The following is a 55,678-nucleotide window of genomic DNA, read 5'->3' as shown; positions in this document are numbered from 1 at the left end:
TGTCCGGCGTCGCCGCCAACGCGGCCTCGTTGGACCTTCGGGACGTCACCGCGCGGTACGTCGACCAGGCGGGAACCGTGGCCGACGACGGGTCCTGGGCCGGGGTCGTCGAGATGACGTGGCGGTTCGACGGTTTCGACCCGGCACCCGCGCAGGCGGATGTGATCGTGCGGTTCGCGCCCGACGGCGACGGGCTCGCCATCGCGGGATTCGGCGCCCCCGAATCGTCAGAAGGGCGTGTGCCGCTCTGGCTGCGAGGCGAGCTGGCGGTGGCTCGCTCGGACGACTACCTCGTCCTGGTCGACGGAGATCATCAAGAGGCCGACGACGTCGCGTCGCGGGTGCGCCGCGGCATCCCGGTCGTCACGAAGGTCCTGCCCGACTGGAGCGGACCGGTCGTGGTGGAGGTCCCGGGGAGCGCATCCGACCTCGACGAGACGCTGGGGGTGCCGTCCGGGACGTACGCCGGGATCGCGGCCGTCACGGCCGGCGTGGGGACTGACAGCGGACCGGACGCGCCGGTCCACGTCTTCGTCAACCCGGAGGTCACCGACGGTCTGCGGCGCGCAGGTGCCCAGGTGGTGATGAGCCACGAGCTGGTCCACATCGCCACGGACGCGGCGCGAAAGCCGGTGGAGCCGTGGCTGCTGGAGGGCTTCGCCGACTATGTCGCGCTGCGCGACACGAGACTGCCTGATCGCGTGACCCTAGGCCGGGCCATCGAGGCGGCGCGGCGGGAGGGGGTCCCGAAAGCGCTGCCGTCGGCCGCCGACTTCGACACTCAGGGTCCGGATCTGCAAGCACGGTACGAGGAAGCCTGGCTGGCGTGTCGGATCATCGCCGAGCGGCTGGGCGAGCGGGTGCTGCTAGACCTGTACGACGAAGTCGCCGGCGGCGCGATGCTCGAAGACGTGCTACCGCGGCTCGGGATGCCGACAGCTGTTCTGACTCGCGCATGGCGGAGTCGATTGTCGCTGACTAGCTGATCCTGGTCGGGTCAGGGCGCGAAGACCCCGGCCGGCACGAGGAATAGGTCGCTGACCGCGAGCCCGAACGCCGACACACCTCCGATAATCACGATGGCGATGAGACCCACCATCAGTCCGTACTCGACCGCGGTTGACCCGCGCTCGTCACGTCGCATCCGTGCGAAGGTTTTGTTAATCACAATCTCTCCCTAACTCTGAAAATCACGAGAGCCGGCACCGTCGAGGACAACGGGGCCGGCTCTCAGCGCGACGGATGATCAGTTGAGCGAGTTCGCGACGCCGCTGAAGAGCGTCCTCAGGTTGCCGCCGAGCAGCGTCACGGCACCGATGATGACGATGGCGATGAGCGCCACCATCAGGCCGTACTCGACGGCGGTGGCGCCGCGCTCGTCGCGCTTGGCCTTCATGTCGTTGACGAGCATGATGGTCATGAACTGCAGCTTCTCGATCATGGTGTTTCCCCTTGTGTCTGTGATGAGTCTCGGTTCCGAGCCCACGAGGACCCGTCGGGAGTAACTCTGCCAAGTTGAAGGCTGCGGCGAATCGGGTGATCGGCCTCTATGAGGTAGTCCCTTCTGACTATCTCCGTGCTACCCGACCAGAACCAGGGCTGATCGATGTGGTGATTCGAGTCAGAAGCGGGGCGACGAAGCATGGTCAAGAAGGCCGAGCCGCATGGCTGTCACCAGTGCCTGGGCGCGGTTGGCCGCTCCGAGCTTCTGGTAGATGTGGGTGATGTGCGTCTTGGCTGTCGACTCGCTCATGTAGAGGGACGAGGCGATCTCGCCGGTGCCGAGCCCGTCGGCCAGCAGGCTGAGAACCTCTGCCTCACGGGCCGAGAGTTTGGGCGGCGCGGGTGAGGCGGCACGCCGCATCACGGCCTGGCTCAACCCCGCGCAGAGGAACGTACGCGGGGCCACGGCCGCGTGCTTGGCTGCGCTCACGACCTCCGTCGCTCGGGTGTCCTTCCCGACGAAGGCGGACGCTCCGGCCTCCATCGCTGCGAAGATCTGGTCGTCGCCGGCATGCATGGTGAGCACGACGACTCCCGTGACGTCACTCGTCTTCCTGATGGCTCGCACCACGTCCAGGCCATGGCCATCAGGCATCTGAAGGTCTGTCACCACCACATCGGGTTCGAGCGCCGCCCACGCGGCGAGCCCCTCTGCCACGCTGGCCGCCTGTCCGACGACCGTCATCTCATCGTCCCTCTCGAAGGCTCGGGCCAGCCCTTGACGGATCAGCTCGTGGTCGTCAACCAGTAGCACGGTGGTGCCCATCGGCAGTGCCTTCCTCGCGGGTGTGGGGTGCGGGTGACCGGAGGCTGACAACGGTGCCGCCGTCGGGCCGGGGACAGATGTTCAGGTGCGCGCCAACGCCCTCGGCGCGTTCGCGCATCGTCTGGAGTCCCCAATGACGCTCGCGGGGACCAGCATTGCCGACGCCGTCGTCCTCGATCGTCAGCTCGAGCATCGAACCGTCGGAGTCCAGCGCCACCCACAGGTTGTCGGCCCGAGCATGCTTGCGGACGTTGCCGATGGCTTCCTGGGCGACGCGGAGGACTTCTGTGGCAGTTCTGGGCGGGAGCGGCGGGCCCGACTCCGCGAGCGAGAGGTGGACTCGGAGGCCTGACGCGTGGCTGACCGCGCGAGCGTAGTCAGCAAGCGACGCTGATAGGCGTCCGTCCGTGACCTCGTGGCGCAGGTCGAAGATGGAGAACCGGATCTCGGAGACCAGGCGAGTGATCTCTGCACGGAGCTGGGCGGCGAGCTCTCGCGTCTCCCTGTGCGGGCTGATGGACTCGATCTCGTCGACGATGTATCCGAGCCCCACGATCTCCTGGGCGACACCGTCGTGCATCTCCCGCGCGATGCGGTTGCGCTCCTCCGAGGTGGCGAGCGACCGGACGTCGTCGAAGAGAACGGCAGTGTCGAGCCGGACCGCGAACTCGTCGGCCACCTCCAACGCGCGTTCGTTGAGCTCCACGGTCCAACGGGGGACACCGACGAGGACGCAGTAGCCAAGCGTCTGCTGGACCCCCCGCAGCGGGACCACAGCTGCGCCCGGCGTGCGCTCGTGCTCCGGCAACGAGATCTCGGCGGTCAGCCGAGCAACGTCGTCCGCTCCGTTGAGCGCGCGCAAGGACTGGTCCGGCTCCACGACGAACACGGTGACCCTCGCGCAGGTCGTGGCGTCTCGCATGGCTGACTCGAGTTCGGCCGCGAGTGTGGTGCTGTCGAGCCCGAGGCTTCCCGAGCTGGCGAGTCGGTGGATGCGCTCCATCAGCTGGTGGGCGGTGTCATAGGGGGCCTGCCGAGCGGCCATGTGACGGGTCCCACGCGACTGCCAGCTCGCCAGCAGTCCCACGCCGAGGCCGATCGCGAGCCACGGGCTCCCTTGTCCGAGCCGGACCAGGTAGTTCTCGACCGGGTTGGTGGCGAGCGTTGCCGCGAGAGTCAGGACCGACACGAGGAAGACATTGAGAGTCGTCACCAAGCCGTGACGGACACCGGCGACGATGGGTGGTACGGCGAGATAGCTGCCCAGTTCCGCCAATGAACTGGTCGTGGTGACGAACGCCGTGACCGCGACTGCCTCTGCCACTGTGTGCCAGTGCATCGGTCTGTTGCGCGTCATCCACTCGAGCAGGGACGTGGCAGCGGCCACCAAGGTCAGGACGACCAGGAGGGACGCTGTCTCGACCAGGACTCGGTCGCCGAGGATCGTTCCTGTCGCGAGCGCCAGAGCGAAGACCCGTATGGCGGTCGTCGTGCGCCACGACTGCAGTGCCGGCCGAGGCGCACCTGAGTCGTGTGCGATGGAGGGAACGATGGGGGTCATGGACCTCACATACCTGAGAAGGTCTCCGCGATCTGGATCCCCGCCGGTCCCAGGATGACGAGGAACAGGCACGGGAGGATGAAGAGCACGAGAGGGATCATGATCCGGACCGGAACCTGCTGCGCCTTCTCCTCAGCACGCTGCCGCCGCTTCGTACGCATCTCCTGACTCTGGATCCGGAGCACGCGTGCGATCGGGATACCGAGGCTGTCGGCCTGGATCATCGCGCTGCAGAAGGACTTGAGGTCGGGCAAGGACGTCCGCTCCGCCATCAGTCGCATGGCGTCGACGCGACCCACTCCGAGCTGCATCTCCTGGAGCAGCCTGGCGAACTCGAGGTTGAGGGGGCCGTCACCGTTCTTGGCGACCCGACTCACCGCTGCGTCGAACCCGAGCCCCGCCTCGACGGAGATCGTGAGGAGGTCCATGGCGTCGGGCAGGGCGTTGCGCATCAGCTTCGAGCGCTTCTCGCCGGCGTTGTAGAGCAGGACGTTGGGCAGGACGTATCCGAAAGCCGCGGCCAGGCCGGTGGCCACTATGACCCGGTAGAACGGCCATCCCATGCCGAGGAGATAGAGGAAGCCCAGACCGCCGAAGAGGGCGAGACCGAGCACCTTGATACCGATGATGCGGTTCACGTCCCACGCCGCGGGGTTACCCGCGATGTTCAGCCGGTACTGGATCTTCTGTGCGGTGTCGGCTCGCACAAGCTTGCGACCTACGCCTACCAGTCGCTCTCCGAGCGGAGCGATGACGCGTTCGACGAAGGGCTGCTCGATCTCCGCCTTGAGCACGCTCGGTGCTGAATCGAGTGCTTGCACCGCCGCGACGGACCGCGCCACACCGCGTCGTTCAGTGGTGATCACTCCGATGACGGTCAGGGCCAGGATCATCGCCGCACACAACAAGGCAGCACCCAGCATCAAGGTCAGGGACATGTTCATACCTCCACCTTTGCCAGCTTGGCCATCGCCCATGACCCGAGGCCGAGAAGGACAGCGGCAAGCCCCAGCATGATGTACCCGGGAAGCGTCGTGTAGAGCAGCTTGATGTACTCAGGGTTCGCCCACGTCATGTAGAGGCCGACCAGAGGTGGCAGCCCCGTCAGGATGTAGCCCGACAGTCGACCCTCCGCGCTGAGAGCCTTGACCTGGCGGCGGAGGTACTCCCGCTCCCGCAGCGTGTCCGCAACTGTGTGCAGGATTTCGGCGAGGTTGCCCCCGACCTCGCGCTGGATCCGGATCGCCATCACGATCCAGTTGAAGTCCTCACTGTCCATCCGCTGCCCGACGCCTTCGAGCGCGTCGGTGATGTCGACGCCGAGCCGTTGCTCGACGAGAGCACGACGGAGCTCGCCAGCCATCGGCTCGTTGCCTTCGCGTACGACACTGTCCACTGCTTGGGGAAGTGAGAGGCCCGCCTGGAGGCCGCCGGCCATCAGACCGAGGGTCTCCGCAAGCTGGCCGTTGAACCTGTTGAGGCGACGAGAGTGTCGAATCTTGAGGTACAGCCACGGCCCGACGATGCCCAGCACGAGACCAAGGACAGCCAAGCCGCCGCCGCCGAGGACAAAGCACACGAGCGCGGCACCGACGGCGATCCCCGCGTGGAGAAGCAGCCACTCCGACGCTGTCAGTGCAGAGCCGGCCCCGGCCAACCTCTGTGAGATGCGCGTCTCGAGGTCGGCCGTGACCACCTTGTCGGTGAGAGCGACAGCCGATCCCTTGAGGTCGGCGCTGCTGGTGCTCGGCTTGTTCTTTCCGCCGGACTTCTCGCCGAAGTAGGCCTCGAGGCGTCGGTCAGCAGAGGACCTGCGCGGCCCTGCGAGTGCGATGGCCAGGATCCCGCCGAACCCGAGGGCCAATCCAGCCGCACCGATGAGCATGCCGGGCGTGCCCACGAGGGACCGGCCGGACGTCACGAGGTCGGGGGTGGCCTGGGGTGCGCCGATCGAGACGAAGGCGGAGTCCACGTAGGTCGCAGCGCCGGCACCGACGCTCACGCTGAGGTTGACTTCGTCGACCGCGTCCTCCGGCCGGTCGAAGGTGACGACGAGCTGTTGGGCAAGAGCGTCTGCTTGGGCCGAGAAGACGTCCTGAAGAGCCTCCTGCTCGGCCGGGATCACCTGTCCACCGGTGCCCTCCGCCAGCTCGGACATGGTCTGGGCATTCTTGGGGTTCGCGAGTGACACCACGTCGACCACGACACCCTGGTCCACCGCGTCGTTCCTGATGACGTCCAACGTGGTCGAGCTGTTGGTGTCGCCACCGTCCGACAGCACCAGCACCGAACGAGAGCCCCCAACGCCTACGCGGTCAAGGCCTTCGGCAATTGCGTCGTAGACGGCCGTCCCCTTGCGCAGCGTGATGCCCGACAGAGCAGCCCGCACGGACTCGTGGTCAGTCGTGGGCTCGATGACTTCGCCCAGATCACCAGCAAAGGCCACCAGACCGATGCGGACGTCGTCCGGAGCGGCGGTCAGGAAGGCATCGACCGCAGCTGTGGCTGAGGCGAACTTGTCGCCTTGTTGCATGCTGTTGCTCGCGTCGAGCACCAGGACGGCGGTGCGCTCGACGTCACCGGCAGAGATGACCTTGGCAGACGAGTCCACCGTCCGGCCGTCGACGTCGACGGTCACCGAAGTAGGGTCCACCTGCGCACCCCCGGGTATCCCGTCGACAGCGAGGACGAGCGACACCACCCCGTCGACGGACTGGACGTGGTCGATGTTGACCTCGTCAGCGGCCCAAGCCGGTGCAACGGCGCCGAGCGCGAGCAGCCCGCCCGCGAACATGGCGGCGGCTCCCCGGATTCCGTTGGGGGCGCGGTGTCTGCTCATCGCAGGGTTCCGCCCGTGGCGAAGATGGCGGGGTCGACGTGCACACCGTGGTCGGTGAGGCGCTCCAGGAATCGGGGGCGCAGCCCCATTGATTGCAGACCACCCTTGAACTTGCCGTTCTCGTCGAGACCGGCCGCGTAGTCGAACAGGAAGACGTCCTGGGTCGTGATGATGTCCCCCTCCATGCCGACGATCTCGGTAATGGCTGTGATGCGCCGGGTGCCGTCCTTGAGGCGCGTCTGCTGGATGATCAGGTCGACGGCGCTCGCAACCTGCTCGCGAATGGCGCGTACGGGGAGGTCCATACCCGCCATCAGGACCATGGTCTCAAGACGCGCGAGCGCGTCGCGAGGCGTGTTCGCGTGCAGCGTCGAGATCGAGCCGTCGTGGCCGGTGTTCATGGCCTGGAGCATGTCAAGTGCGGCGGCGTCGCGGATCTCACCGACCACGACGCGGTCTGGTCGCATGCGTAGAGAGTTCTTCACCAGGTCGCGGATCGTCACGGCGCCCTTGCCCTCGATGTTGGGAGGACGGGACTCGAGCCGTAGGACGTGGTCCTGCACGAGTCGGAGCTCGGCTGCGTCCTCGATGGTGACGATGCGCTCGTCGTCGGGGATGAAGGACGACAGCACGTTCAGGGTCGTCGTCTTGCCCGCTCCCGTGCCGCCGGAGACGAGGATGTTGAGCCGTCCGCGTACACATCCCTCGAGCAGATTGGCCGCGGGGCGGGTCAGGGTGCCGAAACCGATGAGGTCCTCGACGGTGTAGGGGTCCTCGGAGAACTTGCGGATGGTGAGCTTCGACCCGTCGAGTGCCAGCGGTGGGATGATCGCATTGACACGACTGCCGTCAGGCAGGCGAGCGTCGACCATCGGGCTGGTCTCGTCGACGCGGCGGCCGATCTTGCTGACGATCTTGTCGATCGTCCGGCGCAGGTGCGCCTCGTCGGTGAACGAGGTGTCGACCCGGACCAGCTTGCCGCTGCGCTCGACGTAGATGTCCTGGAACGAGTTGACCATGACCTCGGAGAGGCCGGGGTCGCGCAGGAGCGGCTCGATCGGGCCGTAGCCGAGGATGTCGTCGGCGATCTCCTGCGACACGCGGGTGCGGTCCGCCGAGGACATCGGGATGTCGGCATCGGCGATGGCCGTCTGGAGAGCGAGCCGGACTTGCTGCTCGAGCTCCGACTGCGTCATGTGGGCGTCGTAGAGCTTGGGCCCCAGGGACTCCACAAGCCGCTGGTGGACGATCCGCTTGAGGTCCTGGAAGGGATCGACCTTGGAGGCGGCGCTCTTGCGCTTGGGTTCACCCGCGGGAGCGTGATTTGGGGACACAAGGTTCGCAGGGGGGGTGTTCCCGTTCGCTGGAACGGCGCCCGGGCCGTCTGTCCCCCGACTTCTTGCTGCGGCGAGTCGATCTGTCAGGCTCATGTCAGCCCCTCCTCAGGCGGAGCCGGGAGCCACTCGACTTCCGGCTGGACGAACTGCCCTCGTCGTTGGCCGGCTGGCCGAGTGCGGACGTCACGGTCGCTGCGAACGACACGAGGGCCTTGCTGTTGGGGTGTCCGGGATAGGCGCTGACGAGCGCCTCGCCGCGGTTGACGGCTGCGAGAACCTCTCTACTCGAGACGAGCGAGCAGTCCGCCTTGAGACCCAAGGTCTTCTCGTACTCGTCCGTGCCCAGGCCGACCTTGCCGTCAGCGCGATTGAGCACGAACTTCCACGTCGACTTGGGGAAGTTGAGCATCTCGAGCGTGCTCGTCGCGAGCTTGAGTGCCTTGAGCGACGGGATGTCCAGAGTGCCGACCAGCACGATCATGTCGGATCGGTCCAGGGCACACAGCGCCTGGTCGTCGAAGACTCCGGAAGTGTCCACGACGACGAAGTCGACCATCCGTCGCAAGGCGTCGAGGAGCTTGCCGATGTCGTCCACCGAGGCCTGGTCGGGGGAGTCGAGCCGAACCGGCGCCGCGACCACGGACAGGTTCTCCGAGTGCCGGGTGAGGATCGAGGAGATGCCCTCCGCGTCGATGACGCCGTTGAACCCCACGAGGTCGTTGATCGTCCGCTGCGGCGTGAGCTGGAGCATGATCGCCACGTCGCCACTGTTGACGTCGAGGTCGACCAGGCACGTGGTCCGCCCGGCGGATGCGAGGGCGACACCGAGGTTGGTCGCGACCAGGCTCTTGCCCACTCCGCCCTTGGTCGAGAAGACGGTGACGACCTTGCCGCGAGGAGCGTCGGCCTCGGCCTGGGCGTCTGCAGCGGCGCGTGCAGCCTCGGCCGCCGCTTCTGCCCGAGCGGACTCCGCGGCGGCTTGGGCCTCGTCGAACAGCGTCTGGCCGATAGCACTGGCGACGGTGCGAGCTCGCTGGACGGCGGTGGTGATCCCAGCGAGGTCCTTGGCCATGACGACCTCGCGCATGCCGCTGCGAAGCGCGAGGGCGAGGGTGGCGCTGTCGACGTCGTTGCGCAGCAGGATCACGCCGAGGTCCGGCCTGTGCACACGTGCCCACTGAGCCAGCTCCGCGGCGGCCTCGCCGGACACCGACGGCCCGATGACGACGGCGAACTCAGCCGGCGTAGCACGGACGTACTGCTCGAGGCCCTCCATCTCGGCGAAGGCGTGCGATCCGTGCAGCATGGCCTGGAGCACGGCTCGTTGTGCCCCGTCGGGTTCGAGGACCGCGGTCATGGACGGATGCCTCGGAACAGCTCGGGGAAGAGGTCGCCGGGCCGGACGCCGGGGTTGTCCGAGACCTTGGACTCGTCAGTGAGCAGTGCGAACGTGAGGTCGGAGTTCCGGTCGGCCTGGATGAGTCTTTCCGCTTCCTCCTGGTCGACGGCGAGCGTGAGGATGGTGCGAGCGACCTCCTCGGCCACCTGGGCGCCGTCCTCGGTCTCGGTGGTGCGGGAGGTGACGCTCGTCGTGCCCACGCCGAGGACAGGGACCCGGGGGAGAAGGATTCGGGTGTAGTCGCCGAGCTTCCTCTCCTCGTCGTTGGGAAGCAGCGCGACGAGGTCCTGTGGCGTGACGAAGACCGCGACCTCGCTGCCAGGGTTGACGAACCCGGCCACGCGCTCGAAGTCGGTGAGCTCGACCGAGACAGCCATCTTGTCGTCGGGGATCACCAGGCTCTGCGTGTCGCCGAGGCTCCCGAACTTGCGGGCGATGAGCTGCTCTCCGGGGTAGATCGTACCGATCGCCACGAGGTCCGAGATCGACGTGGTCGAGGAGAGTCCGCCTTCGACGAGGTCGGCGCGCCGCACCTCGGACTGCTCGATCTTGCCGGCTTCCTGCGCAGCCGTGACCGACTCGCCGGTCTCGATGGTCTCGGTCGCGACGAGGACCTCGACAAGCTCCTGGTCCTTGGTGGCCCGGGCGTCGATGCCCTGGACGTAGAGCACGATCATGGCCGTGCCAGCGAGGGCGATGAGGGCGGCGACGAGGAGGAGAACTGATCGGCGAGCCATGGTGCGGTCCTTCGCGTGGTCGTGGGATCCCCACGTCGAGGGTCCCGGGCGCGCAGGAGGTCTCAGGGTGATGCGAGAAACGGGCCCCGAAGCCCTCCCAGCGACCCGAATCTAGGGGCGGGCCATCGTGTGCGAAGGCTAAACCTCGCAAACCACCCGAACATGGCCCAGAGGTAGTCCATTGTGACTACTCAGGCCATGGTCATGGTCTAGCCCTACGCTCACCCGGACGGTCCACTCCAGAGGCGTCACCCGAGGTAGAGCGCCTCGATCTCCTCGCGCGACTCCCGCATCACGACCCGCCGCTTCAGCTTGAGGCTGGGGGTGAGCTGGCCGCCCTCCTCGGTCCACTCGCCCGGCAGGATCGTGAACTTGCGGATCGCCTCTGCCTTGGAGACGGCCTTGTTGGCCTCGTCGACGGCCTCCTGGACTGCAGCGACGAGGTCCGGGTCGTCGACCAGACGGGCCACGTCGGTGTCCTTGCCGTGCTGCTCGGCCCAGGCGGGGAAGGTCTCGCGGTCGATCGTGACGAGGGCGCCGATGAACGGCTGACCGTCGCCGACGACGAGGCACTGGTCGACGAGCGCGTGCGCCCGCAGCCGGTCCTCGAGGACGGCCGGTGCGACGTTCTTGCCGCCTGCCGTCACGATGATCTCCTTCTTGCGACCGGTGATGCGCACGAAGCCCTCGTCGTCGACCTCGCCGACGTCGCCGGTGTGGAACCACCCGTTGCGGTCGAGCGTCTCCGCGGTGGCGTCCTCGTTGCCCCAGTAGCCGGCGAAGACCTGCCCGCCGCGGAAGAGCAGCTCGCCGTCCTCGGCGACCCGTACGCTCGTGCCGGGGATCGGACGGCCCACGGTCCCGATCTTCTGCGCGTCCGGCAGGTTGACGCACAGGGCCGCGGTCGTCTCGGTCAGGCCGTAGCCCTCGAGGACCGTCAGGCCGATGCCGCGGTAGAAGTGGCCGAGCCGGTCGCCCAGCGGCGCGCCGCCGGACACGGCGTACGTGCAGGAGCCGCCGAGCGCCTGGCGGAGCTTGCCGTAGACCAGTCGGTCGAACAAGGCGTGCTGTGCGCGCAGGCGTACGGGCACGCGCTTGCCGTCGAGGGCCCTCGAGTACGCGATCGCGACGTCCGCTGCGCGGCCGAAGATGCGGCCGCGCCCGTCGGCGGTGGCGCGCTGTGACGCGGTGTTGAAGACCTTCTCGAACACGCGCGGTACGGCGAGGACGAAGGTCGGCTTGAACTCGCCCAGGTCGGCGACGAGGTTCTTGATGTCGGAGCTGTGGCCCAGCCGCGTACGGCTCTTGACCGCGCCGATCTGGATGATCCGCGCGAACACGTGTGCCAGGGGCAGGAACAGCAGGGTGGAGGAGTCGTCGGCGTCGAAGAGCTCGTGAAGCTCGTCGACCGCGACGCCCAGCTCGAACATGAAGTTGCCGTGGGTGAGCATGCAGCCCTTGGGCTTGCCCGTCGTGCCGCTGGTGTAGATCAGGGTGGCCAGGTCGAGCGGGGTGGCGCTCGTACGCCGCTCCTCGAGCACCTCGTCGGTGATGTCGGAGCCGAGGCGGACGAGGACGTCGACCGCGTTGTCCTGGATCGACCACACGTGCTGGAGCTCGGTCAGATCGTCGGCGCGGCGGGCCTCGCGCACCCGCGCGAGGTGGTCGGGCCCCTCGGCCACCACGGCACGGGCTCCGGAGTCCTGGAGGATCCAGCCGATCTGCTCGGCGGACGAGGTCTCGTAGATGGGCACGGTGGCCGCGCCGGCGAACCAGATGGCGTAGTCGAGGAGCGTCCACTCGTAGCGCGTCTTCGACAGCAGGGCGACCCGGTCGCCGACCTCGACGCCGGCGGCAATCAGGCCCTTTGCGACGGCGCGCACCTCGTCGTGGAACTCGGCGGCCGTGACCTCGGTCCAGCCGTCGGGCGTGGCCCGGCTGAAGACCGCGGTGTCGGCGTGGTCGCGCGCGTTGGCGACGACGTCGTCGGTGAGGTTCCCGGTGGTCGGGATGGAGATGGAGAGCGGCGTGGAGAACTCCCGCACGGTGGAACCCCCTGGTCGTGGACGTGTGCGGTCCGCAGGCTATCGCCGGGGCCGGGCGACGAGCACGCCCGGTCCGGTCGGCTAGGCTCCGGCCATGGCCGAACAGACCTCCTCGTCGATCACGATCGACGCTCCTCCGGCCGACGTGATGGCCGTGATCGCGGACTTCGAGTCCTACCCCGAGTGGGCCAAGGGCGTGCAGCAGGCCGAGATCACAGCCGGGGGGACCGGCGACCGGGCGGAGCAGGTCTACTTCGCCCTCGACGTCTCGCCGATCAAGGACGAGTACACCCTGGCCTACGACTGGGACGGCGACCGCGAGGTCACCTGGACGCTGGTCGAGGGCCACATGCTGAAGGCCCTCGACGGCGCGTACACCCTCGTCGACCGCGGCGACGGCACCACCGAGGTGACCTACCGGCTGGCCCTCGACGTGAATATCCCGCTCATCGGCATGCTCAAACGCAAGGGCGAGAAGATCCTCATCGACACCGCGCTGAAGGGTCTCAAGAAGCGCGTCGAGTCGCTCTGACGCGCAGGTCCCGGATGCGGATCCTCCTGTTCACCGGCAAGGGTGGCGTCGGCAAGTCCACCCTCGCCGCGGCGACGGCCTGCGCCAGCGCGGCTGCCGGTCACCGCACCCTCGTGCTGTCCACCGACGCTGCGCACTCGCTGGCCGACGCCCTCGACGTGCCCGCCACAGCCGAGCCGACCGAGGCGGCGCCGCACCTGTGGGTCCAGCACGTCGACGCACAGCAGCGGTTCGAGCACTCCTGGGCCGACATCCAGGGCTACTTGATGAGCGTGCTCGACGTCGCCGGCGTCGACCCGGTGGCGGCCGAAGAGCTGACGGTCATCCCCGGGGCCGAGGAGGTGCTCGCCCTGCTCGAGGTTCGGGCCCAGGCGCGGTCGGGGGAGTGGGACGTCCTCGTGGTCGACTGCGCGCCGACGGCCGAGACGTTGCGGCTGCTCGCACTGCCCGAGGCACTCGGGTGGTACATGACGCGTGTCCTGCCCGTCGAGCGCAGGGTCGTCAAGGCGCTGAAGCCCGTCCTCACCCGCGCAGCCGGCGTGCCGATGCCCGAGGACTCCGTGTTCGACGCGATCGAACGCCTCCACGCCGACCTGGACGACGTGCGGAAGGTGCTGACCGGGCCTGACACCTCGGTCCGGCTCGTGCTCACCCCGGAGTCGGTGGTGCTCGCCGAGGCTCGGCGGGCCTACACGTTCCTGACTCTCTTCGGCTACGCCGTGGACGGCGCGGTCGTGAACCGGGTCTTCCCCGAGGGGGGCACGGACGCGTGGCGTACGACCTGGGTGAGGGCGCAGGGAGCCGTGCTCGAGGAGGCGGCCGACTCCTTCGCCGGCCTGGACCTCCGGACGTCGGTCTATCGCTCCGCTGAGCCAGTGGGTCGTGAGGCCCTGCTCGACCTCGCGGCGGACGTGTACGGCACGTCCGACCCGCTGGCGCGTGGGAGTGGCGGCGTCGGGATGACGGTACGTGCGACGAACGGTGCCCGGGTGCTGTCCATGCCGCTGCCGCTCGCCGCGCAGGACGACGTCCGTCTCGCGCGCAAGGGCGACGAGCTCGTCGTGTCCGTCGCGTCGTATCGTCGCCTCCTGACGCTGCCGTCGGGGCTGGCGCGACACCGCGTAGCGGGCGCGAGGGTGCACGACGGCGAGCTCCAGGTCCGGTTCGTCGAGCCGAGCAGCACCACGAGCGACGCCCCTGAGACATCCGAGGAGACCCTGTGACCGACGCCGCTGACGCGCACGATGTCGGGGCGCTGGGGGAGGAGACGGCCAAGCTGCTCGGTGCGCTCTCCGGATGGGTGCGCGAGCACGCGGGGGAGGCCGGCGAGGGACTGTCCGGACTCGCGGCCCAGGCAGCCGCGTCGGCGCACGACCTCAACGACCACCTCGCCACCGGGGCGGCCGAGTGCACCGTGTGCCCGGTCTGCAGGACCGTGCACGCGGTGCGTCAGCTGAGCCCCGAGGTCAAGGCACACCTCACGTCGGCGATGACCTCACTGGCCCACGCTGCTAACGCGCTGCTGGTGACCGCGCATCCTGCGCCGACCGCTGGCGGCGACGTCGAGCACATCGACCTCGGCGACGACTGGCCCGAGGGCGAGTAGGGCGCCTACTGGGTGAGGCGGACCTGTCGGAGGCCCCCGTCGCATCGGTCGTCTCCGAGGGCGCATCCGGAGTCGGCCGTCACGATGGACACCTGCATGTTCCGGGCAATGAGGACGAGGTATGTCTTGTCACTGTTGTCCGGCTGGATGTCGTCGAGCATGTCCTCTGCTTCATCGCAGGATGCAGCGGTCGCGCTCGGGAGGGGCTGGGACGGGGTCGGGTACTTCGACTTGTTCTGCTTGCCGAAGTGGAATCCGCAGACCTGGACGCCGAGGAGCTTGTGGACCGGGAAGACGGCGTTGTTGCCGGTCCCGGTGATGGACGAGTAGTCGCACAGGCCCGGGGACGTGCAGTAGACCGGGATGGGCACGGTGACGTTGGAGTTGATCAGGTCCTTCCACGCTTGCGGCACGTTGCCCGGGTCGGGCTGACCCGGGTCACCGCCGAGGCAAGCGAACGGCGCCGTCGTGGAAGGTGCGGGGCAAGCGGCCGCGAGGTGCGCGTTGAGCACCGCCCCTGTCTTGGTGCCCTGTCCGGGGACGATCTCGATGGGGGTCGAACACCCGTTTCGGATCTGGTCGGCCAGGGCGGAGGTCCCGTTGCCATCCGTTGTGTTCTCGTTGGGACAGTCCAAGGTCCACCAGTTGCCCGCTCCGGTGTTGTCCGGCAAGGGACACGAAGTGGACGTCCAGCCTGGCGCATCGCCGGGCGCAAAAAGCTGGAAGGGCGTGCCGGGAGCTGCTGCCGCCGGCAGGTCCGAGGAACACAGGGCCATGGGACGCAGTCGCGGACCCGTGGTGGCTGCCTCGACAACAGCGGTGGCGCTGCGCTCGAGGTCGTAGTCGGCGGTGAAGCCGAGCACGCCGCCGAAGAAGTTGGGGCTGTCGGACGTCACGGTTGCGCTGACGACGAGGTCGCCGTTGGCGCAGTTCGCGCTCACCGTCCCTCCTGTCAGGGAGGCGGGCGCCGAGCTCGTGTCGTTGGCTGCGACCTTGCTGTTGGCCTCGGCTTGCGCCGCGGTGTTCCCGTTGCTCAGGATGTCGGCGCACTGCCGAAACGGCTGGCCAGCGAACACGCCAGCCGCACCCAGCGCCGCCGCATCGGCCGCAGTCTGCGTTGCCCTCTTGTTGGCGTAGGCGAGACCGATGTCGGCGACGAAGCCGGAGAGCCCGATCAGGACCACCGACACGAGGCCGACGATGACGGCCGTCGCGCCTCGTTCGTCGCGCCGGCGCCTCACGAGAACTCGCATCGCATGACACCTGTTCCCCGCACCGTCGGCACGGTGATCAAGTTGAACGGCGGGGCGGTGATCGCCCACGTGTCGGCGGTGCCGCTCCGCGTCATCGTCACGGTGATGTTCGTGTTGGGCGCTGTGCCCGCGCAAGGCTTGGCGGTGTCGGACGTGCAGTTGGTGATCACGGGGGTCGGCACAGTGCCGGCGCTCACGCTCATCCCTATGGTCTCTGCGGCGTTCTTTCCCTCGTTCTTGATGTCGAGGCAGGTCCGACCGTCTACCACCGCGTACCTCGCTGCCTGTCGCGCCGCGTTGTTGAGTGAGATCTGCTGGGCGAGCACGAAGCCGAAGTTGACGATCCCGATCAGCACGAGGATGAGGATCGGCATGACGAGCGCGAACTCGACTGCGGACGCACCCCGCTCGGTGCGACCGTTCGTACGTGTGCGCCAGCGCATGAGATCCCCTTTCCCCGAGATGTCCGCCTGTCACCGTAGGAGTCGGTGCCCTGGGCTGTCGCTTCTTTGACGGCACTTTGAACCGTCCGTGACGAAGAATGGCCCGTTGTGACTAGACCACCGGTCCGATCGGCCCATGCCCAGGTGCGTGCGGGAGGATGCCGCCCATGAGTGGAGGCGTGGTCGTCGGCGTCGACATCGGAGGCACCAAGGTGCTGGCGGGTGTCGTCAACGACGACGGGATGGTGCGACGAACGGCGCTCCGGACGACGCCGGGGCGCCGGGTCGTGGCCAGCCAGGTCGAGGACGCCCTCGTCGCCGCTGTCCTCGACGCAGCCGCCGGGCGACCACTCGCCGGCGTCGGTGTCGCAGCAGCGGGGTTCGTCGACTCGGCTGGTGAGCGCGTGATGTTCGCCCCGCACCTGCCGTGGCAGGGCGAGCCGCTGCGCGACCAGCTCAAGGAGCGACTGGGCTGTCCGGTCGGGCTCGACAACGACGCCAACTGCGCTGCCCTCGCGGAGGCCCATCACGGTGCTGCGCGAGGCGCCGTTTCGGCGATCGTGATCACGATGGGCACCGGCATCGGCGGAGCCGTCCTCATCGGCGGCCGGGTGATCCGTGGTGCCAACGGGATGGCCGGGGAGTTCGGACACATGCAGGTGGTCCCCGACGGTCAGGCCTGCGAGTGCGGCCGCCGCGGCTGCTGGGAGCAGTACTCCTCGGGCAACGCGCTTGTCCGCAACGCGCGGGCCCTGATGGTCGACCAGCCGTCCGTGCTCGTCGAGATGAGTGGCGGCGCCCCGGAGCACGTCACGGGGCCGATGGTCACCTCGGCGGCCGAGCAGGGTGATCTCGTGGCACGGCAGGCGTTCGCGTCGGTCGGCGGCTGGCTCGGCGTCGGCACCGCCAACCTGGTCGCCGCCCTCGACCCCGAGGTCGTGGTCATCGGAGGTGGCGTCTCAGCAGCCGGTGACCGGCTGCTCGACCCGGCGCGTGCGGCGCTGCGGCGCACTCTCGTCGGCGCCGAGCACCGGGTCGTGCCGCCGCTCGTGGCGGCCGAGCTGGGGCCGCAGGCGGGGATGATCGGCGCGGCGCTGCTGGTCTCAGGGGCTCAGGTCCGCCGGTAGTCCGGCACCAGCTCCAGCGCGAGCTGCTCGAGGAAGAGCCCCACGTCGGTGACGATGCCCCGCGCGAGGTTGGTCCCGCGGTCGGCGAGCCGGGCGACCATGGCGGGGTCGTTGTCGACGCACACGACCGGGACCGTCGCCGGCAGGATCGCGCCGGTGGCGGCCGCGTAGAGGTGCGTCGCGAGCATCAGGCAGTGACCGACGTCGCCGATCTCGGCGCGCATCGCCCGCTGGCCCTCGACCACGTCGGTGTGCACGTCGGGCAGCGGGCCGTCGTCGCGTACGGAGCCGACGAGCACGAAGCGGCTCCCACAGGTCACCAGCGCGTGCATGAGGCCGCTGGTCAGGACGCCCTCGGCCACGGCGTCCTCGATCGAGCCGGCCCGGCGGATCGTGTTGACCGCACGTACGCGGTGCTCGTGGCCGTGCTCGTGGCCTTGCGTCGACACGTCGGCGTTCCGCGCGGCGCTGTGGAGCGCGGCCTCGATGTCGTAGGTCGCCAGCGCGTTGCCGGAGAACAGCACGTCGACCCACCCGGCCCGTACGAGCACCACCATCGCCGGCACGGCACCGGCGTGGACGACGCCGGGACCGGCCACCCACAGCAGGCGCTGCCCGTCGGCGCGGACCTGCCGCATGGTGTCGGCCACCTGGCGTACGAGCTCGGTCTGCGGCCGGCCGGCGCAGGCAGCGCCGGAGCCGGACGGGACGCCCGTCTCACGGTCCGGCACGGACACCCGTACGCCGGCCGCGCCCACGACGACCCGCATCCCGGCGCGCACGTCGGACAGCGGCACCGTACGGACCCGCGGCGAGCCGGACGTGTTGTCGACGACGAGACCGCAGTCCATCTCCGGGTTCTCGACGTCGTGCCACACGCCCTCGAGCTGCACCCGGGTGGCGAGGTTGGTCGTGGCGTAGAAGCCGTCCGGGAGCACCCCGTCCCGCTCGGCCGTCGCGAGGACCGCGTCGCTCGGCGAGACCTGATTGACCCCGCGCGTCTGAAGGCGCATCAGCAGGCGCTGCAGCAAGGCGTCGTCCGCAGCCTCGACCGCGATCCGCGCGCTGCTGGGGTCGTGGGCGTCGTGACCGACGTCGAGCTGCTCGATGGCGTAGTCGCCGCCGAAGTCGCGGATGTCGTCGAGGACCCGCGACAGGATGCCGCTGTCCATCAAGTGCCCTGTGACCTCGACGGTCTCACGCGCCCCCACTCGGGCGACTGTACGCCCGCTCAGAGGTCTCGTGACAGGCGCCAGAGCGCCTTCCTCGACCAGCGGGCGGGAGCGCCTTCCTCGACCAGCGGGACGGAGCCGTCAGATGCGGGAGCCGTCGTCCCACGGATCGCGCGGCGCCCGCGGCATCTCTCGCACGAGGTAGGCGAAGCCGCCGACGAACCAGCCGACGAGCGCCCAGCCGATCAGCGGCGTGACGTAGAGGGAGAAGATGCCGAGCAGCAGCGCGATGAGCGGTGCCACGAACAGGCCGGACCACGCCAGGCCGCGCTGCCAGGTGCGCGGGGCCGGGAACGGCGGGGCCGGAGGCGGGCGGAAGCGCTCGGACTCGGCGACCGCTTGCTCGCGGCGCTCGACCGGGTCGTCGTCCACGAGGTCGTCGGGGAGGTCGGTCGTGGGGGAGGCGTCGGAGGACGTGGGGGGCACCGGCTCGGCCGCGGGTGAGGCGTCGTCCAGCACCGGACGCTCGCCATAGTGCTCGACGATCTCGCGCCACGCCAGCTCGGTGCGGCTCTCGTCCTCCGGTCGACTCACGCGACCAACGGTAGCCCGCCGGACATGATCCCGGGTCTCGTGACGGGCGCTGGCGCCCTCCTCGCCCACCGGCGGTCTGGCCGGGTGCGCGCGTCACCGGCGGCGCGCCCCCTCCTGGTGCACACTGTGCGCGTGAAGATCCCGTTCCGCGGCGCCGAGGCCGCGCCCTTCGATCCCACCCTCGTCGCGCCGATGTCCACGGCCGCGAAGCCCGAGCTCACCGGCGGGCGTCGCATCGGTGTGCTCGTGCAGCACGGCTTCACCGGCAGCCCGGCGTCCATGCGGCCGTGGGCCGAGGACCTGGCCGCGCGCGGCTACGCCGTGGAGATGCCGCTGCTGCCCGGGCACGGCACCCGCTGGCAGGACATGAACAAGGTCAGCTGGGCCGACTGGGTGGCCACCGTCGAGGGCGCCCTCGACAAGCTCGTCGCCGAGAACGACGCCGTGGTGGCCGTCGGCCTCTCCATGGGCGGGGCCCTGTGCCTGCGCCTCGCCGCCGATCACGGTGAGGACCTCGCCGGGGTCGTCATCGTCAACGCGGCCGTCGACACGATGCGCAAGGATGTCAAGCTGCTGCCGGTGCTCAAGCACGTGGTGCCCGCCTTCCCCGGGATCAGGAACGACATCAAGAAGCCCGGCATGGACGAGCTGGCCTATCCCTCCGTCCCGCTCAAGGCGGCGGCGTCGATGTTCGCCGGCTACGCCGAGCTGCGCCGCGACCTGCCCAAGATCACCGTCCCGGTGCTGTTCTTCCGCTCCGCGGTGGACCACGTCGTCGACATCTCGAGCTCGCGGGCCATCAACGCCGGGCTGTCGTCGAAGGACTTCGAGGAACGCGTGCTGGAGGACAGCTACCACGTCGCGACCATCGACAACGACGCCCCGCGGATCTTCTCGGAGTCCGCCGAGTTCATCGAGCGCGTCACCGCGGCCGGGCGGGGATAGGCTCGGTCCGTGCTCTATTGGTTCCTGAAGTGGATCGCCCTCGGGCCGGTGCTCCGCCTCGTCTTCCGGCCCAAGGCCTACGGTGTCGACCACGTGCCGGAGGAGGGTCCTGCGATCCTCGCGAGCAACCACCTCTCGTACGCCGACTGGCTCTTCATGCCGCTGACCCTCAACCGCCGGGTCACCTTCGTCGCGAAGGCGGAGTACTTCACGACTCCCGGCATCAAGGGCTGGTTCCAGAAGAAGTTCTTCACCGGCGCCGGCCAGGTGCCGATCGACCGGTCGGGGGCCAACGCCGCCGAGGGCGCGATGAAGTCGGCGATGAAGATCCTCGCCGAGGGCGATCTGTTCGGGATCTACCCCGAGGGCACCCGCTCGCACGACGGCAAGCTCTACCGCGGCAAGACCGGCGTCGCACGCCTCGCACTCGAGACCGGGGCGCCGGTGATCCCGTGCGCTGTCGTCGGCACCGACGTGGTCGCCCCGACCGGCAAGGTCTACGGCACCTGGACGCGTCCGGTCGTGCGCTTCGGCAAGCCGCTCGACTTCTCCCGCTACGCCGGCATGGAGAACGACCGCTACATCCTGCGCTCGATCACCGACGAGATCATGTACGAGATCATGCGCCTCTCCGGCCAGGAGTACGTCGACCTCTACGCCAGCAAGGCCAAGGAGCTCGACAGGGAGAAGGCCCGGCAGGCCGAGCGTGACAAGGCCGAGCGGGAGAAGGCGGAGCGCGAGGCGGCCGCGGGCGGTCCGGAGCAGAAGGCGTCCTGAACGCGCACCCGCGCCCCCCGGCCCCCGGCCCGCGCACCGACTCCGCGCTCGCCGTCGAGGACCGGCTCTACTCGGCGCTGGCCCTGGTCCGGGTCGTCGTCACCATCAACATGGTCGGCCTCAACGCCTACCGTCGTGACAACTTCGAGCACCCCACCGTCGGCCTCCTGGTCGTCGTGGTGCTCGCCCTCTGGACGGTCACGGCGATCTGGCTCTACCGCGACCGCAGGCGCCGTACGCCCCTGCTGCTGGTGGCCGACCTCGCGGTGGTGCTCGCGGCGCTCGCGGTCACGCCGTGGGTGAAGTCGCCCGACTTCAACGCGACCATCCCGGGCTTCTACGTGATGGGGGTGTTCTTCGCCTGGGCGATCCACTGGCACTGGCGCGGCGGCCTGGTCGCCTCCGCTTTGATCGCGGCCTTCGACCTGCTGCCGCGCACCGAGGTCGACCAGGGCAACTACGGCAACACGTTCCTCGTCCTCATCGGCGGACCGATCGTCGGCTATCTCTGCGAGTCGCTGCAGCGGATGGCGCGCGAACGTGACGCCGCCGAGCGCGCCGCTGCAGCGGCCGACGAGCGGACGCGGCTCGCGCGGGCCGTCCACGACGGCGTGCTGCAGGTGCTCGCGATGGTGCAGCGGCAGGGCTCGGCCGCCGGAGGGGAGTGGGCCGAGCTCGGCCGCCTCGCGGGGGAGCAGGAGCGCGGGCTGCGCTCGCTGATCCGGCAGCAGGACACCGTGCCCACGGAACCCGGTGGACGGGTCGACCTCGCCGGCGCCCTCGAGGCCATGGCGACCGCCCACCCCGTACGCGTTGAGGTCGCGACCCCCGGAGGTGCCGTGCTCGTCGACGCGCACGTCGCGGCCGAGACCGTCGCGGCGGTCCGCGCGTGCCTCGACAACGTCCTGGCCCACGTCGGGCCGGACGCGACCGCGTGGGTGCTAGCCCAGGCGGCGCCCGAGGCGATCACGGTCTCGGTGCGTGACGACGGGCCCGGCATCCCGTCCGGTCGGCTCGACGCGGCGGCGTCCGAGGGCCGGCTCGGTGTCGCCTCGTCCATCCGCGGCCGCATCGAGGAGCTCGGCGGCACCGCCACCGTCGACAGCGGCGAGTGGGGGACCGAGTGGGAGCTCACCGTCCCGCTAGCGTGACCGGGTGACGATCCACTCCAGCCACCCGTTCCCGACGCCCGACGACCCCGTACGCCGCCTGCGCGGACGTCTCGGCGGTGCGGTCTCGCTGTGGACGGCGGGCTCGGACGCCGACTCGACCGGCCCGGCGGGGCTGACGGTCACCTCGCTGCTCGTGGCGGGTGGCGACCCGGGCCGGGTGCTGGGGCTGCTGGACCCCGACGCCGACCTCACCGAGATGCTGCTGGAGACCGGCCGCGGCGTGGTCCAGCTGCTGTCGTGGGCGCACCGAGAGCTCGCCGACGCGTTCGCCGGCACCACTCCGGCCCCGGGTGGCCCGTGGCGGTTGGCGGACTGGGTAGCGACGGACCACGGCCCCCGCCTGGCGCAGGCCGCGACCTGGGCGCTGGTCAGCGTCGAGACGGACGTCGAGGTGGGCTGGTCGCGGCTGGTGACCTGCACGATCGACGATCTGGTCGTCGGCGACGACCCGGAGCCGCTGGTGCACCGCCGTGGGCGCTACTCCACCACGGACAGCTGAGCGGTCTAGGCTTCCCCCAGTCTCTGGGAGGGGAACGATGGTCAGTGTGATGGTGGTCGACGACCACCCGATGTGGCGTGACGCCGTCGAGCGCGACCTGCAGGCGGCCGGTCACGAGGTGGTGGCCGTCGCGTCGAACGGCCGCGAGGCGATGGCACGCTTCCCCGCCGCCGCGCCGCAGGTCGTGGTGCTGGACCTCCAGCTTCCCGACAGCTCAGGGGTCCAGGTCACGAGCATGATGCTCGAGCACGACCCGACGGCACGCGTGCTCATCCTCTCGGCCAGCGGCGAGCAGGCCGATGTGCTCGAGGCCATCAAGGCCGGCGCCACGGGCTACTTGGTGAAGTCGGCGTCGAGCGCCGAGCTCATCGACGCCGTCGTACGGACCGCCGACGGCGAGGCGGTCTTCACCCCCGGCCTGGCGGGCCTGGTGCTGGGCGAGTTCCGCCGCATCGCCGACGGTCCTGCCGACGACCCGCGCGACCAGCTCACCGAGCGCGAGACGGAGATCCTCAAGATGGTCGCCACCGGCATGAGCTACAAGCAGATCGCAGCCCGACTCGTCCTGTCGCACCGCACCGTTCAGAACCACGTCCAGAACACCCTGCGCAAGCTGCAGATGAACAACCGCGTCCAGCTCACCCGATGGGCGATCGAGCACGGGCTCGACGAGGCGTGACCTGGCGTCGCGCCACCGCCGAGGACGCCGTCGCGCTGCGCGACCTCGAGCGGTCCGCCAGCCGGGCGGGCCTGGCCCACGTGTTCGGCGACCTGCCGTACCCCGACGACGACGTGCTCGCCCGGTGGGCGCTGTTGCTCGCCGACCCCGAGGTCGTGGTCGAGGTGGTCGAGGACGACGCTGGCCTCGCCGCCCTCACGGCTCACGACGGGCGCACCCTGCGGCACCTCGCGGTCCGACCCGATCACTGGAGCGCCGGGCTCGGCCGCGAGGGCTTCGTCCGCGCCGAGGCCGCCGGTGCGCGGAGGCTGTGGGTGCTAGAGGCGAACGGGCGGGCCCGCGGCTTGTACGAGTCGCTGGGGTGGCGGCCCAGCGGCACCACCCAGGAGTGCCCCTGGCCGCCGTACCCGACCGAGGTCGAGTACGCCGCTCCCTAGGATCGGTCCATGCCCGACTCGAGCTCCGACCCGCTGCTGGAGATCGCCGACGACCTCTACGCCCTGCCGCTGGCGGACTTCACGCCGGCACGCGACGCGCTGGTCAAGGAGCACAAGGGCGACAAGGCGCTGGCCACCGCGATCAAGGCCCTGCGCAAGGCGTCGGTCGCCGCGTGGGTGGTCAACCTGCTGGTCCGGCGTGACCCGGACCAGGTCGACCAGGTGCTCGCCGTTGGGCAGGCGCTGCGCGACGCGCAGGAGAACCTCGACGCCGCCCAGCTGCGCGAGTTCACCAAGCAGCGGCGTCAGCTCACCGCGTCGGTGACCACGGCCGCGCGGCGGCTGGCTCGCGAGGAGGGCGTACGGACCACGCAGTCGGTCGCCGACCAGGTGGAGGCCACCCTCACCGCCGCCATGCTGGAGCCCGACGCGGCGAAAGCGGTCCGCAGCGGCCTGCTCGTGACGTCGCTCAGCGCCACGGGCCTCGGCGACCTCGACCTCAGCGGCGCGGTCGCCCTGCCGGAGGCGCTCGGGTTCAGTGCAAGGCCTCGTCCCGCCGCGCCCGTCGACACGCCCGACCCGAGCCGGCGGCCCCAGCTGCACGTGGTGCCCGACCCGGACGCCGACGCCAAGGCCAGGGCAGCGGCCGACGAGCGGCTCGCCGAGGCACGGGCGGTGCTGAAGGACGCCGAGAAGGAGCACCGGGCGGCCCGCCGGTCGGTGGAGAAGCTCGAGGCGCGGACCCTGCAGCTCCAGTCCGAGCTCGACGAGCTCCGCAGCCGCATCGCGGCGCAGGAGGCCGCGCTCGAGGAGGTCGACGACGAGCTCGGGGAGGCAGAGGCCGCACGGGCCGAGGCCGAGGAGGCCGTCGAGGAGGCGCGCGCCGAGGTGGAGGCCGCGCGCGAGCGCCGGGACAGCCTCTAGTCCGCCCAGCCCTTCGACCGCTCGACGGCCCGGCCCCACCGCGCGTACGACGCGTCGAGGGCCGCCCGGTCGCCCTGCGGCTCGAACCGCCGGTCGAGCGCCCAGGTCTGGCGCAGCTCGTCGGTCGAGGACCACACGCCGGTGCCGAGGCCGGCGAGGAACGCCGCTCCCAGCGCGGTGGTCTCGACGATCTCGGGTCGCTCGACCGCGCGCCCGACCTGGTCGGCCTGGAGCTGGCAGAGGAAGTCGTTCTCCGCGGCCCCGCCGTCGACCCGCAGCGTGGTGAGCTCGGGCAGGGTCTCGAGCACGTCGCGGACCTCGAACGCGATCCCCTCGAGCGTCGCTCGTACGAGGTGGGCGCGGGTGGTGCCGCGGGTGATCCCGACGATCGTGCCGCGGGCGTGGGGGTCCCAGTGCGGGGCGCCGAGCCCGGTCAGGGCGGGCACGAAGACGACCCCGTCGGTGTCCTCGACGGTCGAGGCGATGGCGGCGGTCTCGGCGGCGTTGCCGACGATCTGCAGGCCGTCGCGCAGCCACTGCACGGCCGCGCCGGTCACGAAGATCGCGCCCTCCAGCGCATAGGTCATCTCTCCGTCGGGGGAGCGCCACGCGGCGGTGGACAGCAGCCCCGCGTCGCTGCGCACGACCTGGGAGCCGGTGTTGGTCAGGATGAAGGAGCCGGTGCCGTAGGTGCACTTGGACTCGCCCTCCTCGAAGCAGGTCTGCCCGTAGAGCGCCGACTGCTGGTCGCCCGCGATGCCGGCGATGGGCAGGGACAGCCCGAGGAAGGACTTCGGGTCCGTCGGGGCGACCTCGCCCCAGTTGGGCACGAGGTCGGGCAGCGCGTCGCGCGGCACCCCGAAGAGGTCGCACAGCTCGTCGGACCAGTCGCCGGCCTCGAGGTCGAAGAGCAGGGTGCGGCAGGCGTTGGAGACGTCGGTGACGTGCCAGGTGCCGCGCGTCATCCGCGCGATGAGGTAGGAGTCGACGGTGCCCACGGCGTACCGGCCGGACTCCACCAGCGCCCACGTGTGCGGCTCGTTCTCCGCGAGCCAGGTGAGCTTGGTGCCGGAGAAGTAGGGGTCGAGCCGCAGCCCGGTGAGCTCGGCGACGCGCTCCTCGCGCCCCTCGGCACGCAACCGCTCGCAGATGTCGGCCGTACGGCGGTCCTGCCACACGATGGCGCGGCGAGGCGAGCCGAGGGTCTCGCGGTCCCACAGCACGATCGTCTCGCGCTGGTTGGTGATGCCGACGGCGGTCAGCGCACCGGCGTCGACCTGGGTGAGCACCTCCCGCGTCGCCTCCAGCGTGGCCTGCCAGATCTCCTCGGCGGAGTGCTCCACCCAGCCCGGCTGCGGGAAGTGCTGGCGGAACTCCTGGTAGCCCTTGGCCTGGATCCGACCGTCGGGCGTGACGACCACCGCCGTCACGCCGGTGGTCCCGGCGTCGATCGCGAGGATGCTCATGCGTTCTCCTCCTGCTCGCCCCGGATGATCGCAAGGATCCGGCGGTCGATCCACGGTGGTCGCACGCCCGGGCCGACCCGCATCTCGTAGTTTTCCGAGCCCACCCACGCGCGGAAGCTGTCCTTGCCCTCGGCCTTGGCCAACGACTCCAGCTCGATCATCAGCGCGTCGTCGACCGGCACCTGCTCCTCCGGCGACGAGGCCGTCAGGTAGAGCTCGTTGAGGTCGACCAGCCGGGTCAGCTCGCCGACCGGCTCGGTGTGGTCGTCGACGCGCAGGTCGACAGCCACGTCGTCGTGCCCGCCGTAGCCCGCTCCCTCGCGTACGACGAGCAGGGCCGCGCTCTGTCGGCCGCGGCTGTCCCCGCCGGCCTCGTCCCCGGCGGCCAGGGCGGCGAGGAGCCGGCGCTCGAGGGTGAGGTCGCCACCTGCCTGCCAGGCCCGCTCCATGGCCTCGACCACCTCGGGGCCGGTGAGGATGTTGCCCTGGATGGCGTAGCCGCCGCGCACGCCGCTGCGGCCGGTGACCCCGCCCGCCCACGCGAAGCACTCGGAGCCGGTCCAGGTGGCGGCGTTGCCGTCGGAGTCGACGATGCCGGCCTGCCGGTGCTCGCGCTCGTCGTCCTCCTCGACCAGTCGGTCGAGGGCGACCTGCGCGGTCGCGCCGTCGTCGAGGTGCGCGAGGCCCAGGTACTTGTAGGAGAGGTTGGCGTCGGCCTGGGTCGCGATCGCACCCACGCCGGCCGCTGCGGCCGGCACGGCGGAGCCGACGGCCAGGAACTTGGAGGCGACGGCGACGCCCCATGAGTCGCCGTCGTCGGAGCGGGCCACGATCGAGAACGTCATGTGCCGACCCTAGGGGCAATGTGGCCGACTTCGGTGTTGCGAGGCAGTGACGCCCCTACGCTGACGCCGTGAACGGGGGACTCGTGCGCGACCTGCTGTCCGCGGAGGCGCCGCGGTCGGTCCGGGTCGACTGGGACCGCGTCGAGGCGTGGCTCGGCACGGGGCTCCCGACGGACTACCGCGATATGGCAGACCGGTTCGGCTCGCTGTTCGTCGGTGACTGGCTCTGGGTCCACGCCCCCGTCCGGTTGGCCGACCATCCTTCCTTCGACAAGGAGCTGGCGGGCGTGCGGTCCGAGGCGCGCGACGCGTGCGACGCCAGCGGGCTCCCGGCGCCCGGGTTCCACCCGAAGAAGGGCGGCCTGCTTCCCTTCGGCTCCGGTCGCGGGGGAGAGGGCTTGTTCTGGGACACCACGGCGCCCGACCCCGACGCGTGGCCGGTGGTGGTGCTGGCCCACGCGCGCGGCGCGTACGGCAACGCCTCGTGGATCCACACGGGTCTTCCCCTCGTCCCGTTCCTCGAGGCGCTGATGACGACCGGCGTGGGCACGGCGCCGCACGCGCTCGGCCCGCTGCCGGCCCGGGTCGGTCGGACGTACGGCGATGCGGCGACGTCGCGTTGGACCCCGCCCGACCGCGCCGCGCGCAACGACCCCCGCCGCAAGGCGCTGACGACCGGCTCCGGGCTCGCGGCGCTCACCGCCCTCGTGCCGCCGGCGGTGGACCTCGTGCCGGTGGCGGCGGACGACGGGCTGCCCGCGGACTACCGGGCGCTCATGGAGACGTACGGCGCGGGCACCTGGCGCGGCTGGCTGCGCGTGCAGCACCCGGACGAGCTGGAGTCCGAGTCCTGGCGGCGGCTCAGCGAAGCCGTGGCGCCGCTGCGCAACGACGACTTCCTGCCCTTCGCGGACTCGATCGACGGTGACGTCCTCGGGTGGGTGCGCACCGGTCAGCCCGATCGATGGCCCCTGGCGTGGGTGCCGCGGCACGCGGAGTCGGGACCGGCGATGGGGCTCACCCTCACCCAGGCCCTCCTGGCATGGCTGCGGGGGACCCCGGTCGATGCCGTGTTCGCGTCGCCGGACCCTGACGTCGACCTGGTCGACCAAGCCACGTTCGCGCCCGTCGGCCGACCAGCTGCCGGGGAGTCGACCGAGGCGCCCACCACCTAGTCTGGGCCGGTGCTGACCCGACTCGGATTCCCCCGCGTGGGGGAGCACCGCAGGTTCGTCGCGGCGATCGTCGCCGACACCGTCGGCAGCGGCCTGTTCATGCCGATCACGCTGCTCTACTTCCTCGCGATGACCGACCTGACGCTGGTGCAGATCGGCACGGCTCTCTCGCTGTCGGCGGTGCTCACCGTGCCCGGCGCGTTCGTCATCGGCAGCCTCGTCGACCGGTTCGGCCCGCGGCGGATGATGCTGGCGGGCAACCTCGTCCAGGCGGTCGGCATGATCGCCTACCTCTGGGCCGACTCGCTGCTCGCGGTCGCGCTGTGGACCACGCTGCTCAACGTCGGACGGCAGTCCTTCTGGGGCTCCTTCGGCAACGTCGTCACCGCCATCTCGGCACCGGGGGAGCGGGAGGTGTGGTTCGGCTTCCTGCAGGCGGTGCGCAACCTCGGCTACTCACTCGGCGGCGTGCTCGCGGGCGTCGCCCTCCAGGTCGGCACCGACCTCGCGTACGAGACCGTGGTGGTCGTCAACGCGGTGACCTTCGTCGTTGCGTTCGTCCTGCTCCTCGACGTTCCGGACCACCGGGCTGCGCACCCTGACGACGCGCCGCTCGAGGGCTGGGGCGTGGTGCTGCGCGACCGCGCCTACCTGCGCCTGGTGGTCGGCCAGTTCGGCTTCGTCGCCGGGATGATGGTGCTCAACTTCGCGCTCCCGGTCTACGTCGCGGAGACCATCGACCTGCCGGGCTGGGTGGTGGGCGCGATCTTCACCCTCAACACCGCGATGGTGGGCCTGGGCCAAGGCCTCGTCGTACGCCGGATGACGGGCCGCGTCCGGGCGCGGATGATGGGCCTGGCGCAGGTCGTCTTCGTCGCCAGCTATGCGCTGTTCGTGCTCGCCGGCTGGCTGCCCGTCTGGCTGGCCGTGGTGGTGATGCTGGTCGGTGCGGCCGTCTACACCTTCGGCGAGCTCACCGGGGGCCCGGTGTTCAGCGCCACCGCGGCCGAAGCGGCTCCCGACCACCTCCGTGGTCGCTACCTCGGTCTCTTCCAGCTCAGCTGGGGCATCGGCGGGGCGGTGACGCCTGTCGCGTTCACGTGGCTGCTCGCCCACGGGCAGACCACGCTGTGGTGGGTGCTCGCGCTGGTCGCGGTCGCCAGCGGGGCGTACCTCCAGCGGCTGCCGCGGGTGCTGCCCGCGGCGGGGCTGCGGGTCACCGACCGCTCGGGCCAGGCGCCCGCCGAGTCCGCCTGAGCCTGCTCGCCGTGAGCCGCACGTACGTGGTGGCGGCAGATCGCAGGACTTCGGTGGCTGGTGTTGCGATGTGCCGCCACCTCAGCGGGGCGTACGGCGGGGGTGGCGGCAGGTTGCGTCTCGAGGCCGTGCGAGGTTGCGATGTGCCGCCACCTTCGCGGGGCGTACGGCGCTGCCGCCCGCCCGTCAGGCCTGGCCGATGCTCTGGAGCAGCTCGGTGAACCACGCCTGGCTGTCGTCGAAGGGCTTGTGTCCGGCGATCCGCTCGAACTCGATCGCGCGGAGCTCGTCGCCGCGCTCCTCGTCGTGGCCGATGACGCCGGGGCGGCCCTCGATCGCGGAGGCGACGGCGAGCTCGGCCATCTCCCGGATGAGGGCGAGGTCGGTGGCGTTGGCCGGGGCGGAGCGGGAGAAGTAGCCGGACTTCTGCACCATCTTCTTCTCCGCGCCGATCGCCTCGGAGAACCGGTCGGCGAAGTAGCGGCCCGGGTTGATGGTGTCGATCTTGACGTGGCCGAACGGGTCGCGGCCGACCTCCTCGCCGGCGGCCTCGAGGGCGGCCACGATGTCGTCGATGCCGGCCCCCTCGGCCAGGAAGATGTTGACGCACCCGATCTCGTCCATCACCGCGCGCAGGCGGGTGGCCTCGGCAGCGAGGTCGATGTGGCGCTCGGGGACGTAGACGGCGTGGATGGCCCACCTGCGGGAGTCGTGGCCGATGCCGGGCAGCCACTCCTGCTCGGCGTGCCAGGCCATGTAGTCGCGGGCGGCCGCGGCGGTCAGCCAGCCGCTGGCGCGTCCCATCACCTCGTGGACGATCAGCATCCGCGGGTTGGAGCCGTGCTCGGCGAGGACGTTCTGGGCGAAGCGCGAGGCCTGCTCCGCCGCGGTCTGTGCGCCGAGGCTCTGCCGGATCGGCACGATGTCGTTGTCGATCGTCTTGGGCAGGCCGACGACGGTGAGCTCGGAGCCCTGCTCGGCCAGGTGGGCGGCGAGGTCCGCGGCGGCGGTGTTGGTGTCGTCGCCGCCGATGGTGTGCAGCACGTCGACACCGTCGGCCTGCAGGCGGGCGGCGGCGACCTCGAGTGCGGTCTCGCCCTCGCCGATCAGCCCGCGTGCGCGGCAGTCCTCGTCGTTGGTCAGCTTGACCCGGCTGTTGCCGATCGGGCTGCCGCCGTAGCGGTGGAGCACCGCGGCGCCGGCCCGTACGTCTGGCCCGATCACGATGCTGTTGCCGGTCAGCAGGCCGTGGTAGCCGTGCCGGTAGGCGATCAGCTCGATGTCGGGGTCCGTGGCGTCGTACGTCTCGATGAGGGCACCCACGGCGGAGGAGAGGCAGGGGGCGTACCCGCCCGCGGTCAGGAGCGCTACACGCTTCGGCATGGGCAGCAGGGTAGTTGGATCGATACAAGCCCGAAAGGGTGGGCGCGTAGCGAGACGGAGTGACCGATCGGTCGTGCCGGCCGTTGTCCGGGCGGGGCGGTGCTTGCCTCGCACGTCCGGTAGGGCCAAGGTGAGTTCATGCCGTGCGGTGCACGACACGACGAGGGGAGTCTCGGTTGAGCGCGACACAGGCCACGGAGCAGGACGTCGAGGGGCAGGGGCACGGCGACCTGAAGCGGGTGCTGGGGCCCAAGTTCCTCCTGCTGTTCATCGTCGGCGACATCCTCGGCGCGGGTGTGTACGCCGTGACGGGGCGACTGGCCGGTCAGGTCGGCGGCATCGCCTGGCTGCCGTTCCTCGTCGCGTTCGCGGTGGCCACGGTCACCGCATTCAGCTATCTCGAGCTGGTCACCAAGTACCCCCAGGCGGCGGGAGCCGCGCTCTACACGCACAAGGCGTTCGGGATCCACTTCATCACCTTCCTGGTGGCGTTCACCGTGGTCTGCTCGGGCATCACCAGCGCGTCGACGTCGTCGAACCTGCTCGCCGCCAACCTGCTGATCGGCTTCGGCAACGACGACCCGAGCTCCGGCGCCACCCTCGCCACGGCCCTGCTCTTCATGGTGGTGCTGGCCGCGGTCAACCTGCGCGGGGTCGGCGAGAGCGTGAAGTTCAACGTGGTGCTGACCCTCGTCGAGATGCTCGCGCTCGCCATCGTGATCGGCATCGGCATCTGGGTGATCGGCGCCGGCGACGGGGACCTGAGCCGGGTGACGGTCTTCGAGAGCCCCGACGACAAGGGCCTGTTCATGGCGGTCACCGTCGCGACCGCCATCGCCTTCTTCTCGATGGTGGGCTTCGAGGACTCGGTCAACATGGTCGAGGAGACCAAGGACCCGATGCGGATCTTCCCGCGCACGATGTTCACCGGCCTGGGCATCGCCGTGGTGATCTACATGCTCGTCGCGATCTCGGTCGTGGCGGTCATCCCGCCCGGGCAGATCGCTGAGCCCACCAACGCCGAGGCCGGGATCCTGCTCGACGTGGTCAAGGTCGGCGCGCCCGACCTGCCGATCGACACGATCTTCCCGTTCCTCACCGTCTTCGCGGTCGCCAACACCGCGCTGATCAACATGCTGATGGCGAGCCGGCTGGTGTACGGCATGGCCCGTCAGGACGTGCTCCCGCGCTCGCTCGGGAAGGTCCTGCGGGGTCGTCGCTCGCCCTGGACGGCGATCGTGTTCACCACGCTCCTCGCGCTCGGCCTGATCACGGTGGTCACGCTCGACTCGGAGTCGTCGGTCGTCGCCGCGCTGTCCGGCACCACCGCCCTGCTGCTGCTCGCGGTGTTCACCATCGTCAACGTGGCGTGCCTCGTCCTGCGTCGCGACCCGACCCCGGGGGGCGCGTTCCGGGCCCCGTCGGCGCTCCCGGTCATCGGCGGGCTGTGCTGCGCGTACCTCCTCGGCCCGTGGGCACGGCTGGAGGCCGACATGATCCAGTACCGCATCGCGGCGGGCCTGCTGGGCATCGGTGTCGTGCTCTGGGCGCTCACTTGGCTGACCAACCGCGGCGTACGGGCCAAGAAGACCGGATTCCGCGACATCGACCACCTGAAGGAGTGACGCCACCGCAGGTGGCTTTCGCGGGGTTGGCCGGTCAGCCCTCCGAGCGTTGAGGGAGCGGGTTGGCCGCGGCGACCTCGGGCGTCAGCAGCATGTCACCGAAGTCGCGCACCGCACTGGCCATGATCTCGGTCGGCACGTCGGCCATCCGGTCCACGTCGTCCGAGGTGGGGAACCACGGCTCCACGTCCTCGGCGGCCACGAGCCACCTGTCCTCGGCGACGCTCTCCACCGACCACCCGGACAGCTCGTGGGCCAGCTCGAGGTGGGCGGACGTGAGGACCTGGATCGCGTGGGGCTGCTGGACGCGGCTCGCCCAGAGATGGCGGTTGGTCCACCACAGCTCGTCGTCGTAGCCGAAGTTCCGCGTCGCACCTGCTTGCCCGAGGCGTACTGCGCCGACGTCGAGGCCCGGCGCGTGGTGTCGTAGCACCGCACCCATCTCCCGAGCCACGGTGGCGTCGCCGAGGTGGGTCCCGGCCTCGACGTAGGTGGCCTGGCCCCAGAAGTCCAGGCTGACGTGCCGTCCGCCGTCGCCGGGTGTCGTCCCGGGGAACGACGCGTCGAAACCGGGGGACGCCGCACCGGCCAGCCGGCTCATGACCTCCACGACATCGGTGGGCAGCAGTGCGATGTCCTTCGACCCGTCGAACACCACGCCCTCCCCTCCCGATGCGCTCACCCAGGCACCGGCGTGCTCGACGAGACGCCGGGTGGCGGACGCGGCGACGCCCCAACCGCCGTACGGCCGGCCGGCCGGATCGCGGTCCCGCTCAGTCAACGCAGGCTCGAGCGTGAGCCCCAGGAAGGCGGCAGGTCGCGGGCGTTGGCCCTCTCGCATCGCGAACCACCACTGATGAGTCGCGCGCCGGGGTGGCGACACGTGCATCTCGAGCTCGGCGGGCAGGGTCTCGTCGGCCCAGGACAGCGAGATCCGGTCGACGGCGGTGGTCCACTCCGAGGCCCGGAGGAGGGACACGTAGCAGCCGAAGCCGGTCGGGTACGTCCTCACGCCGCCCGGCACCTCGCGCAGCACGTGGCGGACCTGCTGCGCGAGGCGCCCCGGGTCCGAGCCGGGAACGGTCACCAGCAGGGGCAACGACTCGTGGCCCTGCTGCCCGCGTCGAGCGGCGTGACGCTCGATCTCGGCGCGGTCGAGTCGGAGGATCGCCATGCCCCGGACCTTGTCACACGTGGTTGACGCTCGACCTGCCCGACACGGCCGGGTGCTGCCCGGCGGTGTCGGGGGCTGCGTCTACGGTTGGCCGCGTGACACGACGACCTCTCGGGCCGGTGCTGATGGTGCTGGTGGCCGGCGCCCTGGGCTGCTCGACGGTCACGCCTCCCACCCCGCCGGCGCGGGCCACGCTGAGCAGCGAGCACCTGGGCCCCACCGTCGAGGTCTCGCCCCGCGAGTCCGCCGTACGCGGGCCCCGGCACCGTCCTCCGGTGCCGCCCGCGCCCGACCTGGACGACGCCTACCGCTTCGTCTCGGCCCCCGACTTCCTCAACCAGGACGTCGCCGACCTCACCGCCGACGGACGTCGGACCTACCTCGTCAAGCGCACCGGCGAGGTCGCCAACTCCACCAACGCCTCCTACGAGACCGCGCTCGACCGGGTGATCGACGAGATGGCCTCCCACGGCACCCGTGACGTGCTCGTGCCGGGGGATCTGGTCGAGGGTCGGTGGGGGCGCGACGACGCGCGAACGGGCGTGTTCGGCCCCGTGCGCACCGACGCCCAGCGGCTGCGCGCCTGGCGCCGCGCAGCCGACGTCTACTTCCCCGCGTGGTTCGAGCGGTTCGAGGACCACGGCCTGCGCACGTTCACTGCGGTCGGGGACCACGAGGTCGGTGACGACCCGTGGCGCACCCGCCGTCGCAACCCGTGGGTCGACTTCAAGCTCCGCCACGTCCCGCAGTTCAAGAAGATCTTCGCCGACCACGCGCTCACCCGGGCCGACGGCCGACCCCGCTTCGACGAGCGCCCGCGGCGCGGGCCGGCGCGACGCACGGCCTACGCCGTACGGCTCGACGCGGACGTGCTGCTGGTGACGCTCGACGTGTTCGAGCGGCGCGGCGGAGACGTGCACATCTCGGTCGACCCCGCCCAGCTCCGCTGGCTCGAGGGCGTCCTGCGGCGGGCGCGACGCGACGACGTCCCGTGGGTGATGGTGCAGGCCCACACCCCGATGCCGGGGCCGGTCCGGGTGCGCAACTCCACCCACCTCGTCTACGAGGGCGGTCGCCGCTCCGACCTGTGGCGGACCATGGTCGACGGCGGTGTCGACGTCTACCTCACCGGTGAGGTCCACGACCAGACCGTGCGCCACCGCGACGGCATCCTCGAGGTGTCGCACGGGTCGCTGTTCTACCGCGGCGAGGCGTCCTACGTCGTCGGGCAGGTGACGGGCGACCAGCTCGTCCTGGAGAACCGCCAGTTCCAGGGCACCGTCGGCTACGACGAACGCCTGTGGACCACGTCGCGGCAGGGCGCTCCGGGGGAGATCAGCTATCCCTTCCGCTCGATCGTCACCGGCACGCTCGTGGCCAGCCGCACCCGCTCCGGCGGGCTGCGGGTCGACGACGCCGAGGGTGTCCTCGCCCCTCGCGGCTGAGGCAGCAGGCGACCCTGGGCCGACCGCGTCGCCGACCACGGGACGGTCAGGGTTCGGGCGCGGCGGCCGGGGCGCCGTACCCTTGTCGGGTGAGTGCGATCCCCACCCTCGAGCAGTTGCACGCCCTCGGGCCCAAGCAGCAGCCGACCTATCCCGATGCCGGGGCGGTCGACGCTGCCGTGGCCCGTCTGAGGACCGCGCCGCCGCTCGTCTTCGCGGGTGAGTGCGACGACCTCACGGAGAAGATCGCCGCGGTGACCCGCGGCGAGGCGTTCCTGCTGCAGGGCGGTGACTGCGCCGAGACGTTCGCCGGCGTCACCGCCGACAACGTCCGCAACAAGCTGCGCGTGCTCCTGCAGATGGCGGTCGTGCTGACGTACGCCGCCTCCGTCCCGGTCGTGAAGCTCGGCCGCCTGGCCGGTCAGTACGCCAAGCCCCGCAGCTCCGACGAGGAGACCCGCAACGGCGTCACCCTTCCGGCCTACCGCGGCGACGCGGTCAACGGGTACGACTTCACCCCCGAGGCGCGGATCCCGGACCCGCAACGGCTCGTCGAGGTCTACAACTCGTCGGCCGCGACGCTCAACCTGGTGCGCGCCTTCGTCACCGGCGGCTACGCCGACCTGCGCCAGGTGCACACCTGGAACACCGACTTCGTGCAGTCCTCGCCGTTCGGCCAGCGCTACGAGGCGATGGCCGACGAGATCGAGCGCGCGCTGACCTTCATGAAGGCCATCGGCGCCGACCCCGACGAGTTCCACCGCGTCGACTTCCACTCCAGCCACGAGGCGCTGCTGCTGGAGTACGAGCAGGCCCTCACCCGCATCGACTCGCGCACCGACCTGCCCTACAACGTCTCGGCGCACTTCGTGTGGATCGGTGAGCGCACCCGCCAGCTCGACGGCGCGCACGTCGAGCTGCTGTCCAAGATCCGCAACCCGATCGGCATCAAGCTCGGGCCGACGACCACGCCCGACGACGCCCTCGCGTACGCCTCGCGGCTCAACCCCGACAACACCCCGGGACGCCTCACCTTCATCACCCGCTTCGGCGCCGGCAAGATCCGTGACGGCCTGCCCGCCCTGGTCGAGAAGGTCACCGCCGAGGGCCTCAACGTGGCGTGGGTGTGCGACCCGATGCACGGCAACACCTTCGAGGCGTCCTCGGGCTACAAGACCCGACGCTTCGACGACGTGATCGAGGAGGTCCAGGGCTTCTTCGACGTGCACCGCGCGCTCGGCACCTGGCCCGGCGGCGTCCACGTCGAGCTCACCGGCGACGACGTCACCGAGTGCGTCGGCGGCGGCGAGGAGATCGACGAGGCCGGCCTGGCCAACCGCTACGAGTCGGTCTGCGACCCGCGGCTCAACCGCGTGCAGTCGCTCGAGCTGGCGTTCCTCGTCGCGGAGATGCTCCGGAAGGCCTGAGCCTGATCGTGACCTGATCGTGAGCAGGTCGTGCCCCGTCGAGGTGCTCCAGCACTGATGCTGGCCCGATGGGGGACCTGTCGACCTCGCTGCGCGCACTCGCGCACCCGGGATCCGTGCTCGCGCTCGTGCTGCTGGTCCTCAACGACCACGTGCTCAAGCAGGCGTGCCGGGCTGGGTCACCGGCAAGCTGAGCGACGTCGCCGGCCTGGTGGTGGCGCCGCTCCTCATGGCAGCAGTGCTCGCCGTGGTGCGTACGCCCCGCGCGTTGCCGGTCTCACTGCTCGCCACCGGCGCGGGTTTCGCCTTCTGCAAGACATCGGACCTCGGCGCTGCGGTGACGAGCAGCGTCTGGAGCCTCTTCGGCACGCCCACGATGATCCGTGCCGACGTCACCGACCTGGTCGCGCTGCCCGCCCTGTACGCCGCCTGGCGCATCCACCGGACTGTCAAGACGTCTGCTCCGCGCGGCTGGCGGCGTACGGTCGCCGTCGCGGTCGGCACGGCGCTGCTGCCGGTCGGAGTGCTGGCGACGAGCGCGACGTCCTGCGACGAGTCCGGGGGCATCACCCGGGTCGGAGTGGTGCAGGGCGAGCTCATCGGTCCGCCGCGAGGCGTTGAGACACGGCTGGTGGGTGGCGGGCTCTACGGCCTGGACTTCAGCATCGACGGTCGGGGGTCCTTCCGCGACGTCGACTTCGAGCTCGCCGGAGGCGTGCTGTCGACCTCCCGGCGAGCGTGCGTGGAGCAGCAGTGCTGGCGGCTCCGGGACGATGACGGAGTCGACGTCTCCACTGACGGGGGTCGCACCTGGGTCGGCGAGGCCGAGCTGACGGTGGCGGACCGGGAGCGCATCGAGGAGGAAGTGGGCACCGACGACGGGTGCGACGGGGAGCCCCCGCGCGTCGGTGTCGCCGACGTCGCCGCCCTGGAGGTCGACGGTGCGGTCCGCGCCATCGTCGCCCTGCAGCACGGAGGGATCTGGGAGCGACAGGTCGACGGCACGTGGATGGTGTTGACCCCGCTCGACCTCCACGCCGCGAGGTCGGAGGACCGGCCGCCGCCACCCCAGGTCACCGAGGTCGACACCCCGGACCCACCGGAAGGGAGCGGCGGGCCCGAGCCCTAGACAAGTTCGCCGACCCCGACCCTCTCGTGCGCGAGTCCCACGACCGCTGCCGTGACGCCGAATCCGAGCAACGGCCCACCGACGACGTACGAGGTCTGTCCCTGACGAGTCCTGCGAGCGGTGCGTGAAGCAGGTTTCGTCGCGCCGGAACCTGTCCCACGCACCGCCGCCGGGCGTACCGCTGCAGGAGCGGTGCGTGACGCAGCTTCGGCGAGGCCAAGAGCTGTCTCACGCACCGCTCCGGCGGAAGCGGAGCACGGCGGGTAGGTTCGCCACCGTGATCGACCTGCGCTCCGACACCCTGACCCGCCCGACCGCCGCCATGCGCGAGGCGATGGCGCGCGCGGAGGTGGGCGACGACGTCTATGGCGAGGACCCGACGGTCAACGCACTGCAGGAACGGGTTGCGGAGCTGTTCGGCCACGAGGCGGCCCTGTTCACCCCGACCGGGTCGATGGCCAACGTGCTCGCCGTCGCGAGCGTCGTGTCGCCGGGTGAGGAGGTGCTGTGCGAGTCGTCCGCCCACATCGCGCGGGCCGAGCTCGGGGCCCACGGCGCGATCAGCGGCATCACCATGCGGACCTGGACGCACCCCCGCGGCCACGTCGACCTGGCCGCGGTCGAGTCGATGCACGCCCCCGACATGGGTCCGTTCTTCGTCCGGACGGCTGCGGTGTCGGTCGAGAACACCCACAACTTCGCCGGCGGCACCGTGCTGCCGGTCGACGACCTGCGCGCCCTGCGCGCGTGGGCCGACGGGACCGGCACCCGCATCCACCTGGACGGCGCCCGCCTCTGGAACGCCCACATCGCCACCGGCACCCCGCTGGCCGACTACGGCCGGGTCGCCGACGTCCTCGCGGTGTGCCTGTCCAAGGGGCTGGGCGCGCCGATCGGGTCGCTGATGGTCGGCACCGCGGACGCGATCGCCGAGGCACGCGTACGGCGCAAGCGGCTCGGCGGCGGGATGCGGCAGGTGGGCGTCCTCGCCGCGGCAGGGGCGTACGCCCTGGACCACCACGTGGAGCGGCTCGCCGACGACCACGCCCACGCACGGCTCCTCGGCGAGGCGCTGGGCCTGGACCCCGCGACGGTCGAGACCAACATCGTCGTGGTCGAGCGCCCCGACGCGGCGTCGTTCGTGGAGCGGGCGGCCGCGGAGGGGGTCCGGATCGCGGCGGTGGGGCCGCGCACCGTACGCCTCGTCACCCACCTCGACGTCAGCTCCGCCGACGCCGAGCGCGCGGCCGTGGTGCTCAGCCGGCTCGCCGGCCGATGACCGCCACCTCGCTGATCGCGGTGTAGTCCCGCCCGAGGGGGCCGGTGCCGGGAGGCGTCACCGAGGTGATGGTGAGGGTGACCGTCCCGGTCTGCACGGGCGTCACCTTCAGCCGCTGGAGACCTGGCCGTTCGGCGAAGGTCTGCTCGACCGTCGTGCCGTCGTCGAAGCCCCAGGTCACCGACAGGATGCGTCGGTTGTTGGGATACCAGTCGACGCCGGCGACCTGCTTGGCATAGCCGTTGACCAGACCGACTCGGGTGACGACCGCGGGCTCGGGGAGCGTCACGGTGACAGTCTGGCCGGTCGCGTCGCCCGCCGTGCGCCACGTGGTGGCGGGGTTGCCGTCACCCATCTGGCTTGCCTCGTAGGCGACCAGGGTGCCGTCGAGGTCCGTGGTCGGCGGGGCGGTCGCGGGGACGGAGAACCCCGCGCCCCGCGCGAAGTCGGTCCGGGGCCCGACGCCCCGAGGCCCCTCGGACCTCGCGGCGGGTGCCGACTCGTCCTCGGCGGACGCGTCGGGCGGGGTGACGCTCGACGTCTGCTCGCCGGTCGGTTCCGTCGCGACGTCGTCGCTGGCGAGCACCCGGAGCAGCACGAAGGCGAGGCCCAGGAGCAGGGCCGCTCCGGCGACCCACCCGAGCCAGGCCCAACCACGGACCGGCACCTCGCTGTCGAGGTCGTCGACCTCCTCGTAGGGGAGCAGGTCCTCGCGCGGGTCCCAATCGGTGCGCTGCGCGGGGACGTCCGGGGCAGGCGTCCGAAGGGCATCGGGCGGGCTCGTCGGCGCGACGGGGGTGGGGTCGGCCGCCTGGACGGGGAGTGCGACCGGCGCGACCGGCTCGACCGGCTCGACGAGTGCGGTCGGGGGGAGGGGCGGGTCGGGCGTGGGCGCCGGTGCAGGCGCGGGCGATCCGATCGGGTGCCCGCAATTGAGGCAGAACCGACCGACGCCGAGCTCGGCCCCGCACGAGACGCAGCTGTCCACGCGCCCACGATAGGCGGACGTGCCCACCCCGACGCCCAGAATCCGTCACGCGTGGCGCGTCACACGGCGATGTGGGGCACCTCGCCCTCGACCACCCTGCGGGGCGCGAGCTCCACCGTCAGCATCGCGACGAGCACCATGCCGCCGCCCAGCACCAGGCGCGTCGTGAGGTCCTCGCCACCGAGCCAGACGGCGAAGGACGACGCGAAGACCGGCTCCATGCTCATGATGATGGCGCTGCGAGTGGGTGGGAGGTGGGCCTGTGCCCACGTCTGCCCGAGCAGCCCCGCCGCGCCGACGGCCACGGCCATGTAGAGCACCGACAGCCAGTCGTCGGTGCGGTCGGGCAGCACGATGCCGTCGTGCACGGTCGCCGACGTGCAGACGACGGCGATCACGATGATCTGCAGGATCGTCATCCCGACCGCGTCCTGCGCGGTCGACCAGGCGCCGAGCCCGACGATGTGCAGCGCGTAGAGCACCGCCGAGACCAGCGTGATCAGCTCGCCGTAGCCGATGCTGAACCCGTTGAGCGCCAGCACGCCCAGCCCGACGGTGGCCAGCGCGACGGCCGCCCAGGTGATCGGTGGGATCCGGGTGCGGAGAATGGCGGCGGCGAGCAGCGGCGTGAACACGACGTACAGGCCCGTGACGAACCCGCTGATGCTGGCGGGCGTGTGCGCGAGTCCGGCCGTCTGGAGGATCTGGGCCAGGCCGTAGAGCACGCCGAGGACCACTGCGTGGCGGCGTACGACGGGGGAGAGGCGGGCGAGCGCACGGGGCGCGACGAGCACCAGCACGAGCGAGGCGATCGTGAACCGGACGGCGAGGAAGTCGAGCGTGGGGACCCGGTCGAGCAGGTCCTTGATCATGAAGAACGTCGACCCCCACCCCGCGGCCACCGTCAGCAGGACGAGGGCCGCCAGCAGGGTCGTACGCCGGGTCTGCTGGGTGTGCACGGACGGAACGCTAGGGCCTCACACGAGGAAGAGCGTGATCGTGGAGCCCTTCGGGACCTCCTCGCCCTGCCCGGGGTCGCTGCTGGAGACGAACCCGAGTCCGAGGTAGGTGTCGGACCGCTCGGTCTCGACCTCGAAGCCGAGCCCCTCGAGCAGCTCGGTGGCGGCCTCGACGCCCATCGCCCGCACGCGCGGGACCTCGACGAGCTCGGGGCCCAGGGAGACCACGAACGACACGGTGTCCCCGCGGAAGAGGGTGCCCGAGGCGGGGTCCTGCGCGATGACGTCGCCCTCGGCGACGGTGTCGCTGTACTGCTCGGAGCTCACGGCCACCTGCAGCCGACGCTTCTCCAGCGCGGTCCGAGCCGCCTCGAACGACTGGCCCGTGAAGTCCCTGACCTCGATCGGCTTGCGACCGCGGCTCAGCACGAGGTCGACGGTGGCGCCGGGCTTGAGGGTGGTGCCGGCCTTCGGCAGGGTCCGGATGACCTGGCCCTCCGGCACCGTCTCGCTCCAGCGCCCCCGGCTCTCGCCGAAGTCGAGGTTGGTGGCGGCGAGCGCGTCCTGGGCCTGGTCCTCGCTCTGGCCGGCGAGGTCGGGCACGTCGTAGCGCTCGGGGCCGAGGGAGAGCACGAGGGTCACGACGCCGCCGTCGAGCACCCTGCCCCCGGGCTCCGGGTCGGTGCTGATGACCAGTCCGGCGGCCACGTTCTCGGAGTAGGCCGGATCGCCCGCCTCGGCCTGCAGGCCGGCGTCCTCGAGCTCGGCAGTCGCCGCGGCCTCGTCGAGGTTCAGCACGCCTGGCGTCGTGGTCCAGCGCTCCCAGCCGAACCACCACGCGCCGGCCGCGACGCCGCCGAGCAGGAGGACGGCGAGCACCAGGGCGACGGGTCCTCTCACCGAGCGTCGGCGCGCGGTCGTGGCGACGGGCCCCACCCGGCTCGGTGCGCGACCGGGCGGGGTGGGACGTACGGGCCGGGTGGTCGTGGCCGCGGCGGCCGCCCCGGGTGCTGCCCGCATCGGCTCTGTCACCGGGCCGCCGGCGCGCTCGTCGGGTCGCGCCGGATGGCGCTCGAGGGCGGTGGTGCGGTCGGGGCTGCCGTCGTCGACCAGGCCGGAGTCGCGGGGATCGACCGCGGTCAGCAGGGCCAGCGCGCTCGCGTCGAACGGCTCGGGGGTCGTGTGCTCCCCGGTCCCGTCGTCGCTGTCGACCCCTGCGTCGACGGGTGTACGCCGGGGGAGGAGGTCCGCGGCGAGCTCGGGGTCGGACTCCAGCCCCTCGCGCAGCGCCTGCTCGACCCGGTGGAGGTGGTGCAGCAGGACGGTGGCGTCGGCGGGGCGCTGGCCGCGGTCGCGGGAGGTGGCGCGCGCGACGAGGGCGTCGACGTAGTCGGGGATGCCGGGCTGGAGGAGCGAGGGCATCGGCACGTCGTGGTGTACGTGCCGGTAGGCGACCTGGATGGGCGACTCGCCCTCGTGGGGCTTCTTGCCCGTGAGGAGCTCGTAGAGGACCACCCCGGCGGCGTAGACGTCGGCCCGGGCGTCGGAGCGACCGTCGACCACCAGCTCGGGGGCGAGGTAGGACACGGTGCCGATGAGCACGCCGCCCGTCGCGGTGTGCTGGGTGTCGGCGCTGACGGCCTTGGCCAGGCCGAAGTCGGCGACCTTGACCCGCCCGCCGTGCGCCTCGTCGGCGATGAGGACGTTCTCCGGTTTCACGTCGCGGTGGACGAGCCCGGCGCGGTGGGCCGCCGCGAGCGCGGACACGACCGGCTCGAGCAGGGCCAGCGCGCGGGCCGGAGGCATGGGCGCCTCCTTGCGGACCACGTCGCGCAGCGTGTGCCCGGGGACGTACTCCATGACGAGGAAGACGGTGTCGGTGCCGTCGGAGGAGTCGTCGCCCTGGTCGTAGACGCCCACGACGTGCGGGTGGTTCAGGCGGGCCGCGGCCCGAGCCTCGCGCACGAACCGCTGGGCGAACTCCTGGTCGTCGCCGAGGCCCGGGTGCATCACCTTGACCGCGACCAGCCGGTCGAGCCGGGTGTCGGTGGCCTCGTAGACACTGGCCATGCCGCCGCGCGCCACCCGGGCGCCGATGCGGTAGCGACCGTCCAGCAGGCGTCCGACCAAGGGGTCGCCAGCGGCACCGGGCGCCGTCGCGCGGGCGTGCTCGGGTGGCTCCACTGCTCGACCTCCAGCGCCGGACCAGGGAGTGACGGGGAAGGATCCGGCGACCCCATCGTACGGAAGCAGCGCCTGGCACCACGCCCTGGCGGCGCCCCGGCGTGGCGTCACGCCAGCGGGCGCCCCGCCTCCAGGCGGCGCTTGATCGCCACGACGTTGCGTACGTACGGCTTCGTCTCCCCGTAGAGGCCGTGCTCACGGACGGCACCGAGGCCCTGGTAGTAGGCGCCGATCTTGTGCGCGCGGCGGTCGGTGTGGCGCGAGAGGAGGTCGAGCAGCAGCACGCCGGCCCTCGCGTTGTCGCCCAGCCTGCGCAGGTCGAGGTCGCGCCCGGCGTACTGCTCCATCCAGCGCCCGGTCGACGGCAGCACCTGCATCGCACCGATGGCGTCGGCGCTCGACACCACGCCCATCTGCCAGCCCGACTCCTGCCACGCCACGGCCAGGGCGAGCTGCGGGTCGACGCCGTGGCTGCGTGCGGCGCCGGCGATCACCCGGCGGACCTTCTCGCGGTCGGGGTCCGGGTGCTGCCACATCCGGGTACGGGTCGTGCCGCGGTCCTTCCCGCCCGTCCTGCCGCCCGTCCTGCCGCCCGACCTGCCGACCACGGGGACCTCGATCCGCTGGCCGACCCGGAGCGTGCCGTCCCGGTCGAGGTGGTTGTGCGAGACGACCTCCGCGGTCCACGCGCCGAGGCGCACCGCGAGGCCCGAGGCGGTGTCACCGGGCTCCACGACGTACGGGACGAGCGTGCGGTCCGCCGGCAGCCGCTCGTGGTCGGCGTGGGCCGGCACGGCGTGCACGGCCGTCGCGGTCGCGGCGAGCACGAGTCCGACGGCGGCGCGCACGGCTCGACGGGTGCGGGGACGGAAGGGATGTCGGGGGCCTGGTCGGGTCACGGGTGTCGCTCCTGGTCCCGTCCGCTGCGCCCGGGGGCCGAGGTCCTCCGAGGGGGAAGCGCGCGAACGAGCGCTCGACGTTAGCGACCGGCGTACGACGACGCGAGGCGACGACCGGGTCGGGCGTGTCGCGCGACCGGCCGCCGCCTCGCGGTCGGACAGGTGTCGGGAGCCGTGCGTCAGCAGGCGCCGTTGAAGGTGCTGAGCTCGAACTGCGGGGCCTTGACGGACTTCTCGTTCGGCGCGCGCATCGTCCAGTAGCGCATCCAGTCCATCTGCATCCTGGCCGGGTCCATCCGCTTGCCCTTCTGGGCACGCAGCTCGAACTTCAGCTGCCGCGGCACCGGGTCGAGGGCGTCGGCGCGCCGCTCGGTGTTGATCACGTGGCCGTCGACGAACCACGAGATGTGGTCCTTGGCGACCTCGACACCGTAGGTGTGCCATCGGTCGTTGCGCAGGTGGCGTCCCAGGAAGCCCCGGTAGGAGCTGTTCGGCAGCGTGTGGATGTAGGACTTCACCGTGTTGGTGCCGAGGGTGAAGTTCTCGATCCCGATGTCGCGACCGCCGCAGTGCTGGTCCCGGGTGCCGCCGGGCACGAGCTCGGTGACGACCTTGAAGGGCGTGCCGCCCGTGACCTTCGACATCGTGCGCGCGCGCATGCGGATCTCCCAGCGCCCGTACGTGTGTCCCTTGAGGTCGAGCGTGGCCGACACGCTGCCACGCTTGGTGCTCATCAGCGTGAGCATGCCGTTCTGGGTGCGGACGATTCCGCGACCCTTCTTCTTCCAGTACGCCGGCTTCGGGCCGATGAACTCCTGGCGGAACACGCCGTGCTGATACCAGCCGAACGTGTTGCCGGCGTGGACCGGACCCGGTGCTCCCTCGTAGTGGTCGGCCGAGGCCGGGGACACCGACGTGGAGAGGGTGAGCGCCAGCAGGCCGGCGAGGGCAGCCGCGAGTGCGGATCTCAGGGGGTGCATCCACGGCACGCTACGGACCGCCTGCCGCAGGTGACAACTCCCGCGGCGGCGGGACTTAGCACCTGGCCGGCGGCTCTCCTAGGCTGGAGCCATGACGGACACCCCCCTCGCCGACCGTGACCTGGCCGCTCTCGTCCCCGAGTGGCTCGACTGGACCCAGGTCGCCGAGAGGCTCGGCGTCACGCCGGCCAAGGTCCGCACGATGATCCGTGACCACGAGCTCGCGGCCGCGGTCCCCGTGCCGGGCGCGGGACCCAAGGTCCCGGCCGACTTCATCCAGGACGGGCTCGTGGTCAAGGGCCTCCCCGGCCTGCTCACGCTGCTGCACGACCACCGCTTCGACGACCGCGAGTGCATCGCCTGGCTGTTCACCGACGACGACCTCCCGGGGCGTCCGATCGACGCGCTGCGCGAGAACCGCGGCAGCGAGGTCAAGCGGCGCGCCCAGGTGCTGGAGTACTGACCAACGGCCCTTGACCCGCCGGCCGCCCGGGAGCAAGGTCGAGACGTCGGTCCTTGCCACACCTCTGGAGGTAGCCGTGAGCGGACTCGCCGCCGTCCTCGCCGGGCACCAACCACCCGGCATCCACCTGTGGCACGGCGCGTTCGACGTCGACGACGTGCGCCACACCGTCGAGCACGCCGGCTGGGGGTTCGGCCACGTCGACGGCTGGACCGTCGCGGACAGCAAGGCAGCGTTCCTCTCCGCCGTCGGCAAGGCACTGGACCTGCCCGACTCCTACGGTCACGGCTTCGACGAGCTCGCGGACAACCTGCACGACATCGGCACGGGACGCGACGGCGTGGTGCTGCTCTGGGACGGCTGGGCGACGCTGGCGCGCGCTGACGAGAAGGCGTTCGACATCGCCCTGACCGTGCTCGGCTCGCGAGTCAACGCCGACCGCGGGGTGCCGTTCTCGGTGCTGCTGCGCGGCGACGGCCCTCCGTTGCCGGGCGTCACCAGCCTGGACTGACGTCCGCCCGGCCGCCGTACGCCCACGACCTCCCGGCAGCTGGGGGCGTAGTCCAGTGGCGTCCTGTCGTGCCGGGAGCCCCGGTGCAGCAGGAGCTCACTGGACTACCGAGCCGCCGGCAGCAGGAGCTCACTGGACTACCGCGCCGCCGGCGACAGCAGGGGCTCAGACCGTGCGCTGGGTCGCCGCGGCCGCGAGCTCGATCAGCACCTCGCGGGCGTGGTCGTCGACGTCGGCCGCACGCAGCGACTCGACGGCGTGGTCGGCGAGCTGGCCGATCACGGCCTCGACCTGCGCCCGGGCGCCGGCGTCGTCGATGATCCCGCGCAGCTCGTCGACGTCGGCAGCCGAGAGCGGTGAACCCAGTGCGGCGTCGAGGCGCTCGGCCGCCGACCGCGGGGCGGCGTCGAGGGCGAGGGCGACCAGGACGGTGCGCTTGCCCTCGACGAGGTCGTCGCCGGCCGGCTTCCCGGTCTCGGCCGGGTCGCCGAAGACGCCCAGCAGGTCGTCGCGCAGCTGGAAGGCCTCGCCGAGCGGCAGCCCGAACCGGGTCAGCTGCTCGATCTGCTCGTCGGTCGCGCCCGCCAGCCCGGCTCCGATGTGCAGCGGCCGCTCGATGGAGTACTTGGCGGACTTGTAGCGCAGCACCGTCATCGCGGTGTCGACGTCGGCCCGCCCACGCGCCTGCACCGACACGTCGAGGAACTGGCCAGCGATGACCTCGTTGCGGCACTGCTCGAAGAGCGCGAGGCCGGAGGCGACGTCGGCGGCGGCGAAGCCGCTGCGCCGCAGCATGTCCTCGGCCCACCCCAGCAGCAGGTCGCCCAGCAGGATCGCTGCGGCGGCGCCGTACTGCTCCGGGTCGCCGCGCCACCCGGCGGCGCGGTGCTCGGCCGCGAACGCGCGGTGCGTCGCGGGGCGCCCGCGCCGGGTGTCGGAGGCGTCCATGTAGTCGTCGTGGACCAGCGCGCTCGCGTGCAGCACCTCGAGCGCGGCACAGGCCCGGGCGAGGGCCAGCTCGTCCTCGACGTCGGGCCGGATCGCACGGTGCCCCCAGTGGCAGAACGCCGCACGGAACCGCTTGCCCCCACGCACCGCCGTACGCGCCTCCGCCAGCAGCCGGCCGGCGTCGGGACCGAGCGGGGCCAGCTCAGCCTCGCGGTCGTCGAGGAACGCGTCGAGCACCTCCTGGACCTGGTCACGGAAGGCGGCGGGGTCCCAGGTCGTCACCGATCCAGACTAAACAGTGGGACGGGAGCCGCGTCCGGCGCGGTCGTCCGTAGGCTGTTGCGCATGACGCACGGATGGGACTCGGGTCGGGACCTGAGCATGCGCGAGCTCCTCGACAGCGGGGGACGGTCGTTCTCGTTCGAGTTCTTCCCGCCCAAGGACGAGGCCGGTGAGCAGCAGCTCTGGCAGGCCATCACCGAGCTCGAGCCCTACGGCCCGACCTTCGTGTCGGTCACCTACGGCGCGGGCGGCACCACGCGGGACCGCACCGTGGCGATCACCGCCCGGATCGCCCGCGAGACCAGCATGCTGCCGGTCGCGCACCTCACCTGCGTCGGCCACACGACCGACGAGCTCACCGCGATCCTGCGCGACCTGGGCGCAGCCGGCGTACGCCACGTCATGGCCCTGCGCGGTGACCCGCCGGGCGGTCCCGGATCGCCCTGGACACCGACCCGCGGGGGGCTCACCTATGCCGACGAGCTGGTGGCGCTGGTGCGCGAGCGCACCGACATGCGCATCGGCGTGGCCGCGTTCCCCGAGGGCCACGTCGAGGCAGCGGACCTCGAGACCGACGCGCGCGTGCTCAAGGCGAAGTACGACGCAGGTGCCGAGTTCGCCGTGACCGACATGGTGCTGCGCGCCTCCGACTACGTCGGCCTGGTCGAGCGGGCCGAGGAGGTCGGGGCCGACCTGCCGATCATCCCCGGCATCATGCCGATCCTGAACCTGCGCTCGATGGAGCGGATGGCCGAGCTCTCGGGTCGCCAGCTGCCCGACGAGGTCACGGCACGCCTCGCCCCGTACGCCGACGACCCGCAGCGCCTGCGCGCCGAGGGCATCGAGATCGCCACCGAGCTCTGCGAGGCGCTGCTCGACGCGGGGGCGCCCGGACTGCACTTCTACACGCTCAACCGTTCACGGGCGACGCGCGAGATCTTCGCCAACCTGCGCATCACCGTCTGAGCCTGTCCCGCGGCCGGGGGCGCCACTACGTTGGGCCCATGCAGACCGTCACCGTGAGCGGGACAGGGACGAGCACGGTCACGCCCGACAGCGCGGTCGTCCGCCTGGCCGCTCTGGCCCGCGGGGCCGGTGTCGGCGAGGCCTACTCCGCCATGACGGCGGCGGCGGGCTCGATCGTCGAGGTCGTGCGACGTCACACCGAGGAGCGGCGCATCGCCTCCTCCGGGGTCACCGTGTGGCCGTGGCACGACCGAACCGGCACGCGGCTGGGCTTCGAGGCCCGCCACTCCTACGTGGTCGGGTGCGCCGACCTCGCCTGCGCGGGCGCCATGCTCGCCGAGCTGGCGGCCGAGGTCGGGGACGGCCTCGTGGTCGACAGCGTCGGCCTGGAGGTCACCGAGGACCACGGCGCGGCCGACGAGGCCCGCGAGGCCGCGTTCCACGACGCCCGCGACAAGGCCGCCCAGCTCGCGCGGCTGGCGGGGGCGGGCCTGGGAGCCGTGCAGTCGATCGTCGAGGGCGACGGCGGGCGCGGGCCGTCGCCGATGCCCCGCGCGGCGATGGCGCGGGACGCGGCCGGGGGCCTGGAGGCAGGGGAGACGGCGGTGACCACGTCGGTGACGGTGGTGTGGGAGCTGGCCTACTGACCCGCGCGCCCGACGACCTCGGCCACCAGCGCGGCGCTGAGCCCGGCGAAGGGAAGCCCCGATCCGGTCGTGGCGTGCGCACCGGCGGCCAGGACCCCCGGGATCGGTGTGCGCGGGCCGAGCCGGGTGCGGGCCGTGCGGGGGCCCTGCCACTGCACGCCGTGCGGTGAGCCGCCCCAGGCCTCGACGAGGTCGCGGGGCGTGCGGTCGACGCGGGTGACGACCTGCCGCCGCACGTCGATCCCGTGCCGGGCCAGGGCGGTGAGCACGTCCTCGGCGATGCGGCCGCGAGCCAGGACCGTCCACGCCGCGCCGTCGTGCGGCGCGCGCCCCCCGGTGCGCACGACGAGGAGCGGGTCGCCGTGGAGGACGACCTCGTGCGGCAGCTCGGGGAGCGGCCGGTCGGTCGTGTCGAGCCCGACGTGGCACACGACCGGCGGGAGGGCGGGCGTGGTGCGCCGGACGTACGTCGCCAGTGCGGGCAGTCGCCGCGGGTCGACGGCGACGACCACGAGGTCCGCGGCGACCTCTCCGCCGGCGACCTGCACCGCTGCGACGCGCCCCTCGCGCACCACCAGGTCGGTGGCGTCCGTGCCCGTCAGGACGGTGACCCCGCGCAGGGAGAGCCGGTCGGCCATCGCGGTGCCGAGGGCGGCCAGGCCGCCCGGGACGGTCCAGGCGCCGAAGCGCTGCTCGAGGTAGGCGTCCACCCCCGCCATGACAGGCGCGTCCCGCAGGTCGTGCCCGTCCATCACGAGGCGGTGTCCGGCGACCAGTCGCAGTCGTTCGTCGCGCAGCGCACGGCGCAGCCGCTTGTGCAGGGACTCGCGCCGAGCGAGCAGGTCGGTGAGGGCGCGTGGGGCCACGTCGGGGTCGAAGGGCCGCTCGTACCACTCCTTGCGCAGCAGCTCCCACGTCTCGCCGTACGACGCCACGTGGTCGATCCACTGCTGCCCCAGGCCCTGGCCGAGCCGCTCGAACGCCTCGAGCTGCGCGGCGCGGGATCCTCCCGGTAGCCCCAGCGACGTGCCGTCCTCGAACCGGTGCTCGCGGACCAGGTCGAGGGGCTGGAGGTCGACCTCGCGCTCCAGCGGACGCCCGGACTTGCGGAACAGGTCGCGGACCACCGCGGGCAGCAGGGTGCTGGTGGGGCCGGCGTCCCAGGCGAAGCCGGCGCGCTCGACGGTCGTCAGGGCGCCACCGAGGCGCTCGGAGCGCTCCAGCAGGGTGACGTCGTGCCCGAGCTTGGCCAGGCGCGCGGCGGCAGCCATGCCGCCGAAGCCGCCGCCGACCACCACCACGCGAGCCACGGGAGGAACCCTAGGGCCCGGGGCCGGAGGACGGGTCAGGCGACCCGGTGGACCGGCTCCGCCTTCTTCCAGCGACGCCATCCGCGACGTACGAGCCGGGCGAGGAGCACGACGGCGACGAGTCCGAGCAGCAGCAGGACGCCGGCCACGGCGGCCGCGGTGCGGGGGTGCTCGATGGCGAACCACACCACGACCAGGACGACGGCGTCCTCGGTGAGGCTGGCCACGACGTTGGTCACCGGTTCGGGGGAGGCGTTGATCGCGAGGCGGCTGCTGGCCTTGACGAGGTGGCTCAGCAGGGCGGTGCCACCGCCGACGACACCGAGCACGGCCTGGTCGAGCGTGGAGGCGTCCCCGGCGAGGAGCACGCCGATCACGGCGCCTGCCGTCGGGCGGATCGCGGTGGAGATCGCGTCCCAGGTGGAGTCGATGAAGGGGACCTTGTCGGCGATGAACTCCATCGCGTAGAGGAAGCCCGCGGCCGCGAGCACGTCCCACCGGCCGAGCGCGTCGGGGATCTCGGCGAACGAGCCGAGGCGGTCGGAGATCCCGAGCACGAGGACGACGAGGTAGGCGTTGATGCCGCTCGCCCATCCGCTGGAGAAGGTCAGCGCCAGTGCGTCCACGGTGCGCCTCAGTCCACGCTGACCTCGACGGCTCCGGTCATCGCGACCAGCTCGTCGAAGGTCGTCGAGAACACGGCCGACGGGTGCCCGGCGGCCGCCCACACCACCGGGTGCCGGCGCAGCCAGGGGTCTATCCACGTCCGGACGGGTGCCGGGTGGTCGATCGGGGAGACGCCGCCGATCACCTGCCCGGTGTGCCGCCGTACGAAGTCGGGGTCGGCACGGCGCAGCCGGGCCACCCCGATGCGCTCGGCCACCGCGACGGTGTCCACCCGGTGCGCCCCCGACGTGAGGATCAGGACGGGCTCGCCGTCGGCGTCGAAGAGCAGGCTGTTGGCGATGGCGCCGACCTCACACCCCAGCGCGGCCGCGGCGAGTGCCGCGGTGTGGACGCTGTCGGGCAGGATGACCACCTCGCCGGTGCCACCGCGCCGGGAGAGGTCGCCTCGAAATGAGGTGATGGATGCGTGCTCGATCGCCATGATGCGAGCCTAGCGACGAACGACGATGAGCTCAGGGGGAGTTTGATGGCGCGCGACCTGCCGGGATCCGTGGTCAACAGCGTGCGGGTGCTCGGCCTGATCGTGGCCACCGCCGGAGTGATCACGCTCCTGATCTGGTGGATGCGCGACGAGGTGATCCTCGGCTGGGCGGAGGGCAACCCGTCGGCCCAGGAGCTGCTCGCCCAGGGCGGCATCGAGCTGCTGCGGGAGAGCCCGATCGTGCCGGGCTTCGTGGCGCTGGCCGTGGTCGCCTTCGTCGGTTTCGCGGTGCTGGCGCTCGTGCTCGGGTCGTTCTTCGTCGCGGGGCACGGCTGGACCCGCCCCGTCCTGGCGGCCACGGCGGGCGTCGGGGTGCTGGTCGGCGTGGTCTGCCTCGACGCCCAGCTGCCCACCGTCTTCGTGGTGCTCTCTGCGCTCGTCATCCTCGAGGGCCTGGTGCTGTCGTTCTTCCTGTGGCGCCGGGACACGACCGAGTACCTGCGCCGGGTCTGACCCTTCCTCCGGTCGCCCACCGACCGCGACCCGACTTCCGGCCGGCTCTTGACGCGTTGTCGGTGGGGAGTAGTACCGTTCGTGGTGTTCGAACAGATGTTCGATGCGATCCGGGTGGCGGTGACCTCGACCCCCACCGCCCCCGGGTCGGCCGAGGGGTCGACGATGTGCGAGGAGGCGCGATGCAGCAGTACGACGACCCCGTCGAGGTGCGACGAGGCGAGGCGGAGGACCCCGACCAGTTCCTGTGGCGGGGCAGGTTGTGGAAGGTGCGCGCGGTCCTCGCGCACCGGGTGGACACCGGCCGCGAGCTGTGGCGGGTCGTGGCGGGCCGGGGGCCGGGCACCGGCCGCGCCGTCCGCCCGGTCGCCGGCGACGAGCAGGCGATGCAGGGCGTCTTCGACCTCACCTTCGACGGCACCGACGGGCGCTGGCAGCTCGTCGGGTGCCCGGACTGAGGCGGCCGTGATGGGTCCCCACATGCTCCCGGCCACCGCCCACTCCTACCTCGAGCGGTCGGCGACGTCGCTGCGTGACGCGATCACCGCGAGAGACGTGCCCACCCGCTATGCCTGCGCCCACGTGGCGGCACTGTGTGCCGCTGCGGCGTTCCTGGCCGCCCGTGCCCGGCCCGCGCCCCGGGCGCGCCGGCAGAAGAACGCATGGGTCCTGCTCGCCGAGGTCGCGCCCGAGCTGTCGGAGTGGGCGACGTTCTTCGCCGCCGGCGCCGCCAAGCGCGCGGCGGCCGAGGCCGGCTCGACCCGGGCGGTCACCGAGCGCGAGGCCGACGACCTGGTGCGCGACGCCGACCGGTTCCTGGCCGTCGTCGAGCAGGCCCTCGGCCTGGTCCCGCACGCCAGCGTCGCCTGAGGGAGCGTGAGGTGTCGGTGCCGGGCAAGCCGGCGGAGTCCGCCCACGCACTAGGGTTGGGCCCATGCAGCCCACCGCCTCAGCCAGCGAGCGCCGTCAGTCGGTCCGGGCCGGCGTGGTCTGGGACGGCGTACGCCGGTTGCTGGAGGAGTCCGCGGCCTCGGGGGAGCAGCGGGCGCGCATCGTCGACGTCGGGGGCGGTACGGGCGGGTTCGCCGTGCCACTGGCCGAGCTCGGCCACACCGTCCAGGTCATCGACCCCAGTCCCGACGCCCTTGCCTCCCTCGACCGACGCGCGCGTGAGAGCGGCGTCGCCGACCGGGTCACCGGCCAGCAGGGCGACCTCGACGACCTGCCGAGCCTGGTCGAGGAGGCCGATCTCGTGCTGTGCCACGGCGTGCTCGAGATGGTCGACGACCCGTCCGCCTCGCTGTCGGCGATCGCCGGCGTCCTGCGTCCCGGCGGACACCTCAGCCTCCTCGTCGCGCAGCGGCACGCCGCCGTGGTGGCTCGCGCGATGGCCGGGCACTTCCAGGCCGCCCGCGAGCTCCTCGACGGCGACGCCGCCCCGACCGGTGGTCGCGGCGGGCGCCGCTTCACCCGCGACGAGGTCCTCGACCTCCTCGGGGCGGTCGGGCTGGAGGCCGTCTCCGTGCACGCGGTGCGGGTCTTCTCCGACCTGGTTCCCGGCAGCCTCCTCGACCTCGAGCCGGGTGCGACCGCGGCCCTCGTCGAGCTCGAGCGGGCGGTCGCCTCGCGCCCGGAGTACCTCCCGCTGGCCGCGCAGGTCCACGTCCTGGCTCGCCGCTGACCTTCACGCACGGGACGCCGACGCGTCCGTCGTGCCCTCCTCCGGCGGTCCCGCATGACCGACACGCCGCTCCTCCACGTGGACATGGACGCCTTCTACGCCTCCGTCGCGCTGAGGGAGCGACCTGACCTGGTCGACCAGCCCGTGGTCGTGGGGGGCAGCGGGCGAGGTGTGGTGCTCGCCGCCAACTACGTGGCCCGGCGCTACGGCATCCACTCGGCGCTGCCGATGGCCCGGGCGCGACGCCTCTGCCCACAGGTCGTCGTGCTCGCGCCCGACTTCGACACGCTGACCAGCGTCTCGGCGTCGGTGATGGCCACCTTCCGCGAGGTGACGCCCCTCGTCGAGTCGATCTCGCTGGACGAGGCGTTCCTCGACGTCCGGGGAGCAGTCCGTCGTCTCGGTCCGCCCGCCCGCATCGCCGAGCAGCTGCGATCGACCGTCCATGACGAGCACGGCATCACCTGCTCGGTCGGGGTGGCGGCATCGGTGTCCGTCGCCAAGCTCGGGAGCCGGCGCGCCAAGCCCGACGGCGTGCTGGTCGTGCCACCGGCGGAGGTCGCCTCGTTCCTGCACCCGCTCGATGTCGGGGAGCTCTACGGCGTGGGCGAGAAGACGCGGGCCCTGCTCCACCGGATCGGGCTGGTCACGGCCGGCGACGTCGCGCGCACCCCGCTCGAGGACCTGCAGCGCGCGGTCGGACGCCACCTCGGTCACGAGCTCCACCACCTCGCCTGGGGCACCGACCGCGGCGAGCTGCACGTCGGCGCCGGTCCGCGTGCGGTGGAGAAGTCGATGGGGGCCCAGGAGACCTTCGCACGTGACAGCGACGACCGGGATGTGATCGTCCGTGAGCTGCTGCGCCTCTCCGCGCGCGTCGCGGCACGGATGCGCGCGGCCGGCGTGGCGGGGCGCACCGTCGCCCTCACCGTGCGCTTCGCCGACTTCACCACCATCACCCGGTCGCGGACGCTCGCCGAGGCGACCGACGTGACGGTCGAGATCCATGGCGCCGCGACCGGGCTCTACGACCGGCTGGCGCTGCGGCGCACCCCTCTGCGGCTGGTCGGCGTCCGGGTGGAGGGCCTCGTGCCGCGTGCCACGGTGCACCACCAGCTCGCGCTCGGTGAACCGGATCGGGGCTGGGCCGAGGCGGACCGCGCGGTCGACCGGGCGACGCGGAGGTTTGGCGCGGCCGCCGTACGCCCGGCGAGCCTGGTCTGACGGCTGGCCACCACCTGCGTGCGGGTGGAATTTTGGGGGGACGCCTACCGTGAGCGCAGGAGCGTGCCTAGACTTGAGACACGAAGGTGAGGAGGAACCGTGGAGCTCTCCGAGGAAGAACTGCGACTGCTCGAGCAGATGGAGCGCGCCCTCGTCGAAGAGGATCCCAAGCTCGCCTCCACCCTGCGCGGCACCTCGATCGCGCGCACGGCCCGCCGTCGCATGGTCGCCGGCGGTGCCATCGTGCTGGTCGGCATCGGGTGCCTCGTCGTCGCGGTGCTGCTGGACCTCAGCTCGGTGCTCCAGACGATCGTCGGCGTGGTCGGCTTCGTCGTGATGCTGGGCGGCACGATCCTCGCGCTCACCTCCACGCGCACCGCCGGGCACCAGCCCGCCAAGGTGCGGTCCTCGGGACGCACCGGCTTCGGGGTCGTCGACGGCGGCCGCTCGCACCGCCCCGGTCGGCCCGGCCGCCAGCGCTCCGGCGCCCCCTTCATGGAGCGCATGGAGGAGCGGTGGCGTCGACGCCGCGAGCGCGGCTTCTGATCCGTCCCACCTGATCCCTGACAGACCTCCGGCGCCTGTCACCAACGCCCGGTCCTCGGACCGGGCGTTCGTGCGTACGGTGTGGTGCGAGGGCGCACCAGTGAGGTCGACTGCGAAGGCTGACGACAACGATCCCCGCGCGGGACCGTCAGCCGACCAGCTCGTCGACAGACGTCTCGTCGGCGGTGGCCCCGGCGCGTGTCTGGCCGGCGCGGGTGCGTGAGCGCCAGGACGTGCGCCGTCCCGCCACCGAGGCAGGCCACCACGCGGCGCGGCGCACCTCACGCGGCGTGACGCCGGCTGCCAGGGCCTCCTCGACGATCACGAGGTCGTCGGCGAAGCGATCGGCGGTGAAGGTCTCCGGGTCGCGGGCGTAGCGGCTGTGCTCGAGCGCCGCGACGAGCCGGTCGAGGGCGTGCGAGGCCTCGGGCGCCTGGTCGCGACCGCGGCGGGGGCGGTCGGGGCGGGAGGAGTCGTGGACCGGTGTCGCGAGCAGCCGGCCGAGCCAGTCGCCGGTGCGCCGGGGGGAGCGTCCGGTCGGCCAGGCGTGGCCGAGGTCGTGCGCGACGTCGCGCAGCTCGAGCCACAGGTCCTCGATGTCGCCGGCCAGCCGGCGTCGGCGCCGCGCCCCGCGGACCAGCCGGGGCGTCATCAGGGCCAGCGCGACCAGCGCGAGTCCCAGCAGCGTCGCCAGGACCAGGCGCCACGGGAACGAGGAGGCCTCCTCCTCGGTGGTCGCATCGGCTGCGTCGGGCTCCTCGCCGCGCTCGGGCAGCAGCTCGCTGGAGCTGCTCGCGCTGGGGGACGCGGTCTCCGTGACCGCCTCGAACTCGGCCTCGGTGTAGGCCGGCGGTTGCGTCGCGCGCGCCTGTGGCGTCGGCTCGAACCGGACCCAACCGGACCCGGGGAAGTAGAGC

General features: G+C 71.6%; 58 protein-coding genes and 1 pseudogene (2 of these 59 running past the window's edge). 30 read left to right on the top strand and 29 right to left on the bottom strand.

Going from position 1 to position 55,678, the window contains the following annotated elements:
* A protein-coding gene (locus IE200_RS09485) for a hypothetical protein (protein ID WP_191279228.1) crosses the window boundary here: on the top strand, positions 1 to 986 show its 3' portion. The gene continues 283 nt to the left of window position 1, outside the view; the window shows 986 of its 1,269 coding nt (coding positions 284–1,269); its start codon lies off the left edge, out of view; it ends in the stop codon at positions 984 to 986.
* An 11-nt stretch (positions 987 to 997) separates the two neighbouring features.
* Here IE200_RS09485 and IE200_RS09480 read toward each other — a convergent pair whose 3' ends face one another.
* The 10 genes from IE200_RS09480 to IE200_RS09435 form a co-directional block, all read right to left on the bottom strand.
* On the bottom strand, positions 998 to 1,144 hold the full coding sequence (locus IE200_RS09480; protein WP_191279227.1) for a Flp family type IVb pilin: 147 nt from the start codon (positions 1,142 to 1,144) through the stop codon (positions 998 to 1,000).
* Between the two features lie 102 nt (positions 1,145 to 1,246).
* The gene (locus tag IE200_RS09475; protein ID WP_229856344.1) at positions 1,247 to 1,441 is read right to left on the bottom strand and encodes a Flp family type IVb pilin; all 195 of its coding nucleotides are present in this window, start codon (positions 1,439 to 1,441) and stop codon (positions 1,247 to 1,249) included.
* A 180-nt stretch (positions 1,442 to 1,621) separates the two neighbouring features.
* Entirely contained in the window at positions 1,622 to 2,269 is a 648-nt protein-coding gene (locus tag IE200_RS09470) for a response regulator transcription factor (protein WP_191279226.1), read from the bottom strand.
* Positions 2,244 to 3,902: a sensor histidine kinase gene (locus IE200_RS09465; protein ID WP_191279225.1), complete on the bottom strand. Its 1,659-nt coding sequence runs from the start codon at positions 3,900 to 3,902 to the stop codon at positions 2,244 to 2,246. Before IE200_RS09465 ends, IE200_RS09470 begins: the two co-directional genes overlap by 26 nt.
* On the bottom strand, positions 3,836 to 4,807 hold the full coding sequence (locus IE200_RS09460; protein ID WP_191279224.1) for a type II secretion system F family protein: 972 nt from the start codon (positions 4,805 to 4,807) through the stop codon (positions 3,836 to 3,838). The genes IE200_RS09465 and IE200_RS09460 overlap by 67 nt, the downstream gene beginning before the upstream one ends.
* Complete coding sequence (locus IE200_RS09455) at positions 4,771 to 6,669, bottom strand: type II secretion system F family protein (RefSeq protein WP_191279223.1); 1,899 nt, start codon at positions 6,667 to 6,669, stop codon at positions 4,771 to 4,773. Before IE200_RS09455 ends, IE200_RS09460 begins: the two co-directional genes overlap by 37 nt.
* Complete coding sequence (locus IE200_RS09450; RefSeq protein WP_229856342.1) at positions 6,666 to 7,865, bottom strand: CpaF family protein; 1,200 nt, start codon at positions 7,863 to 7,865, stop codon at positions 6,666 to 6,668. Before IE200_RS09450 ends, IE200_RS09455 begins: the two co-directional genes overlap by 4 nt.
* 235 nt (positions 7,866 to 8,100) lie before the next feature.
* Positions 8,101 to 9,363 carry an AAA family ATPase gene (locus IE200_RS09445; RefSeq protein ID WP_191279221.1) on the bottom strand — a complete coding sequence of 421 codons (1,263 nt, stop codon included), beginning with the start codon at positions 9,361 to 9,363 and terminating at the stop codon, positions 8,101 to 8,103.
* Positions 9,360 to 10,142 (bottom strand): Flp pilus assembly protein CpaB, encoded by a 783-nt coding sequence (gene cpaB, locus IE200_RS09440; RefSeq protein ID WP_191279220.1) that lies wholly within the window; start codon positions 10,140 to 10,142, stop codon positions 9,360 to 9,362. The genes IE200_RS09445 and cpaB overlap by 4 nt, the downstream gene beginning before the upstream one ends.
* A 248-nt stretch (positions 10,143 to 10,390) precedes the next feature.
* A complete protein-coding gene (locus IE200_RS09435; protein ID WP_191279219.1) occupies positions 10,391 to 12,187 on the bottom strand; it encodes an AMP-dependent synthetase/ligase in 1,797 nt (598 codons plus the stop codon).
* 94 nt (positions 12,188 to 12,281) lie between these two features.
* Between IE200_RS09435 and IE200_RS09430 the strand changes: the two genes are divergently transcribed.
* From IE200_RS09430 to IE200_RS09420, 3 genes are read left to right on the top strand one after another with little or no spacing between them, the layout of a single operon-like run.
* Positions 12,282 to 12,719, top strand: coding sequence for an SRPBCC family protein (locus IE200_RS09430; RefSeq protein WP_191279218.1), 438 nt, complete (start codon positions 12,282 to 12,284; stop codon positions 12,717 to 12,719).
* Between the two features lie 14 nt (positions 12,720 to 12,733).
* Positions 12,734 to 13,942 carry an ArsA family ATPase gene (locus IE200_RS09425; protein WP_191279217.1) on the top strand — a complete coding sequence of 403 codons (1,209 nt, stop codon included), beginning with the start codon at positions 12,734 to 12,736 and terminating at the stop codon, positions 13,940 to 13,942.
* The gene (locus IE200_RS09420; RefSeq protein ID WP_191279216.1) at positions 13,939 to 14,325 is read left to right on the top strand and encodes a hypothetical protein; all 387 of its coding nucleotides are present in this window, start codon (positions 13,939 to 13,941) and stop codon (positions 14,323 to 14,325) included. Before IE200_RS09425 ends, IE200_RS09420 begins: the two co-directional genes overlap by 4 nt.
* Positions 14,326 to 14,330: 5 nt before the next feature.
* Here IE200_RS09420 and IE200_RS09415 read toward each other — a convergent pair whose 3' ends face one another.
* Both IE200_RS09415 and IE200_RS09410 read right to left on the bottom strand, forming a co-directional pair.
* Entirely contained in the window at positions 14,331 to 15,578 is a 1,248-nt protein-coding gene (locus tag IE200_RS09415; RefSeq protein ID WP_191279215.1) for a TadE/TadG family type IV pilus assembly protein, read from the bottom strand.
* Entirely contained in the window at positions 15,563 to 16,021 is a 459-nt protein-coding gene (locus IE200_RS09410) for a TadE/TadG family type IV pilus assembly protein (protein WP_191279214.1), read from the bottom strand. The genes IE200_RS09415 and IE200_RS09410 overlap by 16 nt, the downstream gene beginning before the upstream one ends.
* 167 nt (positions 16,022 to 16,188) lie before the next feature.
* Between IE200_RS09410 and IE200_RS09405 the strand changes: the two genes are divergently transcribed.
* Positions 16,189 to 17,148, top strand: a complete 960-nt coding sequence (locus IE200_RS09405; RefSeq protein ID WP_191279213.1) for an ROK family protein — start codon at positions 16,189 to 16,191, stop codon at positions 17,146 to 17,148.
* Here IE200_RS09405 and IE200_RS09400 read toward each other — a convergent pair.
* Positions 17,133 to 18,359, bottom strand: coding sequence for an ornithine cyclodeaminase family domain (locus tag IE200_RS09400; RefSeq protein WP_191279212.1), 1,227 nt, complete (start codon positions 18,357 to 18,359; stop codon positions 17,133 to 17,135). The two genes, IE200_RS09405 and IE200_RS09400, sit on opposite strands and share 16 nt — an antisense overlap.
* 102 nt (positions 18,360 to 18,461) lie before the next feature.
* The gene (locus tag IE200_RS09395) at positions 18,462 to 18,914 is read right to left on the bottom strand and encodes a hypothetical protein (RefSeq protein WP_191279211.1); all 453 of its coding nucleotides are present in this window, start codon (positions 18,912 to 18,914) and stop codon (positions 18,462 to 18,464) included.
* 132 nt (positions 18,915 to 19,046) lie between these two features.
* Here IE200_RS09395 and IE200_RS09390 point away from each other — a divergent pair, with 132 nt between their 5' ends.
* The 7 genes from IE200_RS09390 to IE200_RS09360 are packed head-to-tail and all read left to right on the top strand — an operon-like array spanning position 19,047 to position 24,347.
* Positions 19,047 to 19,859, top strand: coding sequence for an alpha/beta hydrolase (locus IE200_RS09390; protein WP_229856337.1), 813 nt, complete (start codon positions 19,047 to 19,049; stop codon positions 19,857 to 19,859).
* Positions 19,860 to 19,868: 9 nt separating this feature from the next.
* Positions 19,869 to 20,636 (top strand): lysophospholipid acyltransferase family protein, encoded by a 768-nt coding sequence (locus IE200_RS09385; RefSeq protein WP_191279210.1) that lies wholly within the window; start codon positions 19,869 to 19,871, stop codon positions 20,634 to 20,636.
* Complete coding sequence (macS, locus tag IE200_RS09380; protein WP_229856376.1) at positions 20,633 to 21,787, top strand: MacS family sensor histidine kinase; 1,155 nt, start codon at positions 20,633 to 20,635, stop codon at positions 21,785 to 21,787. The genes IE200_RS09385 and macS overlap by 4 nt, the downstream gene beginning before the upstream one ends.
* Positions 21,788 to 21,791: 4 nt before the next feature.
* Positions 21,792 to 22,307, top strand: a complete 516-nt coding sequence (locus tag IE200_RS09375) for a flavin reductase family protein (protein ID WP_191279208.1) — start codon at positions 21,792 to 21,794, stop codon at positions 22,305 to 22,307.
* A gap of 37 nt (positions 22,308 to 22,344) precedes the next feature.
* Positions 22,345 to 22,986 carry a response regulator gene (locus IE200_RS09370; protein WP_191279207.1) on the top strand — a complete coding sequence of 214 codons (642 nt, stop codon included), beginning with the start codon at positions 22,345 to 22,347 and terminating at the stop codon, positions 22,984 to 22,986.
* The gene (locus tag IE200_RS09365; protein WP_191279206.1) at positions 22,983 to 23,423 is read left to right on the top strand and encodes a GNAT family N-acetyltransferase; all 441 of its coding nucleotides are present in this window, start codon (positions 22,983 to 22,985) and stop codon (positions 23,421 to 23,423) included. The genes IE200_RS09370 and IE200_RS09365 overlap by 4 nt, the downstream gene beginning before the upstream one ends.
* A gap of 9 nt (positions 23,424 to 23,432) precedes the next feature.
* Entirely contained in the window at positions 23,433 to 24,347 is a 915-nt protein-coding gene (locus tag IE200_RS09360) for a hypothetical protein (protein ID WP_191279205.1), read from the top strand.
* On the opposite strand, the gene glpK is transcribed toward IE200_RS09360, so the two are convergent.
* Together glpK and IE200_RS09350 are read right to left on the bottom strand one after the other, a co-directional pair.
* On the bottom strand, positions 24,344 to 25,813 hold the full coding sequence (gene glpK, locus IE200_RS09355) for a glycerol kinase GlpK (protein ID WP_191279204.1): 1,470 nt from the start codon (positions 25,811 to 25,813) through the stop codon (positions 24,344 to 24,346). The two genes, IE200_RS09360 and glpK, sit on opposite strands and share 4 nt — an antisense overlap.
* Entirely contained in the window at positions 25,810 to 26,658 is an 849-nt protein-coding gene (locus IE200_RS09350) for a DUF1028 domain-containing protein (protein ID WP_191279203.1), read from the bottom strand. Before IE200_RS09350 ends, glpK begins: the two co-directional genes overlap by 4 nt.
* Before the next feature lie 68 nt (positions 26,659 to 26,726).
* On the opposite strand from IE200_RS09350, the gene IE200_RS09345 reads away from it, so the two are divergent.
* Positions 26,727 to 27,833 (top strand): SMI1/KNR4 family protein, encoded by a 1,107-nt coding sequence (locus IE200_RS09345; RefSeq protein ID WP_191279202.1) that lies wholly within the window; start codon positions 26,727 to 26,729, stop codon positions 27,831 to 27,833.
* Positions 27,834 to 27,842: 9 nt separating this feature from the next.
* Positions 27,843 to 29,090 carry an MFS transporter gene (locus tag IE200_RS09340; protein ID WP_229856335.1) on the top strand — a complete coding sequence of 416 codons (1,248 nt, stop codon included), beginning with the start codon at positions 27,843 to 27,845 and terminating at the stop codon, positions 29,088 to 29,090.
* A 186-nt stretch (positions 29,091 to 29,276) separates the two neighbouring features.
* Here the strand turns inward: IE200_RS09340 and IE200_RS09335 are convergent, their stop codons facing one another.
* On the bottom strand, positions 29,277 to 30,473 hold the full coding sequence (locus tag IE200_RS09335; RefSeq protein ID WP_191279201.1) for a pyrophosphate--fructose-6-phosphate 1-phosphotransferase: 1,197 nt from the start codon (positions 30,471 to 30,473) through the stop codon (positions 29,277 to 29,279).
* 176 nt (positions 30,474 to 30,649) lie between these two features.
* Here IE200_RS09335 and IE200_RS09330 point away from each other — a divergent pair, with 176 nt between their 5' ends.
* Complete coding sequence (locus IE200_RS09330; protein WP_191279200.1) at positions 30,650 to 32,098, top strand: APC family permease; 1,449 nt, start codon at positions 30,650 to 30,652, stop codon at positions 32,096 to 32,098.
* Between the two features lie 34 nt (positions 32,099 to 32,132).
* Here IE200_RS09330 and IE200_RS09325 read toward each other — a convergent pair whose 3' ends face one another.
* A complete protein-coding gene (locus IE200_RS09325; protein ID WP_191279199.1) occupies positions 32,133 to 33,272 on the bottom strand; it encodes a hypothetical protein in 1,140 nt (379 codons plus the stop codon).
* A 95-nt stretch (positions 33,273 to 33,367) separates the two neighbouring features.
* Here IE200_RS09325 and IE200_RS09320 point away from each other — a divergent pair, with 95 nt between their 5' ends.
* From IE200_RS09320 to IE200_RS09305, 5 genes are all read left to right on the top strand, one after another.
* The gene (locus tag IE200_RS09320) at positions 33,368 to 34,717 is read left to right on the top strand and encodes a metallophosphoesterase family protein (RefSeq protein ID WP_191279198.1); all 1,350 of its coding nucleotides are present in this window, start codon (positions 33,368 to 33,370) and stop codon (positions 34,715 to 34,717) included.
* An 89-nt stretch (positions 34,718 to 34,806) separates the two neighbouring features.
* Positions 34,807 to 36,144 (top strand): class II 3-deoxy-7-phosphoheptulonate synthase, encoded by a 1,338-nt coding sequence (locus IE200_RS09315; protein WP_191279197.1) that lies wholly within the window; start codon positions 34,807 to 34,809, stop codon positions 36,142 to 36,144.
* A gap of 68 nt (positions 36,145 to 36,212) precedes the next feature.
* Positions 36,213 to 36,338 (top strand): hypothetical protein, encoded by a 126-nt coding sequence (locus IE200_RS21030; protein ID WP_268245537.1) that lies wholly within the window; start codon positions 36,213 to 36,215, stop codon positions 36,336 to 36,338.
* Positions 36,311 to 37,273, top strand: a complete 963-nt coding sequence (locus IE200_RS09310; protein ID WP_191279196.1) for a hypothetical protein — start codon at positions 36,311 to 36,313, stop codon at positions 37,271 to 37,273. The genes IE200_RS21030 and IE200_RS09310 overlap by 28 nt, the downstream gene beginning before the upstream one ends.
* A 277-nt stretch (positions 37,274 to 37,550) precedes the next feature.
* Complete coding sequence (locus IE200_RS09305) at positions 37,551 to 38,552, top strand: threonine aldolase family protein (RefSeq protein ID WP_191279195.1); 1,002 nt, start codon at positions 37,551 to 37,553, stop codon at positions 38,550 to 38,552.
* Here the strand turns inward: IE200_RS09305 and IE200_RS09300 are convergent.
* The 6 genes and pseudogenes from IE200_RS09300 to IE200_RS09275 form a co-directional block, all read right to left on the bottom strand.
* Entirely contained in the window at positions 38,530 to 39,540 is a 1,011-nt protein-coding gene (locus IE200_RS09300; protein ID WP_191279194.1) for a zinc ribbon domain-containing protein, read from the bottom strand. The genes IE200_RS09305 and IE200_RS09300 overlap by 23 nt on opposite strands.
* Before the next feature lie 59 nt (positions 39,541 to 39,599).
* A complete protein-coding gene (locus IE200_RS09295) occupies positions 39,600 to 40,499 on the bottom strand; it encodes a DMT family transporter (RefSeq protein WP_229856333.1) in 900 nt (299 codons plus the stop codon).
* 18 nt (positions 40,500 to 40,517) lie between these two features.
* Positions 40,518 to 41,519, bottom strand: a complete 1,002-nt coding sequence (locus IE200_RS21190) for a PASTA domain-containing protein (RefSeq protein WP_407940982.1) — start codon at positions 41,517 to 41,519, stop codon at positions 40,518 to 40,520.
* Positions 41,520 to 41,747: 228 nt separating this feature from the next.
* Positions 41,748 to 42,683: pseudogene (locus IE200_RS21185) on the bottom strand (protein kinase domain-containing protein); the annotation flags it as partial.
* A gap of 107 nt (positions 42,684 to 42,790) precedes the next feature.
* Entirely contained in the window at positions 42,791 to 43,531 is a 741-nt protein-coding gene (locus tag IE200_RS20725) for a lytic transglycosylase domain-containing protein (protein ID WP_229856329.1), read from the bottom strand.
* Positions 43,532 to 43,761: 230 nt separating this feature from the next.
* Positions 43,762 to 44,562, bottom strand: a complete 801-nt coding sequence (locus IE200_RS09275) for a glycoside hydrolase family 16 protein (RefSeq protein WP_191279192.1) — start codon at positions 44,560 to 44,562, stop codon at positions 43,762 to 43,764.
* Positions 44,563 to 44,653: 91 nt separating this feature from the next.
* Here IE200_RS09275 and IE200_RS09270 point away from each other — a divergent pair, with 91 nt between their 5' ends.
* Positions 44,654 to 45,025 carry an Rv2175c family DNA-binding protein gene (locus IE200_RS09270; RefSeq protein WP_191279191.1) on the top strand — a complete coding sequence of 124 codons (372 nt, stop codon included), beginning with the start codon at positions 44,654 to 44,656 and terminating at the stop codon, positions 45,023 to 45,025.
* A 76-nt stretch (positions 45,026 to 45,101) separates the two neighbouring features.
* On the top strand, positions 45,102 to 45,536 hold the full coding sequence (locus IE200_RS09265; RefSeq protein WP_191279190.1) for a barstar family protein: 435 nt from the start codon (positions 45,102 to 45,104) through the stop codon (positions 45,534 to 45,536).
* Between the two features lie 165 nt (positions 45,537 to 45,701).
* Here IE200_RS09265 and IE200_RS09260 read toward each other — a convergent pair whose 3' ends face one another.
* On the bottom strand, positions 45,702 to 46,766 hold the full coding sequence (locus IE200_RS09260; RefSeq protein WP_191279189.1) for a polyprenyl synthetase family protein: 1,065 nt from the start codon (positions 46,764 to 46,766) through the stop codon (positions 45,702 to 45,704).
* A 63-nt stretch (positions 46,767 to 46,829) separates the two neighbouring features.
* Here IE200_RS09260 and metF point away from each other — a divergent pair, with 63 nt between their 5' ends.
* Entirely contained in the window at positions 46,830 to 47,732 is a 903-nt protein-coding gene (gene metF / locus IE200_RS09255) for a methylenetetrahydrofolate reductase [NAD(P)H] (RefSeq protein WP_229856326.1), read from the top strand.
* Positions 47,733 to 47,770: 38 nt separating this feature from the next.
* The gene (locus IE200_RS09250) at positions 47,771 to 48,379 is read left to right on the top strand and encodes an SIMPL domain-containing protein (RefSeq protein WP_191279188.1); all 609 of its coding nucleotides are present in this window, start codon (positions 47,771 to 47,773) and stop codon (positions 48,377 to 48,379) included.
* On the opposite strand, the gene IE200_RS09245 is transcribed toward IE200_RS09250, so the two are convergent.
* The 3 genes from IE200_RS09245 to IE200_RS09235 are packed head-to-tail and all read right to left on the bottom strand — an operon-like array spanning position 48,373 to position 50,797.
* Positions 48,373 to 49,689 carry a phytoene desaturase family protein gene (locus IE200_RS09245; protein WP_191279187.1) on the bottom strand — a complete coding sequence of 439 codons (1,317 nt, stop codon included), beginning with the start codon at positions 49,687 to 49,689 and terminating at the stop codon, positions 48,373 to 48,375. The genes IE200_RS09250 and IE200_RS09245 overlap by 7 nt on opposite strands.
* Positions 49,690 to 49,724: 35 nt before the next feature.
* Positions 49,725 to 50,315, bottom strand: coding sequence for a DUF4126 domain-containing protein (locus IE200_RS09240; RefSeq protein ID WP_191279186.1), 591 nt, complete (start codon positions 50,313 to 50,315; stop codon positions 49,725 to 49,727).
* Between the two features lie 8 nt (positions 50,316 to 50,323).
* Entirely contained in the window at positions 50,324 to 50,797 is a 474-nt protein-coding gene (locus IE200_RS09235) for a YbaK/EbsC family protein (protein WP_191279185.1), read from the bottom strand.
* Between the two features lie 45 nt (positions 50,798 to 50,842).
* Here IE200_RS09235 and IE200_RS09230 point away from each other — a divergent pair, with 45 nt between their 5' ends.
* The 6 genes from IE200_RS09230 (at position 50,843) to IE200_RS09205 (ending at position 54,761) form a co-directional block, all read left to right on the top strand.
* On the top strand, positions 50,843 to 51,310 hold the full coding sequence (locus tag IE200_RS09230) for a hypothetical protein (protein ID WP_191279184.1): 468 nt from the start codon (positions 50,843 to 50,845) through the stop codon (positions 51,308 to 51,310).
* Positions 51,311 to 51,492: 182 nt separating this feature from the next.
* On the top strand, positions 51,493 to 51,768 hold the full coding sequence (locus IE200_RS09225; RefSeq protein WP_191279183.1) for a DUF6504 family protein: 276 nt from the start codon (positions 51,493 to 51,495) through the stop codon (positions 51,766 to 51,768).
* Between the two features lie 10 nt (positions 51,769 to 51,778).
* Positions 51,779 to 52,180, top strand: coding sequence for an SAV_6107 family HEPN domain-containing protein (locus tag IE200_RS09220; protein WP_191279182.1), 402 nt, complete (start codon positions 51,779 to 51,781; stop codon positions 52,178 to 52,180).
* 64 nt (positions 52,181 to 52,244) lie between these two features.
* Positions 52,245 to 52,991: a class I SAM-dependent methyltransferase gene (locus IE200_RS09215; protein WP_191279181.1), complete on the top strand. Its 747-nt coding sequence runs from the start codon at positions 52,245 to 52,247 to the stop codon at positions 52,989 to 52,991.
* Between the two features lie 54 nt (positions 52,992 to 53,045).
* On the top strand, positions 53,046 to 54,215 hold the full coding sequence (gene dinB / locus IE200_RS09210) for a DNA polymerase IV (RefSeq protein ID WP_191279180.1): 1,170 nt from the start codon (positions 53,046 to 53,048) through the stop codon (positions 54,213 to 54,215).
* A gap of 99 nt (positions 54,216 to 54,314) precedes the next feature.
* The gene (locus tag IE200_RS09205) at positions 54,315 to 54,761 is read left to right on the top strand and encodes a DUF3040 domain-containing protein (protein ID WP_191279179.1); all 447 of its coding nucleotides are present in this window, start codon (positions 54,315 to 54,317) and stop codon (positions 54,759 to 54,761) included.
* A 148-nt stretch (positions 54,762 to 54,909) separates the two neighbouring features.
* On the opposite strand, the gene IE200_RS09200 is transcribed toward IE200_RS09205, so the two are convergent.
* A protein-coding gene (locus IE200_RS09200) for a transglutaminase family protein (protein ID WP_191279178.1) crosses the window boundary here: on the bottom strand, positions 54,910 to 55,678 show its final stretch. It continues 1,592 nt past the right edge of the window; the window shows 769 of its 2,361 coding nt (coding positions 1,593–2,361); its start codon lies beyond the right edge, outside the window; the stop codon is at positions 54,910 to 54,912.

The sequence above is a fragment of the Nocardioides flavus (ex Wang et al. 2016) genome (assembly GCF_014653115.1).
In the GTDB taxonomy this organism is placed as follows: Bacteria; Actinomycetota; Actinomycetes; order Propionibacteriales; family Nocardioidaceae; genus Nocardioides; species Nocardioides flavus.
The sequence above is the reverse complement of the archived record's forward strand: the minus strand, read 5'-3'. Positions and strand labels throughout refer to the sequence as shown.

What these genes read in the sequence shown, in the direction of transcription:
- IE200_RS09480 (WP_191279227.1), bottom strand. Translation starts at nt 1,144, where the DNA reads ATGCGACGTGACGAGCGCGGGTCAACCGCGGTCGAGTACGGACTGATG.
- IE200_RS09475 (WP_229856344.1), bottom strand. Translation starts at nt 1,441, where the DNA reads ATGATCGAGAAGCTGCAGTTCATGACCATCATGCTCGTCAACGACATG.
- IE200_RS09470 (WP_191279226.1), bottom strand. Translation starts at nt 2,269, where the DNA reads ATGGGCACCACCGTGCTACTGGTTGACGACCACGAGCTGATCCGTCAA.
- IE200_RS09460 (WP_191279224.1), bottom strand. Translation starts at nt 4,807, where the DNA reads ATGGGCGATGGCCAAGCTGGCAAAGGTGGAGGTATGAACATGTCCCTG.
- IE200_RS09455 (WP_191279223.1), bottom strand. Translation starts at nt 6,669, where the DNA reads ATGAGCAGACACCGCGCCCCCAACGGAATCCGGGGAGCCGCCGCCATG.
- IE200_RS09450 (WP_229856342.1), bottom strand. Translation starts at nt 7,865, where the DNA reads ATGACGCAGTCGGAGCTCGAGCAGCAAGTCCGGCTCGCTCTCCAGACG.
- IE200_RS09445 (WP_191279221.1), bottom strand. Translation starts at nt 9,363, where the DNA reads ATGACCGCGGTCCTCGAACCCGACGGGGCACAACGAGCCGTGCTCCAG.
- cpaB (WP_191279220.1), bottom strand. Translation starts at nt 10,142, where the DNA reads ATGGCTCGCCGATCAGTTCTCCTCCTCGTCGCCGCCCTCATCGCCCTC.
- IE200_RS09430 (WP_191279218.1), top strand. Translation starts at nt 12,282, where the DNA reads ATGGCCGAACAGACCTCCTCGTCGATCACGATCGACGCTCCTCCGGCC.
- IE200_RS09425 (WP_191279217.1), top strand. Translation starts at nt 12,734, where the DNA reads ATGCGGATCCTCCTGTTCACCGGCAAGGGTGGCGTCGGCAAGTCCACC.
- IE200_RS09415 (WP_191279215.1), bottom strand. Translation starts at nt 15,578, where the DNA reads ATGCGAGTTCTCGTGAGGCGCCGGCGCGACGAACGAGGCGCGACGGCC.
- IE200_RS09410 (WP_191279214.1), bottom strand. Translation starts at nt 16,021, where the DNA reads ATGCGCTGGCGCACACGTACGAACGGTCGCACCGAGCGGGGTGCGTCC.
- IE200_RS09405 (WP_191279213.1), top strand. Translation starts at nt 16,189, where the DNA reads ATGAGTGGAGGCGTGGTCGTCGGCGTCGACATCGGAGGCACCAAGGTG.
- IE200_RS09370 (WP_191279207.1), top strand. Translation starts at nt 22,345, where the DNA reads ATGGTCAGTGTGATGGTGGTCGACGACCACCCGATGTGGCGTGACGCC.
- IE200_RS09360 (WP_191279205.1), top strand. Translation starts at nt 23,433, where the DNA reads ATGCCCGACTCGAGCTCCGACCCGCTGCTGGAGATCGCCGACGACCTC.
- glpK (WP_191279204.1), bottom strand. Translation starts at nt 25,813, where the DNA reads ATGAGCATCCTCGCGATCGACGCCGGGACCACCGGCGTGACGGCGGTG.
- IE200_RS09350 (WP_191279203.1), bottom strand. Translation starts at nt 26,658, where the DNA reads ATGACGTTCTCGATCGTGGCCCGCTCCGACGACGGCGACTCATGGGGC.
- IE200_RS09335 (WP_191279201.1), bottom strand. Translation starts at nt 30,473, where the DNA reads ATGCCGAAGCGTGTAGCGCTCCTGACCGCGGGCGGGTACGCCCCCTGC.
- IE200_RS09325 (WP_191279199.1), bottom strand. Translation starts at nt 33,272, where the DNA reads ATGGCGATCCTCCGACTCGACCGCGCCGAGATCGAGCGTCACGCCGCT.
- IE200_RS21030 (WP_268245537.1), top strand. Translation starts at nt 36,213, where the DNA reads ATGGGGGACCTGTCGACCTCGCTGCGCGCACTCGCGCACCCGGGATCC.
- IE200_RS21190 (WP_407940982.1), bottom strand. Translation starts at nt 41,519, where the DNA reads ATGCGGGCAGCACCCGGGGCGGCCGCCGCGGCCACGACCACCCGGCCC.
- IE200_RS09275 (WP_191279192.1), bottom strand. Translation starts at nt 44,562, where the DNA reads ATGCACCCCCTGAGATCCGCACTCGCGGCTGCCCTCGCCGGCCTGCTG.
- IE200_RS09270 (WP_191279191.1), top strand. Translation starts at nt 44,654, where the DNA reads ATGACGGACACCCCCCTCGCCGACCGTGACCTGGCCGCTCTCGTCCCC.
- metF (WP_229856326.1), top strand. Translation starts at nt 46,830, where the DNA reads ATGACGCACGGATGGGACTCGGGTCGGGACCTGAGCATGCGCGAGCTC.
- IE200_RS09250 (WP_191279188.1), top strand. Translation starts at nt 47,771, where the DNA reads ATGCAGACCGTCACCGTGAGCGGGACAGGGACGAGCACGGTCACGCCC.
- IE200_RS09235 (WP_191279185.1), bottom strand. Translation starts at nt 50,797, where the DNA reads ATGGCGATCGAGCACGCATCCATCACCTCATTTCGAGGCGACCTCTCC.
- IE200_RS09230 (WP_191279184.1), top strand. Translation starts at nt 50,843, where the DNA reads ATGGCGCGCGACCTGCCGGGATCCGTGGTCAACAGCGTGCGGGTGCTC.
- IE200_RS09225 (WP_191279183.1), top strand. Translation starts at nt 51,493, where the DNA reads ATGCAGCAGTACGACGACCCCGTCGAGGTGCGACGAGGCGAGGCGGAG.
- IE200_RS09220 (WP_191279182.1), top strand. Translation starts at nt 51,779, where the DNA reads ATGGGTCCCCACATGCTCCCGGCCACCGCCCACTCCTACCTCGAGCGG.
- IE200_RS09215 (WP_191279181.1), top strand. Translation starts at nt 52,245, where the DNA reads ATGCAGCCCACCGCCTCAGCCAGCGAGCGCCGTCAGTCGGTCCGGGCC.
- dinB (WP_191279180.1), top strand. Translation starts at nt 53,046, where the DNA reads ATGACCGACACGCCGCTCCTCCACGTGGACATGGACGCCTTCTACGCC.